This is a genomic window from Pseudoalteromonas phenolica (assembly GCF_005876835.1).
Lineage (GTDB): Bacteria > Pseudomonadota > Gammaproteobacteria > Enterobacterales > Alteromonadaceae > Pseudoalteromonas > Pseudoalteromonas phenolica_B.
The window spans coordinates 115,343-160,724 of the sequence record NZ_PPSW01000005.1 but is presented as its reverse complement, the minus strand read 5'-3'; the positions used below and the strand labels follow the sequence as shown (position 1 = coordinate 160,724).

Genomic DNA, 45,382 nt, shown 5'->3' with positions numbered 1-45,382 from the left:
TAGCTTCGTTAAAAATTTCTTATTTAGAACAACTCAATAGCAAAATTTTTGCCTTGCTAACGAACAGTTTTACTTGCCTCAAAATAGATCGCTTAATTAGGAGGATTGGTATTAGTGATCTTCATTCACAATGTTCAGATTATATTTTGGAATTTCTACAACCAAGTCTTCATCGTTGATGATTGCCTGACAACCTAGACGTGATTCAGGCTCTAAACCCCATGCTTTATCTAGCATATCATCTTCTAGCTCGTCGCTTTCTTCTAACGAGTCAAAACCTTCACGGATCACCACGTGGCAGGTTGTACATGCACATGACTTTTCACAAGCATGAGGAATTGAAATACCATTTTTTAAAGCGACATCCAGTACAGTTTGACCTGTTTTTGCTTCAATTGCCGCGCCTTCTGGGCAAAGCTCTTCATGGGGTAAGAAAATAATCTGTGGCATTACTTATACCTCGTCTACAGACTGCCCAGTAAGGGCTTGTTTAATTGACATATCCATACGGCGCGAAGCAAATTCACTACTTGCCGCATCTACAGCTTCAATGGCCGTTTTAATCTCATCTGGTGAAATCGCAGTTTCACGTAAATCAGCCAGCTTTTGCATTTCACTGCGAAGGGCTGCTAACTCGTCATCACTTAATAGCTGGCTATCAGTTGATAAAGAAGCTTCTAACGCCTCTAATACGCGAAGCGCTTCAACTTGTTGCTCTTTCAACATACGTGCTTGCATATCTTCTTTGGCATTGCTCATTGAATCTTTAAGCATTTGCGCAACTTGATCGTCAGACAAACCAAATGATGGCTTAACTTGGATCTCAGCTTGCACGCCCGTTGATTTCTCCATCGCTGAAACGCTCAACAGACCGTCTGCATCCACTTTAAAGGTGACGCGAATATGCGCTGCACCAGCTGCCATTGCTGGAATACCTTTTAAGCTAAATTTAGCCAGTGAACGACAGTCGTCTACTAGTTCACGTTCGCCTTGCAATACATGTAATGACATGGCCGTTTGACCATCTTTGAACGTGGTAAACTCTTGCGCACGTGCGACAGGAATCGTGGTGTTGCGCGGGATGATTTTCTCAACCAGTCCGCCCATGGTTTCCAGACCTAGAGAGAGTGGCAATACATCTAACAGTAACATGTCTGAATCTGGCTTGTTACCGACTAGAATATCTGCCTGGATCGCAGCACCGATTGCGACCACGCGATCTGGGTCGATAGAAGTCAGTGGCTTTTTATCAAAGAACACTTCAACTTGCTCGCGGATAACTGGCATACGGGTTGAACCACCCACCATAACAACTTGCAAGATTTCTTCATGCGATACATCAGCATCTTTTACTGCACGGCGACAAGCACGTAATGTCTTTTTCACTAACGGCATCACCATTTCGGCAAACTGAGCGCGTGTTACTGTCACTGTGTGAGCTGTATCACGTAGCTCTAAACCAACATTAACGGTTTCGTAGCTCGATAGCGCTTCTTTACAAGCTTTGGCTTTATTAATGAATAAACGCAGCTCAGAATTATTTAAATCATTAATTTGCGTTTGTTCTTTAAAATGTGCGACAAGTGCAGAATCAAAGTCGTCACCACCTAAACTCGAGTCACCGCCCGTTGCTAATACTTCGAATACACCTTGGTTTAAACGTAAGATAGAGATATCAAATGTACCACCACCTAAATCGTAAACGGCGATCACGCCTTCTTGTCCTGAATCTAAGCCATAAGCAACGGCTGCTGCTGTTGGCTCATTCAATAAACGTAAAACATTTAGACCGGCAAGTTCTGCAGCATCTTTGGTGCTTTGACGCTGTGCATCATCAAAGTATGCTGGTACAGTGATCACTGCACCTTTAATGTCTTCACCTGCAAAGCTGGCTGTTGCACGCTCTTTTAACGACTTTAAAATCTCTGCTGATGCCTGTACTGGGTTGATTGCACCCACTAAAGTATTAATGGCTAAGCTGCCATTATTTTCAACGAACTCATAAGGCAGTTGCCCATAACTTTGTTCAATTTCAGCTTGAGACTTGCCTAAGAAGCGCTTTACTGAAATTAACGTATTAGTCGGGTCTTCTGCTGATGCCGCAGCGGCAGCTTGACCCACCGTGATCTTATCAGCTTCGTAGCGAACCACAGATGGCAACATCGCTGAGCCATCAAAATCTGTTAGGGTTTTGGCTTCGCCACTTTGTACCGTCGCAACCAAAGAGTTTGTGGTACCAAGGTCAATGCCAATAGCTAGCTTATGTTCATGAGGTGCCGCGCTCTGCCCCGGCTCAGCAATTTGCAATAATGCCATAATGCTCTACGTTTTTAGGTTCGTTTGTAAACCAATTTGGTTTAGTCGAATAAACTGTCTTCTATGCGCGCTAATTCATCACGCAATTTGTATACAAATTTTAGCTTTCGAATGTTATCAGCTGCAGCGTCTAACTGTGCATCGTCATCACTGCTTAATTGTGATGAGAGTTGTGCTGAATATTGTTTATCAAGTAGCTTAATTTCTTGTTCAAAATCCTCGATAGCTGCTTCAGGATCGTTACTCTGCGGAAGATCTTCTAGCGCTTCTCGCAGTTCCATTTGCTGCATTAAAAACATCGGATCTTGTAAAGTCTGCTGCTCAGCGCGAATGTCTTTGCCTTTTTCGCTCAACATATACTCGGCACGTTTCACTGGGTGTTTTAACACCGCTAATGCATCGTTGATCTCTGCAGCTTTTTGTACAGCCAGCAGTTTTTCGCGTTCACTTTTTCCAGCATATCGGTCTGGGTGAACAACGCGTTGTAATTCTAAATAGCGGGTATTAATGGCATTTAGATCAACATCATATGAAACGGGAATATCAAACAATTCAAAGTAATGCATTAGGTTAACTCATTCAAAAGCGCTAAAATTATTATGCTAAATGATATTATACAACAAAGCCCTACCAAGGCAGGGCTTTGTTAACAACAGCAAGGTCAGTTACACTGTAAAACTTTCGCCGCAGCCACATTCGTCTTTTTGATTCGGGTTGGTAAACTTAAACCCTTCGTTTAGACCTTCTTTCGTGTAATCAAGCTCTGTACCGTCAAGGTAAACCATGCTTTTCGCATCAATGATGACTTTAACACCATTATGCTCATACACTTCATCACCTTCATCTAACTCGTCTACGAACTCTAATACGTAAGCTAAGCCTGAACAGCCAGTCGTTTTAATACCTAAACGAAGACCGATGCCTTTGCCACGATTAGCTAAGAATGTCTGAACGCGATTAGCTGCCGCGTCAGTTAATGTTACTGCCATGCCGCTCTCTCTTATTTAGCTTGTTTGCTTTTGTAATCTGCAATTGCAGCTTGAATCGCATCTTCAGCTAGAATTGAGCAGTGAATTTTTACCGGTGGTAATTCTAGCTCAGCAGAAATATCTGTATTTTTGATTTCAGAAGCCTCATCTAGTGTTTTGCCTTTCACCCACTCTGTTACCAGTGAAGATGAAGCAATCGCACTACCACAACCATAAGTTTTGAACTTAGCATCTTCAATAACGCCTTCACCAGACACCTTGATCTGCAGCTTCATCACATCACCACATGCAGGTGCACCCACCATGCCTGTTGCAACGCTTGGATCGTTTTTATCTAGAGCACCTACGTTTCTTGGGTTCTCTACGTGATCAATTACTTTATCACTGTACGCCATAATTCTTTCCTCGCTACCCGCTATAAACTTGCTACACGTTAAATTAGTGGTGAGTCCACTCAACGCTATCTAAATCAATACCGTCTTGGTGCATCTCCCAAAGTGGAGACATTTCACGAAGACGGCCAATTGAGTTTTTAAGTAACTCAACAGTGTAATCAATCTCTTCTTCAGTCGTGAATCGACCTATGCTGAAACGAATTGAGCTGTGTGCTAGTTCGTCATTACGACCTAGTGCACGTAATACATACGATGGCTCAAGACTTGCTGAAGTACATGCAGAACCAGAAGAAACCGCGATGTCTTTTACAGCCATTAGTAATGACTCACCTTCAACAAAGTTGAAGCTGATGTTTGAAATGCCTGGCACTGATTGATCAATCGCACCGTTGAAATACACTTCATCCATGCTCATCAAGCCATCAATTAAACGCTTACGAAGCGTGCTGATGTGCGCATGGTCTTTTTCGAAATCTTGCTTCGCAACACGGAAAGCGGTACCCATACCAACGATTTGGTGAGTCGCTAACGTACCAGAACGCATACCACGCTCATGGCCACCACCGTGCATTTGTGCTTCTAAGCGAGCACGTGGCTTACGACGAACATAGAGTGCACCAATGCCTTTAGGACCATAGATTTTGTGCGCTGAGAAAGACATGAAATCAACTTTTAGTTCTTGTAAGTCGATTTTTACTTTACCGGCACTTTGCGCTGCATCTACGTGGAACATGATCTTGCGCTCACGACACATCTCACCGATGGTCGTAATATCTTGAATAACACCTAGCTCGTTGTTCACGTGCATTACGCTCACAAGTACTGTGTCATCACGCATTGCTGCTTCTAACTTTTTAAGGTCAAGTAAACCGTTTTCTTCAACTTCTAAGTAAGTTGCTTCAAAACCTTGGCGCTCTAACTCACGGAATGTATCTAAAACGGCTTTATGCTCAGTTTTAACCGTGATGATGTGCTTGCCTTTCTTCTTATTGAAGTTAGCTGCGCCTTTAATTGCTAGGTTATTTGATTCTGTCGCGCCTGAAGTGAAAACAATTTCACGCGGATCTGCATTAATTAAATCAGCGATATCGTTACGCGCTTGGTCCACTAGCTCTTCGGCCTGCCAACCAAAACGGTGTGAACGTGATGCTGGGTTACCAAAATTGCCATCCATAGTCAGACATTGCATCATTTCATCTGCAACGCGCTGATCAACCGGAGTGGTTGCTGCATAATCTAGGTATATCGGTAATTTCATTGGTTTCTCCGCTTGACGCCAACTTAAAGTTGACAGCTCACTTGAATGTTATCTAGTTGCTTTATGGCAGTTTTAACAGCGCTATCTTGACGAGAAGCAACTGACTGCACATCAGATTTGGCGACTAACTCAGCTAGGGAAATATTATTTAAAAACTCAGCAATACGCTCACTTAGATCAGACCATAGTGTGTGAGTTAAACAACGCATGCCGTTCTGACAACCGCCGCCTTCACCGTGACAACGGGTTGCATCAACTGACTCGTCGACTGCATTAATCACATCACCTACAGAGATAGTTTGCGAATCTCGGCCAAGTAAATAGCCGCCGCCCGGTCCACGCACAGAGCTCACTAAGCCATGTTTACGTAAACGAGCAAATAATTGTTCTAGGTAAGATAATGATATTTCTTGTCTTTCAGAAATATCAGCTAAAGGAACTGGGCCAACATCGGCGTGCAAAGCAACATCGAGCATCGCTGTGACTGCGTATCTGCCTTTAGATGTTAGTTTCATTATTGCCCCCTCAGCGTTTTATCAGGTGGTGAATTTTAATTACCTGACTAGGATAGTCAAGTATTACTCACTACACTTACCACTAAAGTAACAAGTGCAATACCTGAGTAATTTACTCAAGTACTGCTCATTGTAATTACCCGACTAAATTAGTCAAGTATTAAACAAAAAATAATCAGGGGTTATTTATTGCCTGTAGACTTGTTAATTGAAGTTAAAATGCCGCGTAAAATATTAAGCTCTTGATCTTCTGGGCGGGCGCGATTAAACAGGCGCTTAAGCTTGGTCATTACCATACCTGGATGCTGCTTGATGATGAAGCCGGTTTCTTTCAATGTGCTTTCTAAGTGCTCGTAGAAAAGCTCCATTTGCTGAGAGCTAGGGTAAACTGCATCGTCTTCTTCTACTGGCTTGTCTTGCTTATCTAAAAACGCCATACGCGTTTCGTAGGTAAGGGTTTGAACGGCCATCGCAAGGTTTAGTGAACTATATTCAGGATTTGCTGGAATACATACGTGGTAGTTACAAAGTTGCAGTTCCTCATTAGTCAAGCCACTGTTTTCACGACCGAAAACCAAAGCTACAGGGCCGCTTTCAGATCCATCAACCAATTTTTGAGCACACTCTCTTGGCTCTACCATCGGCCAAGATAAAGTACGTGAGCGCGCACTTGTACCAATTGTTAGTGAACAGTCAGCAATGGCTTCTTCTAATTTGCTCACAGTCACGCTATTACCTAGTACATCTGTTGCACCAGCTGCGAGGGCACTGGCGTGGCTATCCACCTCACAAGCAGGGTCAACTAGATATAGTTTTGATAACCCCATGGTTTTCATTGCACGTGCAACTGAACCAATATTGCCAGAATGAGAGGTGTTAACTAACACAATACGAATATCTTCTAATGCCATTTCACTAAGCCTTTACGACGAAAATTGATAATTGGCTAAGTTTACCACAGCCTTTTTCTGCCACTCAAAAATCTTCGTTTATATTTTTTAATAGCAATTTCAACACGGTCAAAAAAACAACAATTTTATTTTGTTTTTTGGGTTTACTTTAAGGCAAAAATCGCTAGAATACGCCGTCCTGTGCTTACTGCATTGTCAGTAGGCAACGAATTTATACTGTTCTTTTACAACCCAAAGGTAATGCTATGCATCCAATGTTAAACATTGCGGTACGCGCTGCGCGTAATGCAGCTAAAGTGATCTTACGTGCAAGTGAAGATTTATCTCGTGTTGAAGCCCAACAAAAAGGCAGCAACGATATTGTTACTAACGTAGATAAAGAAGCGGAAGCTATCATCCGCGAAACGATTTTAAAAGCGTATCCAGAGCACTCAATTGTGGGTGAAGAACTAGGTGTTACCGAGGGTAAAGATGCTGACTATCAGTGGATTATCGATCCATTAGATGGCACAACAAACTTCATCAAAGGCATTCCTCATTATGCCATCTCAATCGCACTTAAAGTAAAAGGTCGTTTAGACCAAGCAGTTATCTATGATCCTGTACGTAGTGAGCTATTCACTGCTTCTCGTGGTCAAGGTGCACAGCTAAACAGCACGCGTCTTCGTGTTGCTAAAAACAACGAAATCGCAGGTACTGTGCTAGCAACTGGTTTCCCATTCAAACAAAAGCACCACATCGATGCATACACTGATGCATTTAAAGCGCTATTTGTTCACACAGCTGATATTCGTCGTGCAGGCTCTGCAGCACTAGATATGGCTTATGTTGCAGCTGGTCGTATTGATGGTTTCTTCGAAATCGGTCTTAAGCCTTGGGATACAGCAGCAGGTGAGTTACTTATCAAAGAAGCTGGCGGCATGATCACTGATTTTGCTGGCGGTACTAACTACACGAAGAGCGGTAACATCGTGTGTGGTTCACCTAAGCTTTGCCAACAGATCGTAAAAGAAATTCGCCCGACATTAACTGAGTCATTACTTAAGTAATTACGAGTGTATTGGGTTTAAAAAAGGAGCCACCGGCTCCTTTTTGTTTTGTCGAAAGTAATTTATTCGGCATTAAAATATGGGTTCTTCAACCTAATAGCCTTATCAGGCTGATACATAGATAACCGCGCTAAATCTTTTTCAAAATAACGCGAAAATAACACATCAAATTCACCGCTACTTTTTAACTTATTCAATCCACGCTTTAGATCATCTGCCAATTGTGGCTTTGCTTTATTTACGAAGAAATAAAATGCTGTGGGATATTCCAAATATACATTCGGCAATAACACAAATTTATCCGGGTTTTCTTCAAGCTCAGAGTTCACTTCAATGAAAGAACGAGGAAAGTAGTCCACTCTGCCAGCAGCTAATAATTTAAACATAGCTTGATAATTAGAGAGTGGTTTTATCGGCAGGTTGTGAAAAGCCAATATTTTAGTATCTGGCCAGTCATGCCCCTGTACTGCGGTAAATGCTTTTAATTGTTCAATGCTTTTAAGTTCCGCGAACTGCGCAAGACGTTCTTTTTTCACCATGATCGCCCGCTTACCTATGTACCCTTTAAATAAAGGCACAGGAATGGCTATTGCGATTTGCTCACGATCAGGGCTGGTCATACTCCAATGCAAGTCAACTTTTCCTGACGAGAGTGCCATCAAAGTACGCTGTTGATGAGGGTGAACAGTGACATGCTCGTAGTCGTAAGTGGCGTTTGCAGCTTTTAACGCTTTATCGAGCAACTCATAAAGGTAATGATCTCGCTCATAAAGCTTTCTTGGCTCTTTCGCGACTTTTATCGTCTCAGCTTCCACAGCTTGAAGCTGAAAAGCAGTACAAACACTTATAATAATGAAAAAGTTGATGAGTCTCTGCATATAATGGGCCTCCACTCATTTTATTCTAAGCTACCCAAAATAGAGCCATGACTCAAGTATTTCTCATTAAGAAACAATCGCCACTGTTGGTCGACGCTTATTTGCCACAAATAAATAGCTGTTGCGATAACGTTTGGCTTCCTTCTTGGCATCAGTTGCAAGCGCCGCTACCTGATGACTGTTATGACAGCTATCAACATGCGGTGACACCAGACCAATTGACAGTGTAAGCAAAGGCACAAATTGCTGCTGTCCTTCTCGGTTTGTAGCCCAATAACCCCCAGCTTTGACATGCTCAGCGGTAAAATAGCTTTTAGATTTCAACTCAAACTCATTAATAATGTCTCGGCAAAGTGGTTCAGCATCATCGCCATCAAACACCACCATGAAGTCATCACCACCAATATGCCCCACAAATCCAGAAAAGTCTGCACAACACTCACTTATCACATCAGCTAGGAGCTTTATCACTCCATCACCACTGGCATAACCATACAAGTCATTAAACTGCTTGAAGTGATTTAAATCGATATACGCCAAAGTGAAGTCTTGTTTATTTAACAGTCTCTGCTCTATGGCTTCGTTAATTGCGACATTACCAGGCAACATAGTGAGAGGGTTTGCATGCTGTGCATTACGAATTTTTTCTTCGGTAATGTGTTTTAAAATCGCTCTAAGTGGTACCAAACCTAAATACTTCCCACCTTGCGTTACCACAATGTGGCGACGAATATCAAAGTCTTGCTCCGTAATTAACTGACTCACTTCATCTAGTTGAGTTTGCTCATCAACAATTAAGGGCTGTTTGTCCATGAGAGAAGCCAAAGGCTTTTTAGCATATAAAGCATGACCATAAGGTGCTGCAAAAACTTCTGTTAATTGATCACGGTGAAGCAAGCCCATAGGCATTTGCTGCTCATCAACGACAGCGAGACTCATCAACTGCTTATCTTTTTCAAACACACGATGTACGTCTTGGCACAATACACCATTTAATACCGCTGGGGTGACATGCGTTAATTCGCCAATTGCTTTAACTAAACCTCGATGCATCACATTTCCTTGTGCTTGGCTCGACTCTTTTAGGGTATTTGGATAGGCATTCAATGGAACATGTGCGGGTCGTGCTATTAAAAAACCTTGCGCATTGGTAATTCCCAACTGCGTTATTAAAGCTAATTCTTCAGCGCGTTCAATACCCTCAGCTATGACAGCTGTACGCGTTGCTTTGGCAAGTTCAATAATTGACTTTAAAAACTCACGTTTAACCAAACTTTGATCGCAATGATCAATAAAGTAGCGATCGATCTTTACAAAATCAGGCTGTAACTCTGACCACTGTTTTAACCCTGAATAACCCGCCCCTAAATCATCAATGGCAATATTAAAGCCTAATTTTCGATAATGGCCGATGGTTTTAAGCAACAAAAAGCCGTCATCGACTTTATCTTGCTCAGTCACTTCAATGACAACTTGGTTGGCCTGTAGGCCATATTGCTGAATAAGTTGCAAAGTTTCACCTCTAGGGTGGTTTGGGTCTAGCAAGGTATTCGGACTAACATTTAGAAATAACTTGCCTGATAGGTTCAATTCAGCAAAACGCTCAATCGCTTTTTCACGGCATAACAGTTCTAATTCAGAGAGCTTATTAAAGCGCTGTGCTGCTGCAAATAAGGTATTTGGTGATTCTAACTCAGTACCTTTCGGGCCACGACTCAATGCTTCAAAGCCCAAAATAGTTTGCCGCGCAACATCGCAAATTGGTTGAAATAAGGGCTCAACCAAGCGTTCGTCTAAAATTGTTTGTAAACTCTGCGCGTCAATTTTAAACGCCTCTATGCGACCATTCTCCACTGCAGATCACCAAAACAGAAACAGTATCTGATCAGTTTACAACCACTGTATGACAATTTTATTGCGCTCGAAATCTGTTCTAGCCAATTAAACTTTCAGGGTTTAAAATATGCTTTTAGAAACCAAATCACGTTTCAAGCCACAGATTTAATTATGACATCACAAACTCGCGGTAATTTATTTATTCTTTCAGCGCCTTCTGGTGCTGGCAAATCAAGCCTGATCAAAGCACTGTTAGAAAAACATGCTGATATTAAAGTGTCAGTTTCTCACACTACTCGCGGCCCTCGCCCAGGTGAAAACAATGGTGAACACTACCACTTTGTCAGTGTAGATGAATTCAAAGCCTTGATTGATCAGGGTGACTTTTTTGAATGGGCGCAAGTTTTCGAAAACTACTATGGCACTTCAAAAGCAGCTATAGAGTCTCAACTTGAGCAAGGCATTGATGTGTTTTTAGATATTGATTGGCAAGGTGCGCGTCAAGTTCGTGAATTAATGCCATCAGTAAAAACAGTCTTTATTTTACCGCCGTCGCAAGCCGAGCTTGAAAATCGCTTAAATAACCGAGGACAAGATTCTCAAGAAGTGATTGCAGGGCGCATGGCGGAAGCAAAATCAGAAAGCTCACACTATGATGAGTTCGATTATGTATTAATAAATGATGATTTTGATACAGCTCTAATGCAACTTGAGCATATTGTTATGGCTGCTCGCCTTGAACTGGATGCACAAAAACACCGTCATCAAAATTTAATTGCTGAGTTATTGGCTTAATCTCTCTCATTTAAACAAGATAAATTTTTAACCACCTATTGGAGAATTGGTTTGCATCAAGTAAACTTAACAATTCGACATGAATAACTTTGGAGTGCTTCGATGGCTCGCGTAACTGTAGAAGATGCAGTAGATAAAATTGGTAACCGTTTTGACTTAATCCTAGTAGCGGCGCGTCGCGCTCGTCAGATCTCTGTAGGTGGTAAAGATCCTATGGTTGATGCTGAAAACGATAAGCCAACTGTAGTCGCTCTACGTGAGATCGAACAAGGACTTGTGAACAACTCGTCTCTTGATATGATTGATCGTGAAGAGCAACAAAACCAAGAAGCTGCAGAGCTTGCTGCGGTTGCTGCAATTGTTGGCGGTAACAGCTAAAACCCCCTGCACTTCATATTCAAAGCCAGCTTTAACGCTGGCTTTGTTGTTTTTAAGCCTCAATAACAAAATATTAGCCTGAACTTTGGTTAAGAGATTTACTAGCATATTGATATTGCACTAATAAATATCATTTAATCTGCAGACGGAGACTTTTAAGGGTAACACCGCTCACGCGTCCTGCTATCGCCAAGGTACCTACATCCATGTAGGCAAGGCGAATTTGCGCGTCAATAGCGAGCCTATTGCAAGTGAATTCAACGCTGTTAGCGTTGAAAGTAGCCTCTGGAGATAGATTTATTACCCATAGTTCAGGTTAATTACTCTCCGTAGACATAAAAGTCACAGCTAGCCATTGGTTTCTCTGATAATTCATCGTATATTCATAGCATAATATTACTTCACTGGAACATTGGAGTGTGAATGTATCTTTTTGAAGGCCTGAAGCAAAAGATCTCAGAATACCTTTCCCCCGCTGACGTAGAACTGGTTCAAAAAGCCTACGTGGTGGCGCGTGAAGCCCATGAAGGGCAAACTCGCTCTAGTGGCGAGCCATATATCACTCACCCAGTTGAAGTGACACAAATTCTTGCCAGCATGCGTTTAGACCATGAAACTCTCATGGCGGCACTCATGCATGACGTGATTGAAGACACTGATTTTAGCAAGCAAGATCTTGCCGAGATTTTTGGCAATACTGTCGCGGAGCTTGTCGAGGGTGTAAGTAAGTTAGATAAACTCAGCTTTAAAGATAAAAAAGAATTCCAAGCTGAAAACTATCGTAAAATGATCATGGCGATGACGCAAGATATCCGCGTTATACTGATTAAGCTTGCCGACAGAACCCACAACATGCGTACGCTTGGCGCACTTCGCCCAGACAAACGCCGCCGTATCGCCCGTGAAACATTAGAAATCTTTGCGCCTATTGCTAATCGTCTTGGTATTCATGACATTAAAAATGAATTAGAAGACCTAGGTTTTCAAGCGCTTTACCCGATGCGTCATCGCGCTCTAAAATCAGAAGTCGCAAAAGCTCGTGGTAATCGTAAAGAAGTCATCAGCAATATTCAAAATGAGATCAAATCTCGTCTTGAAGAAGCTGGTATTGAAGCGAATGTCAGCGGCCGTGAAAAGCACCTATACAGCATTTACAAAAAAATGCTCAATAAAGAATTGATGTTCAACGAAGTCATGGACATTTATGCTTTCCGTATAGCTGTTGATAATCTAGATACTTGTTACCGTGTACTGGGTGTAGCACATAACTTATATAAGCCAATCGAAACACGTTTCAAAGATTACATTGCCGTACCAAAAACCAATGGTTACCAGTCACTGCATACATCACTAGTTGGCCCACATGGTATTCCAGTTGAAATCCAAATTCGCACCCACGATATGGATCAAATGGCTGATAAAGGGGTTGCTGCTCACTGGATGTATAAAAAGTCCGGTGACAGTGCGGGTCATACTGCACAGCAACGCGCTCGTCAGTGGATGCAGAGTCTACTTGAATTACAACAAAGTGCTGGTTCATCGTTTGAGTTCGTTGAAAACGTTAAAACTGAACTATTCCCAGAAGAGATTTATGTCTTCACGCCTGATGGCCGTATTGTAGAACTCCCTATGGGTGCCACAGCCGTCGACTTCGCTTATGCGGTGCATACCGATGTGGGTAACACATGTGTAGGCGCGCGTGTAAATCGTAAACCTTATCCGCTCAGTAAAGCACTCGACACCGGTCAAACTGTAGAAGTGATTACCAGCTCTGGTGCTCACCCGAATGCCACTTGGTTAAACTTCATTGTCACAGGTAAAGCGCGCTTAGGAGTTCGTAACTACCTTAAGAGCCAGCGAGAAGAAGAAGCACTTGAATTAGGCCGTCGCTTACTCGATTCTGCTCTTGGGGAGTATCAATTAAGTGATATCTCGCAAGAACAAATTGACCGTGTACTAGCAGAGCACAAGCTTTCAACCATGCTCGAACTACTGGTTGAGATTGGTTGTGGCAATATTATGAGTGTGCTGATTGCTAAGCGCTTATTGCAAAATGATGATCTTGACGAAGATGATGGCAGTATTGAACATTTAGCTAAAAAGGCAAAAGCTGCGATCATTGGTACTGAAGGCATGCTAGTTAACTACATGAAATGCTGCCGCCCAGTACCAGGTGATGCCATCACTGCTTATGTGAGCCAAGGTAAGGGCTTAAACGTTCACCGCCAAGAGTGTAAAAACATTAAAGGTTGGGAAAGCGAGCGTTCGAAATATTTCGTCGTAAAATGGGATGACAACCCAGAAAAAGAATATATTGCAGGTCTTAGAGTTGAAATCATCAACCACCAAGGTACGCTTGCAAAATTAACCAGTGTGGTGGCAAGTACTAACGCTAATATTGTCGAAATTGCCACTGACGAAAAAGAAAGTAACTTATATATCATTGATTTAGGTATCACGGTTAAAGACCGTGTTCACGTCGCGGATGTGATGCGTAAGATCAGGGTGATGCCTGACGTTCAACGTGTATACCGTAAAAAGTAGGATTATTATGAACAAAGCAATTATTTCAACAGACAATGCACCTGCAGCGATCGGCACATACAGCCAAGCGGTTAAAGTAGGTACTGCTGTTTATCTATCAGGCCAGATCCCATTAGTGCCAGAAACGATGGAAGTGATCTCTGAAGACTTTGCAGAGCAAACGCAACAGGTGTTTAAAAACCTAACGGCAGTATGTGAAGCTGCGGGTGGCCGCTTACAAGATATGGTTAAGGTAAATATCTTCCTGACTGATTTAAGCAACTTCGCAACCGTAAATGAGATCATGAGCCAACACTTCTCAACGCCATACCCTGCACGTGCAGCTATCGGTGTAAGAGAATTACCTAAAGGTGTGCAAATCGAAATTGACGGCATCATGGAATTGCCTTCAACAAATTAATCTCACATCAAGCATTTCTTTTATGTGCTTCGTAATACTTACGAAGCACATCTCCTAAACACCAACCTACTCCTCTGTTCAGCATTTCTTTCTTTGACTTTTTGGTATAAAGCCATCAGACTAGCCGTCTAAATAGCTAGGTGCTCAGATCATAGTATCGATTTGAGATAATCGGGAAGTTAGTGACGTACCCTAAAACTTAAAGCAACCCTCATAGTAGGGCCATCTATTTTGAATCTTGTTATTAGGTTAAGTAATCTAACGCTGCCCCCGCAACGGTAATTGCAATCATTGTATAAGCCCGGAGACCGGCCTAACTATCAACCATAAGATTATATTGCGGTGGGCGATATAAGGTATTCGCCAACGTAATTTCGCTTTGGTGACGTATCTTATCGTCCTCATTTTGAGGTGCGTATGCAGTTGCTAATTTCTCGTTTTATTATTATTTGTTGCCTTTTGCCTAGCGCGCAGTTTGCCAATGCACAAAATACGCAAAACGAGATTGAAATCATCGAAATAGAGCAGCAACGCACGACCACAGCAAACTATCAATTAATCCAGCGCAGCGAATTTCTTGCCAGCGCACAAAGCCTATCTGACGTTTTAAGCACTATCAATGGAGTGCAAATTACGCAAATTAGTGGAATTGGTAATCCAGTCAATGTCTCTATTCGAGGCTCAAGCAGTAAACAAGTTCAGCTGTATATCGATGGTCAATTAATAAACGACAATCAATTTGGCGGTTTCGATCTAAATCAGATCCCAGTAGAACAAATTCAAAGTATTGAAGTCAGTAAGAGTCAGGCGATTGGCACGGGAATGACGCCAATTGGTGGTGTGATCAGGGTAAACACGTACAATCCATCAGCTTCACAAACTCGTTTGAGTCTGGCTGCGGGATCATTTGGGTTCAAAGAAGTAAACCTAAATCATAATGTTAAACTAGATAATCACGCTCTTTCACTCGGCGGTCAGTTTTTAAAAGTTAAAAATGACTATGACTACTTGGTACCGCAAACATTCGATAACTCTGCCATCAGTGCTGAGCAACCTTTGCGTAATAACGATTATGATAAAACGGCTTTGTACATAAATGATCAAATCTCATTAGATGCGCATAACATTCGCCTCAATGCACAGTATACAAAACAGAATAAAGCCATCGCTAATTATCAAAATAATTCACCAGAAAACCTTTCAAATCTAGAAACTAAGAACTGGCGGGCTGGGTACATTCATGTGTGGAAAAGTGGCTCAAAGCATTTATCTGAAGTCGAATTTGAAAGCTACATAGATAGCAAAAAAGAGCATTATATTGACGCACAAAGTAGCGTAATAAAACGAGATTATTTTTACGATACTGATAAATATTTTGCCAGCTTAAAGCCGACTTTTGTGTTCGACAATATTACGATACTGCCTTATAGCAACCTTGCAAAACAGCAATTTACTTCAGAACAATTTTTAAATGATCAAATCAATATATGCAATGGTTTCAGTGGCTGTGATGTAGAAGCGCAACAAACAGACTTACACTTCGGAACAAGAGTCGAATGGCAAAGTGAAGATTTACCTTTGCAAAGCTACTTACTTGCTAACAAACAAAAGTCTCGCTCGAGCAATCAAAAACGAAATGTGAGTGCTGAGCAAGTCGATCAACTCAAACAAGATGACAGTTATTCAAGCTATGAACTCGGCACAACCTCCCATTTTAATAACATTGAACTTGAATTTGCCTTTTCTAAGGGTATTCGCACTCCCACGTTGTTTGAGTTATATGGTGATAGAGGCGCGTTTAAAGGCAATGCAAACCTAGTACCTGAGCACTCCAACACCCTTATGTTGGCCTCAAGTTACAATAAAAATGCACTTAATATCACCAGCAGTTTGTATAGAACAAAGCAAGAAAATGCTATTGTTGCGATTTTTAATTCAACGGGTACAGGCAGTTATACCAACGTCAGTGATGCCACTTTAAATGGCCTAGAACTACAAATAGATTACCGTTTTAATTCAGCATTGAGCACACAGCTACAGGCCAACATAATAGATAGCCAAACCCACTCCGAGTTTGTTGCCTTTGACGATAAAAAGCTACCAGGTATTTATCATCAGCAATATAACATCAGTTTGGATTATCAGCTGAACGAAGCTTGGCGGCTATCACTCGATACCCATATCGATAAAGAGTTGTTTTTCAACAGAACAAATCGCTTTACTAATACGCAAGCCAAAGGCAATGGCACACCAAGTGATAGAGAAATCAGCGATTTCAGTGTGACTTGGCAGAACAGCCAACAAACGTTGTCACTTCAAGTGAATAATATTTTCAATAACGACTATCTAGACTTAGCAAACCGCCCCGCTCAAGGACGCAGCTTTCAAGTCAAATACTCAATTAAAGGTCTATAACTATGCAATTTAATAGCTCAAGAGCTCCTTTCTCACTAAGCCTTATTTGTTCGGCGCTACTGTTGTCTGCCTGTGGCAGTTCAGACAATAACAGTGCTCCAACACTAAGTGGTGAATTGAACCCATCTGTACTTGAAAACACCACACTGGTTGCAAACTATACTGCGAATGACCCTGACGGCGACGCTATTACCTTAACAATTAGCGGTGACGACAGTGACTTATTTACTATCACGCAACAGGGCGAACTGAGTTTCAAAAATGCACAAGATTTTGAAACAGCTGGAAAAACCACGTTTTCAGTTACTCTGACAGCGACAGAAAATGAAGCTGACAAACTCAGCACCTCTTTAAACATCACAGTTTCACTGGGCGATGTTAAAGACACCCCGGATTTTGCCGCAGTACAAACAATTGCACCTGATTACACCAGTTCTGAAGTCGTATTTGTTGATGCTCTCAATCAACAAGTAGAAACTGGTTATTATGTCAAAGCCAAGTCAGATTACACGGTTGCCAGCTATAACTCTGATCTTTTCCACATCGGCCGCTTCTTTATCGATACCATTGATAAATACAATGTAGCTGAAAAAGACGCTGCGGTATGGTCTTACTCGACGCAAGATGATCAAGACTCAACCAGTCGTAACCCTTACACTCTAGTTTCATTAAGTGATACAAAAGCGTATTTGATTCGTTATGGTTCAGGCAAAGTATGGATCGTTAACCCGCAAGCAACTCTGCAAGAAGACTTCAAAATTGGTGAATTAGATATTTCTGCTTACAGTAATGACAATAAAAATGGTACACCATCTCCATCAGCTGCGGTTATCTTAGACGACAAACTTTATATCGCTATGCAAAGGCAAAACGATAACTTCTCTGCAGGTACTGCATATGTAGCCGTATTTGATACTGCAACAGATGAAGAAATTGAAACAAATGCAAACAGCGAAGACAGCTTTAAAGGTATTCCTCTTGCTGGTGTAAACCCGCTAGAAAACAGCATCATTGCAGCAAATGACAAGATTTATGTAACAACACGCAGCGGCTACTCTGCGCCAAGCTTAGAGCTTAGCCGTATTGAAGAGATCTCTCCTGCTGATTATTCAGTGAAATCAGTATTAACAGCGAAAGATATTGCAAATAATACTAGCGGTTACATAAGTGGCACAGCCATTGTGTCTGCAGAAAAGGGGTACTTCTATAGCTCAGAAGCCTTCTTCACACCGTCTTACCATGTGAAATCTACCCTGCATGAGTTTAACCCAACTTCAGGTGAAATAATCGCTTCAGGCATTGCTAACACGGGTGAAACCGCCATCAGTAACATCAAGCTAGATTCAGCTAATTTCTTGTGGATGAGCATTGGCGACCCGACAGCACCTGGTGTTGATATTCTAAATACCAACACAAATGAAAAGTATAAAGATAGACTAACAACTGAATTAAACCCAAGCTCTATTGCGTTTCTGGCAGAGCAATAGTCAACTATTTTTTGAGGGGGCCTAAGTCCCCTTAATTCACTTTAAAAAACACATCTCCTTATATAATACCTCCTATTTAAAACAGTAAAAATATTTACTTTCATACCCTTATTATTTCAACATGCAAAAAACTAGCGACGCTAACTGTTGATTATTTAAACTATTTCTGTAATTGTAGTTTGTATCTAAGAAGAGTACAGGGAAAACAATAATTGAAAAAAACAGTCCTCTTAATGACAGCGCTGTCTAGCAGTGTATTTGCCAACCAAACCGAGTATGAGTTAATGCAACAATGGCTAGACTTAGAGAGCCAAAAAGGCAAACTAGAATTGAGCTGGCAAACAAATCAGCAATCATTACAAAATCAAATAAAGTTGCTAAAAGAAGAAAAAGCAGCGTTGCGTGCATTAATCAATAAAGCCAAAGACGCGCGAAGCGAAGTGGACGAAAAGCGATTTGAGCTCACTAAGCAACAGCAACAGCTTGAAGAAAATCAGCGATTGGTTAAAGCCGAGCTAAAAAACCTAATGCAATTTATTAATAGAGTCTCCCCTCTATTACCCCCTCCTATTCAAGCTCAATGGGAAGATGCTTTAACAACCATAAATAGCACACCTTACTCCAACAGCGAACAACTAGAAAAACTGTTAAGTATGTTTAAATCAGCGACTGAGTTTAATCAAAGAATTGCGCTGAATAATACCAATATGACTATTCCTACAGCCGATGGTGAGACACAAATGCTCGTAAGTCAGATCTATTTAGGATTGTCACAGGCTTGGTATGTTAGCCACGATGGTAAACACTTTGGGATAGGACGGGTAGAGCAACATGGTTGGCAGTGGCACCACACGGAGCAAGCTCAGCAGTTATTAGGCCTCTCTTCGCGAGAAGACTTTTTGCAATCTCTTGCACAAATAAAATCTATGCTCAATAAACCTACAACTGCAGCCTTTGTGAATGCTCCTCTTGCAATAGCACCCATTGAAAAGGACTTATTATGATCACTCGGCTCACAATATTACTTCTCTTGCTGCTCACTAGCTTATCTTCTACAGCTGCCCCTAATTCTGTCAGCCAAGAGCTCGTTAACAGGATCACTACATCTCAAAAGTCACTGCAAGCGCTTGAATCTAAGATTAACGAAGAAACCCTGAAATATCAGGCCCAGCTAAATAAAGAACTTGCTGCCGTCAAAGCATTACGAGAACAAGCTACAACTATTCAACGAACTGCTGATGAGCAGTTGATGAGCATTGAGCAGCTCTCAGGCCGGATCAATAAGTGGCGAGAACAAGATAATTACCAAAAGCTGTTATTACAAACTTATTTGGAACAACAAAACATTACTTTTGACCATACTGGAACGAGCGATGTCGCAATCAAGCCTGAGATATTTCAGTATCTGAGAAGCGAATTAATCGACGATCTTGCACCTAGCTGGCAACAAACTGATGTCATCAGCACAAACGGTGAGGTCAAACCTTTTAATGTCCTCAATATTGGGCCCATCAAGCTGGCATATAATTCCCAATTACAATCTGGTGGGTTACTTGAAAATCCGGTTAATCAAACCCTACCCAGCCTTGTTAAAGGGGTAAGCCAAAATGCTCAAGCTGTGCAATTGCAGCAGCTCAATCAAACAGGCATAGGCAGTGTGACTTTTGACCCGACACTTGGTAATGCCACAAAATTACAAAATAACCAACAAGGGATAGTTTCCCACATTAAAAAAGGTGGTGTGTGGGCATTACCTATTTTATTTTTTGGCTTATTAGCACTTATCGCTGCACTACTTAAAAGCATTCAACTCATGCGCTTACCTCGCATTAGTAAGGATTTCATTGAGCAACTCAAGGCCAAAAAAACGTCATTAGAAGTGCAAATTCCATTTGATGGCGCAGAGAAAAAACTAGTTCAAATCGCGCTCGATACACCAGTCTCAGAACAAAGGGACGATCAAATAGTATCTTACTTAATGCAACATCAACATAAGGTTGAAAACTATTTAGGCGTTGTTACTACAACAGCAGCTATTGCCCCGCTTTTAGGTTTACTTGGTACCGTATCTGGCATGATAAATACCTTTATGATGATGAATACCTTTGGAACTGGAGATGCGGCAACCGTCTCGGGAGGAATATCGGAAGCTTTAGTTACAACAGAGCTAGGGCTGATTGTTGCTATTCCCTCACTCATTATAAGTGCACTGTTAAGTCGTAAGGCTAAAAGCTATAACGCAAAGCTTGAAGCCAATGCAATTCAAATTAGTAAATTTGCGATGCACTAACATGACAGATATCAGCATCTTCCTAAAACTACTCAACAACACCATAGTTTGGACATTGATTGGGGTTGCTTTTTTTAGTTACGGTAAGCTTTTGTTGTTACTGGCTTTCACAGCCTGCAATGCACAATGGGCTACACGTTGTAATTACTGGTTAAGCGCTCTAAAAACATTGCTTGCGGCCTTACCTTTACTGGGGCTATTGGGCACAATCAGTGGATTGCTAAGCACCTTTAATTTCATGTCTGTCAACAACGGGCTAGATATGCAAGAGATGATCAGTGGCGGGATTGCGACTGCAATGTTCACAACACAGCTAGGCTTAGTGTTTGTTGTACCAGGCCTTTTGCTCCATACAGCTTTAAGAAGCAAAGTTTCTAACTGGCAGGTAAATACGCCATGCGCTCACTAATCAAACAAAAAATCTCAGAATCTAAAAGCCAAGAGATAGACTTAGCACCGCTACTTGATGTGGTCTTTATACTACTTATCTTCTTTATTGTGACCACTGTATTTGTAAAAGAAACAGGGGTAGAGGTTGATAAACCCAATGCCGTATCCAGTCAGCAACTGCAAAAGTCCGTATTTTTAATTGCGATAACGGATACCGGTCAAGTCATGTATGCAGGCACCAATATTGGCGTTGCCGGTGTAAGGGCAACATTGATGCAAGCTAGCCGAACGCAAACTCGCCCACTGATCATTCAAGCAGACAAAAGCGTCCCTACAGAGTTATTGGTAAAAGTCATTGATCAAGCTAAGCTCGCAGGTTTGAGCAATATTAGCCTAGCAACACAGGCGCAATAATATGGCCACCCTGACTCATAATTCATTGAAGTATGGAACGCTCGCTCTCGTTCCCTGGCTGCTAAGTGCAATGATTGTTGCAGGTCTAGTTTTCAGCTTACATTTACTAAAACAGCAACCTGAGGCTCAGAAAGCGGACCTCATTACCAGAAAAATAGACGTGGCTTTACCAACCCCTCCACCACCGCCACCACCGCCAGTGAAAACTACTTCGAGCAGTAGTGAGCCGTCTCAAACCGCGCTTAACCTAGCCAGCTTAGGTGACGGACCTAGTATTAATTATGCTGATAAACCGACGATGACACTACCAAAAGTCGAGTCGCTTGAGTTACCCAACTTCGCGATTGATGCAAAGATGATTCAAGAGCGATTAGCCCTTGATATGCCTTTACTGGCTGTCGAAAAGCTCGATCGCGTGCCTCAAGTCGTGCGACAAAAATACTTCCCGCCCCCTAAATCTGTTAGACAAAAGGGGGTGAAACGAATAAAGACACAAGTTGAATTGATCATTGATCAATCAGGCAAACCCTATATCAAACGCATTGTTGATCCTGTTTACCCCGAAATGGAAGAAGTGATCCGCGCTTGGGTCAGTCATGCAATCTTTAGTAAGCCAAAGAAAGATGGCAGAGCTGTGCAAGCAATTTACTTCTACTCTATTAACTTCAATTACGGCAGATAATCTATGAAGAATCTAAAACAAATAATTATTGCTGCGCTACTGTCTCAAAGCCTGTGTAGCACTGTCGCATTTGCCAGCTCATCATACTCTCAATTTAAGATAGAGGTTGCGCCTCCAACATTTGTACTGCCTCAGTTTACCGGTCCTTACACTGAAAAAGAGGCAAACATAGCACCTGAAGAGCTTGAGACAGCAGAACACTTAAAGAGCCTGTTAGAGCAGGGGAAAAGAGAGCAAGTTCTTAAAGAACTAGAAGCTTTTTATGAAATAGAGTTAAGCGTTGCCATGATAATGCTAAAAGCACAACTATATTTCGCGTTAGAAGATTATGATAAAGCGGAACAAGCCTACTTATCATCATTGAGCCGAAGCCCACAACTTATTAGGGCGCATAGTGACCTTGGGCAGCTCTACTTACTTAAAGGGAAGTTAGAGAAAGCAAGAGAACATTTTTCTAATGCTATCTCCTATGGCTCTCAAGATGCTCTCATATATGGTCAGTTAGCATATTTAAATTTATCCCTACACGGCCCCTATTCTGCGATTTCAGCGTACCAGCAAGCACTCTCATTAGAGCCAACTCAAGAACAGTGGCAGCAAGGGTTATTTATTGCTTTAACGCAAGCCAAAATGTACCCGGCTGCGCAAGCGCTTCTAAGCGAACTTATTGCCAAGCACCCGAACGATCATAAGTTATGGCTAAATCAAGCAATACTTAAACTTGAACTAGATAATAACGTAGAAGCATTAGCATCTTTAGAAATGGCAATACTGCTCGGTAACGAGCAGCAAAACAATTACAAAATAGCAGCTCAGCTTCACATGCAACTTGATAGCTTTGATAGAGCCGTAGAACTTATTAGCTATCATTTGAATAACTTTGATCTTGAAATGAATAGCCTCAACACCTATTTAACTTGGCTCGGTCAAAGGGGGTTATGGTCTCAAAGCCAAGAAATTCTGGCGTCACTTGAAACTAAAGTACAAACCATGTCGGCACACAAGCAAAGTGTAATCTACTTTCACCATGCCCTGATTGCACAGCAATTAAATAGCACGCCAAAAGCTGTTGAAAATTTCAAGCTATCAATAGAGAAGAACCCTAATAATGGTATGGCATTAATTGAATACGCTAATTATCTAGCATCTAATAAACAATTTACTCAAGCAGAAACCTTACTATTGCGGGCTGAAGCTCTAAATGATTCGAAAAAAGAAGCCCTGCTCGCAAGAGCGCAGCTCTATGTCGATTTACAAAATTACCAAGCCGCACTCAAAACTCTTAAGAATATTGCAAATCAATACAAAGAAACAAAAGGTATATGGCAACAAATAACATTAATAGAAAACATTATTAAAACAAAAGAGCAGCAGAAAACTTAAGGACTACAAAATGAAAAGACTCTTAATTTGCTTACCACTCAGCCTGTTAATTGGCTGCCAGTCGAATACAACCCAAATGGCCTGCAATGCCTCAGAAAGTGAATGGTATGAATTTGGGCAAAACAGTGCTATTACAGGAAAAAGTGTCCGTATTTTTGATGCCTTTAAGCAACAATGTGCAAAACAATTAACTCCAACTGCACAAAAAAGCTATATAGATGGCTTTAGTGATGGATTAATCTCTTACTGTACCTTTGATAATGGATTTAAAAGAGGTCAAGAAGGGTTAGAGTTAAATCAGAGCTGCCCATTAGAAATACGGCAAGAGTTTGAAAAAGGCTATAAAATTGGTAAGAAAACAAGAGATGAAAAGTTAAAACAGGCTGAGTTTGCTCGAAGAGAGCAACTAAGATCTCAGCAAAAAAAGTATGTTGCACCTCAAAAACATTAAAATAACTATAACTGGCTATAAAATATTATTTGTTATAGCCAGTTATAGAAATACCTAGTCGCGGAAGTTTTTAAATTGGAAAGGCTGACCTAGTTCACCAGTACGGATCAATTGCATTACTTCTTGTAAATCGTCGCGTTTTTTACCTGTTACACGAACTTCTTCACCTTGAATAGACGCTTGTACTTTGATTTTTGAGTCTTTGATAAGTTTAACGATTTTCTTCGCCATGTCTTTATCAATACCCTGCTTTAGGGCAACTTTACGTGACACATACTTACCAGAGCGCTCAATATCTTTAAGCTCAAGGCTTGAAACATCTAAGCCACGCTTTGACGCTTTTGCAGCAATGATATCGAATAACTGCATAACTTGCTGATCAGCTTCAGCTTTTAGCGTAATTGTTTCGTTTGCAAGCTCAATTGATGCATCCACACCACGGAAGTCATAGCGTGTTTCAAGTTCACGGTTTGCATTATCTACCGCATTTTTAGCTTCTGTCATTTCAATTTCAGAAACAATGTCAAATGATGGCATTATCTATCTCCTAATCATGTTATGGGCTGATTATAACAAGCAAAAACCGACTCGGTGAATAAATTTATCTCGCCTGATAACATCTATTTACAGAGCACTTTAGTATATTCACCCACCATCCATTTTTCGGTGATATACTGGCTCTACTTTGCCTGCATAGAGATATAGGAAGTTTTGTGACTCGGCGTATTTACCAAGTTTTATTACTACTCACTTTAAGTATTTGTACTGTTTTATTTGCTAAAGAGATCCAGCATTCAGGCATTCGATTTGAGCACGCTGATAAAATCGCACATTTTGGTATTTTCTTCGTGCTTGCCTTTATTATGCATCACGCCATTCGTATTCCAATCTGGCTTCAGCTTTGTTTATTAACCGCTTACGGAATTGGCATTGAATACATGCAAGATACCCTGCCTCATAGGCAAGCTTCTGTTGGTGATTTTGTTGCTGATGTAGCGGGTGCTGCCAGCTACTATTTAAGTTATTTCGCATGGCGAGAGTGGCGAGTTCGTAAGCATGGCTAATATTCATGTTTTAGGTGCTGGTGCTGTTGGTTTAAGCTTTGCATTTCACTTAAGCCAACACCATCAAATCACGCTAGTGACTCGACATAAAAAAAACAACACTTTTTATTATCAAGAAGGCGAAACCGTCACTCCAATCACTGCCAACATAGTTGATATCACAAGTTTAACCTCACAAGATCCCATCTCAATTTGCTTTATCTGTGTCAAAGCTTACCAGCTCATAGATGCGTTCAATGTCATTCAGCCTTTTCTAGCACAAGAAGCCATGGTAATTATCAGTCACAATGGCATTACTGATTTGGCAGAGATCACATCGCAACTCAGCACGACTCAAAGCCTATACTTTATGAGTACATCACGCGGTGCACTTAAAACATCGAGCAACACTGTGGTTCAAACAGGCATTGGTGCAACCTATTTAGGTGCTTGTAATACTGAAGCTGAAAGTAACATTGATACTTTTTATGAAGCGGTATTTGCTGAAAGTATTTCTCACAGCGCCATTCATCACGACATTACATTGCTGCGCTGGCAAAAGCTGATGGTTAATATTGCCATTAATCCACTCACCGCTTTGCATCAAGTTCAAAATGGGCAATTACTAAAACCAAGTTACGCCACACAAGTGATGAACTTATTAAACGAAGCCTGTTTTATTGCCGATAAATTAGGAATTAATATCGCATTAGCAGACGCACTCAACAGTGCGTATACCGTTATGCGACAAACTCGCAGCAATAACTCATCAATGGCACAAGATGTAAAATTAGGGCGTAAAACTGAAATTGAGGCAATCTGTGGCTATATCGTTGGTGAGGCGAAAAAACTCGGGCTGGATGCGCCTTATAACCGAACCATGCTTGAACAAATCAATCGTTTAGAACAAACAAGCTGATAGCAAAAAGCCGAGTTATACTCGGCTTTTCTGACAACTAAAAATACTTGCTATGGACGGTACACTTTTACATTCATGTAGCCGTTTTCATGCAAAATAAGTGCTTGTAGCTGGCTCATTACCCCACGGGCACAATATAAGTAATATTCTTTATCTTGAGGCAGATCACCAAACTTAGTCGCTAATCTAAAGAATGGAATATGCTCTACTTCTACCCCATCAAGCTCAAGTGGATTTGCGTCCTCTTCTTCTGGCGAACGAATATCAAGTACCACTGCATTTTCAGGAAGCTCACTAACAGTTTCAGCCTCTTTAACTTCTTCTTTCGCTTCTTCTTCGATTTCGCGAATGTCTTTTACAGTCGCGTTTTTGATCACAGTATCTAAAACATCAAAGTCGAACTTGGCTTCTTCTTCCAAGATCTTTGACATTTTCGCTTTAACAGTCGGCTTTTGTGAAATAACACCACAGTATTCAGGCATAGATTCTGCCATTTCTACTGTACCAATCTCACGGGCAATCTTAATAATATCTGCTTTATCGTGCTGAATAAGTGGGCGTAAAATCAAGGTTTCAGTCACACGGTCGATCACACTTAAGTTAGCCAGTGTTTGACTTGATACCTGACCCACACTTTCACCTGTGATTAACGCGTGAGCATTTACCTTTTCAGCTACTGCTGCGCCTGCACGCATCATCATACGCTTAAGTACGACACCCATTTGGCCGTTTTCTACATTTTCTAAAATCTCAGCAACCACAGGTTCAAAGTCTACCGTGATGAACTTAACTTTGTGAGTAGAGCTGAATTGCTTCCACAAATAGTGACTTACCTGTTTCACGCCGATTTCGTGAGCAGCACCACCAAGGTTAAAGAATAAGAAGTGAGTACGCGCGCCTTTACGCATCATCTGATATGTCGCGACGCCTGAATCAAAACCACCTGAGATCAGTGATAATACATCTTCTTGCGTCGGCAGAGGGAAACCACCGATACCATAGTGAGTGTGGGTAACAATATAAGCCAGATCTTTTTTGATCTCGATTTTAACCACAACTTCAGGCTTACTTAATTTAACCTTAGCGCCTTCAACATTTTGGTTAAGACCGCCACCAACATAACGTTCTACGTCTGTTGAAGTGAAATCATGATTACCGTTACGCTTTACGCGAACACAGAAAGTTTTCCCTGCAATTGTATGGCTCGCAAGCTCTAAAGTACGCTGATAAATATCATCAATGGTTTCAAAAGGTGTTTCTTGTACTTCAATAAATTGCACAATACCAGGCACGCGTTTGAGGTTATCTATGAACCATTCACGGGTTTGTGCATCGCTGATATCCGTTTCAACTGCAATGTTATCCCAGTTGTTTTTTACGCGAACTTTTTCATCTTTACGAAGTAAGATTAACTTGATGTTTTTCTCAAGTAACTTGGTAAAACGTTTACGAACAGATTTACTCTTGATCGCGATCTCAGGATGCAGTTTTACGATAAATTTAAGCATAGAAACACTCTTTAGGTGGGCGAATGCGCGCCGCGTCAGTCGGGCGCGCGATTATAGCAAATTTCTATGCGATGAGGAAATAAACAATATTGGTTTATTAGGCAATACTCGGCAGTGCCTCGTCAGCCAGTTGCTGATATTGCTTTTGCAGATCGCTGATTTTCTTAAAACTCAAATCTGTACAGTATGGTTTGACTAAAACTAACACTTTGACAATGCCATTATAGATATCTTGTTGTTCTAACACCCCTGTCATACGGCGAGCTTTTACGTAAGGAGTCCAGAAACTCACCGTCATCTTTAACATATGCGCAAATTCAGATGCATCTTCATCTGTGATTTCTATTACGCCAGCACTGCGTAACCCGATCACAACAGAGCGCACTTGATTAAACAAATCGGCTTGAAATTCGATATATTGTTTTTTTAACTCACTGTCTTTCGCAAGAATGTCAGTTAAGTTGTCATAGAAGAAATGATAACGCCACATAAGTTCAAACAATGAATCTAAATATTGTGTTAACTGTTCTAATGGCTCGTGAGATGTGTCGAGTGGTTTAAAGTGCGTACTTAAATGCTCTCGATACAGAGTGAAGATATTACGGATAATGTCTTCTTTATTTTTAAAATGGTAATACAAGTTGCCGGGACTTATACCTAAGTTTGAAGCGATATGATTGGTAGTGATCGCTCGCTCTCCATGTAGGTTAAATAAGGCAATACTGGTACGAATAATTTTTTCCTTGGTATTCATATCCTGCTCTCAGACACGCTAATAATGATGAATATAATAACTAAATTCTGCTTTAATTACTTATTTGATTCTGTCATAAGACATAAATTATGTGACATTACCCAAAAAGAAAACAGTTCCATAAAAATTATATCCATACTGAAAATACCATTAAAACGGCTTAGTTATAAGCAACAAGTTGCTAAGCAGACCAGTGATATTTGCTGCAAAGCTTGATAACATTACAGAAATTTTATTCTGACTAAATTGTTATGAAAGTTACCGCGCTATACCCAGGCACATTTGACCCACTCACCAATGGTCACGCAGATTTAATTAAGCGTGCAGCTAAGATGTTTGATGTCGTACTACTCGCCATTGCCAATAATCCGAGTAAAAAGCCTTGCTTTAACTTAGATGAGCGCGTTGCACTCGCTGAGCAGGTTTTGAGTGAATACAAAAATGTTAAGGTCATCGGTTTTTCTGGACTATTAGTCGATTTAGCTAAACAACAAAATGCCCAAGTATTAATTCGCGGCATTCGCGCAGTCTCAGATTTTGACTATGAGTTCCAGTTAGCAAATATGAACCGCCGACTTAACCCTGATCTTGAAAGCGTATTTTTAACGCCTTCAGAAAGAAACTCATTCATCTCCTCAACACTCGTTAAAGAAGTGGCTTTACATCATGGTGATGTAACTGAGTTTGTCGATCCTATTGTTGCCAAGGCCTTATTGGAAAAATTACACGGATGAAGTTAAAAGTATTAACCCTAGCAGTCGGCCTAAGTAGCTTCTCAGCTATCTCTAGTCCATGGATAGAAGCTGAACAAGCGCAGCTTAAGCACTCTATCGACTTACTTGTCAGTCACAACTTAATTCAACGACCAGTCAATCAATACCCTTTATTATGGCGAGGTATAGTGCAAGACTTGGCTGCTGTTAATATGAATGAAGTACCTGAGTCGGCAAAGTTCGCGATTGCGCATATCAAGCATGCTTTATCTAATGCGAAGCAAAAACGCCGTTCAAGTATTCGCGCTTTCTACAACCAAGACCCAGAATTAAGAGAAGGGTTTGGCGAGCGCAAAGGCGCAAAGTCTGGTGTTCAAACGTTTGGTCAGATAATCAGTGATGACGTTAGCGCCAAAGTACAAGTCAACTATACGGATGATGCCATCGATGGTAAGTACATCAATCATTATGGTAGTCATGTCGCGATATTGCTAGATAACTGGTCAGCTAGTATCGAGCAACTGAACTATTGGTGGGGCCCAGGTAATGAGCAAGCTTTACTGCTTAGCAATAACGCGGCCCCTATGAAGGCGTTTAGACTGAGTAGAGCCAATACCGACTACCAAGGCCCTTCATTTTTATCATTTATCGGTCCTTGGCAAGTCACTGCTATCGCGGCCAAGCAAAAACCAACATTAGCCACAAAGAAAGAAGGTGATTTTTGGGGCGTTCGCTTATCGAGCATGCCAATATCTGGATTAGAGATTGCGTTTAGCTCAACATCAAGTGACTTTATTTTTAAAGAAGATCCACAAAACTCCGAGCTTAGAAGCAAACAACGCCTAACAAGCTTAGATGCGAAATACTCGAACACTTTTCAAGGTTTACCTTTTGCTGTCTATGCTGAAATAGCTGGTGAAAATGACGCTGGGTTATTACCTAGCAATAGCAGCTATACCCTTGGTATTGAGGGTCACCTTGCAGATATAACCTATCGAGCAAAAGGCTTTATTGAATTAAGTGATACAGAACTGAATTGCCAAGCAGAGCAAGCCAGTTTCCAATGTAACTTTGCCACATCAAATAAAGGAGCTGACTACATGCAACGCGAGCAATGGCTGGGGGCAGCTATGGGGCCGCAAGCTAAAAGCGTCACTCTAGGTATTGATTATTACCGCCTAGCTGGTTTCGGCGGATATGCTAAATTAAAGCAGCTAAATTTTGACTCTTTAGATTTAGATAGAAGCTTACTCGAAGTAGGCTATCAGCAAGGCGTATTAAAAGGCTTAGGAAAACTGGGCTTGAGTGTTTGGAAAGATAAACTACCCAAAGACTCTGAGACTCACACAGCAGTCTCAGCAAGCTGGGAACTTCAATTTTAATTAAGGGCGCGAATAAGCGCCCTTAATTTTTTTGCTCAGTTTATACCAACCTAAAAAATCTTTTTGTACAACTAAAACTAAGACCATGATGAGGTCAGAACCATTTATTCCATAGCTAAATACAGTCCAAAACCACCAATACCCTTCTTCTTTGAGTCTATGATAAGTAAGTAAAAAATCCATTTGCAACAGTAAAAAAAGCAATGAGTTTACACTTAAAGCTACAAGTAAATACAAACAACAAAGCTTGCCGGTTTCACTCTTTAGTTTGAAAAAGCGGTGAATAAATACAATCGTCAGCAAATCTAAAGCAAAATAAAGCGAATTAGGCAAATAAACTGACCTAAGCTCAGAAAACCAGTAGGAGTACTCTATAGGTAGCAATATAGAGTAGGAGATAAACATAACAAGAGAGAGTGTTAGAGGCTCATAAGTTTGCTCTTTGTTTAGACGGTTGATGTTATTAACCGATGTTCGTCCAAAGTTTATCAAGAGTACCATAAAGAAAAGAAACGTTGCTATATGCCCAAATAAGAATCGAGCGATAGGATTTAGATGTAAAAGCTCACCAAATATATATTGAATATCAATCACGTAGAGCACCTAATTTCATAACACAGCCTTACTTTTCTTTCGGTGCAAAAGAAGCCTATTTACCATCAATAGATCTTTATGGATTAGCAGAACTAAAATCATCACTGCATCAAAAAAGTTTATCCCTATCGTAAATACATCCCAAAACCACCAAGCTTTGAAAGGTTTAAAATTGTTATACATCAACAATAAATCTATTTGTAATGAAAGAAATAAAATAGAGTTACACGATAAACAAAAGACAATATAGCGTTTGCATAGTAATGCTTTGTTACTTTGCAACTTAATCAAAAAACATATCAACAGAATGGTTAAAATATCTAAAAAAAGAAAAAACGTATATGGGAAATAGCGTGAAGAGATTTCAAACAAGCCAACTAACAACTCGATCGGTATCATCAAAGCATAAGAGAAACACATAACAATAGATAGGCTAAGCACTTCTTTGCGTTCAGCTCTGACACTGAAGCTTGCATGTATATTAGATGTTCTAACATAATTGGCCAGCATGACTAAAAATAGTAACCAGCTTACCAAGTGCATACTTAAGAAGTTAGTAATTAAATCCCAGTTCATCAATGAGCCAAAATACATAGTACTGTAGTTATTCATAACAAACCGTTACTCTTAGCGTATTAGAATTTTATTGGTTAAATAATAAAGTTTAAGAAAATCTTTATGCAATATAAGGACTAAAACCATCATGGCATCAAATGCATTAACCCCTACCGCAAAAACATACCAAAACCACCATGGCTGGTAAGATTTTAAACCTTCAAAGACCAAAAAAACTTCTATTTGAATAGCTAGAAAAAGTAGCGAATTACACAACAAGCCTACAAGCAAATAAGTTTTGCATATCTTACCTTGCTCAGAACGCGTATTCACACAGTTATAAATAAATAATACAGTTAAAAGATCAAGTAAAAGGAAGTAGGTATTAGGGTAAAGATAAGAGATTAGTTCTTTCAAATTTACGAAGTAATCAATCACACTACCAATAAAATAAGATAAGAACATGATAGCTGATAACTGAAATGGCTCTTTTAATTTTGCCTTATCAATATGTTGAAACTGCCAGCCTGACCTTCTCACAAAATTTAATAAGGTCGCCATTAAGAAGCACCAAATTATAAAATTGGCTAGAAAGCTGGAAAAGGTAGCAGAGGAAAAAAGGGTAACCACAGTAATACATAACCTGAAGTAATTAAGCGGTATAATAAAGTCTTAAAGAAATACTTAGTTCATCTAAACAGAGTGACAAAGTAAATGGTATTACTCTAAGACACAAGTCTTACAACACAATGAGCGTATTTATTGTGGGCAACATCAATATAAGAGCTTAAGGAAAAAAGAAAATCACTTACTGTATTTTCACGATAAAAACTAAGCCGAAATCGTTTTTTGTCGTTTTGAGAGATGCTTCTTAACTCTGTTTTTGAAAAACTTTACACACAAGAAATCTCGGTCAAGTATCAAAGATGCAACCATAATCACATCTATTATGTTAATCGCTAACGTATAAAAATACCAAAACCACCAAGGTTCTCTATTGTCTAATACCCTTAAATCTATATGAATTAACAAGCAGAGGATAGCATTAAGTGTTAAGCCAACAATTGTATACTTAGCTGCAACACAGAGCTTTTGTTTAACAAGAAAACTTAATAGGGAGATCAATGCAATTGTAACAACATCATATGCAATCCAAGAAAGGTACATATAATAAGTTGAAGATAAGTCAATGTAGTGATTGCTGGTAAAATATGATGCAGCCATCACAAAAGAAGTTAATAAAAGGGATATATTCTTACTTATATTTGATAAATAAAAAAAAGCATTAAGCAAAAAAGCTAAAACCATGCCTAAAACAATTATTGTATCAAAATGCAGCCCTAAGCTTTGTAAACTAAAAATATATCCACCAAAAGAGATTACGGTTCTTTTTTCTCGCCTGTATTTGGGTTCACAGAACCACCACCGCGAGCGCCAGTAATTTGCTCTAAAAACTTTTCAGATTTAATTACCTTACCAGAAAGAGAATTGATTTGGCTAGTGCTTTGAGCCGAACGTTGTTTTGATACTAAAGTTTTAATTACCTTTAACATAATGTTTCCTTATTTACGCTGTGAAACAGAGAGTCACAAAAGTGACGTTTATTTATTGTTAAAAGTTATTTAGCAATGATCGATCCAATATTACACCACATTACACTTAACTTGCTTAAATGCTGATTTTATGTTCACAAGCAACAAAAAAGCACCAGTTTGATATAAAAATGGTGCTTAATTAATAATTTAAAGCTTTACTCAAATAAACGAGTAGTGGCTTGATTCAAAAAGTATTGGCTTAACATGCCAAGAAATAAACTCCACAAGCCACTTAATCTTTATTACTACTTAGATTTTGCCTGCTGTTTAGCATATTTAATTGCTTGTTCCACTTGTGGCAACGATGTGCCACCAAGCGCTTGCCGTGCGGCAATACAAGCATCTATCTCTAATACAGGATAAACATCTTCTGCAATTACATGACAAACTGTCTGAAATTCATCAAGCGATAAATCTTCTAGATTCTGACCTTTACCAATTGCATGCTGAACAAGCTGCCCAACGATATGATGGCCTTCTCTAAATGGAATGCCTTTAGCAACTAGGTAGTCAGCAAGCTCTGTAGCATTAGCATGGCCGCCTTTCGCTGCCTGTAACGTTGCTTCACCATTTACCTTGATACCCTTAATGCAGGCTTGTGCCATATGAATACAGGCAAGCCAGGTCGGCATAGCATCAAACAAACCTTCTTTGTCTTCTTGCATATCTTTATTGTACGCAAGCGGTAATGCTTTTAGTGTCATCATCATGGCGCTAAAAGCACCAAAGACACGACCCGTTTTGCCACGAATTAACTCCAGCGCATCTGGGTTTTTCTTTTGCGGCATTAATGACGAACCTGAAGTCACGTTATCAGCCAATTCAATAAACCCAGCCTCGCCAGAATTATAAAAAATCAGATCTTCTGCGAAACGAGATAAATGCATCATTGAAATGCTGGCACAACTTAAAAGCTCAACCACAAAATCTCTATCTGACACTGCATCTAAGCTGTTGCGGCTGGCATGTCTAAAGCCAAGATTGTGAGCCAAAGCTTCTCTATCAATCGGGTAAGCTGTACCTGCTAACGCACCACTGCCCAGTGGGCTGACATTTAGTCTATTAATGGCATCGTTTAAACGAGACTCATCACGCTCAAGCATTTCAACGTAAGCCATACACCAATGGCTAAATAATACCGGCTGCGCTCGCTGCAAATGCGTATAACCAGGTAAAATCGTGCCTAGTTCACGTTCAGCAAGGGCGACGAATTCAGCTTTTAAAGCTTGAATGGCTTCAACAATTTGTTCGGCTGTACTTCGACTCCAAAGACGAAAGTCAGTCGCAACCTGATCGTTGCGACTGCGGCCCGTGTGTAGTTTTTTCGCCAAATCGCCTACTTTGTCTATCAGCTTAGCTTCAACATACGAATGGATGTCCTCATACCCAGCGCTCGCCACTGCTGATAGATCTTGTTGTACTTCGTTTAATAGCTCATTCAAAGCTGCAACCAGCTCGGTATGCTCTTGTGCACTTAACACATTAACTTGCTGTAGTGCACCGGCCCAAGCGATCGAGCCGATAATGTCTTGCTCTGCCATTTGGTAATCAAACGGTAAAGAATCATTAAATTGTTTAAAAGCCTCATCAGGTCCTGATGAAAAACGGCCGCCCCATAGTGCCATGCTGAAATCTCCGAACTTAACTCTTACTTAACCTTAGCGTTTAATGCAGCAATTCTGCTCGACAATGAGAACAGGCGAATAAACCCTTCAGCATGCGACTGGTCATACACATCATCTTCACCAAATGTGGCAAAATCTTCACTGTATAAGCTATTTACCGATTGCTTTTGTACGGCAGCCACTTGGCCTTTATACATTTTTAAGATCACTTCACCTGTTGCAACTTCACTTAACGCTTCAGCTCCAGCTAGCACTGAGTCTTTTAACGGCGTGAACCAACGACCGTCATACACTAAATGTGCAAACTCAGAAGAGAGTGCCTCTTTCCATTTGCGACTTGCTTTATCTAGCACTAACTCATCGATTGCTTGCAGTGCAGCCATCATGACTGTGCCACCTGGCGTTTCATAACAACCACGAGACTTCATGCCCACCAAACGGTTTTCAAGAATATCAACTCGACCTACACCATGTGGCGCTGCGAGTTTATTTAACTCCATTAAACATTTATATGGGCTATAACGCTCACCGTTAACCGCAACGATTTGACCCTTTTCTACTGATACAGCAACAAACTCAGGTTTATCTGGCGCTTGCTCTGGCGCTGTTGTCCAAGTCCAAACTTGATCGCTTGGCTGGTTCCAAGGATCTTCTAATTCTCCACCTTCGTGCGAAATATGCCAAGCATTGGCATCGCGGCTGTAAATTTTTGTCGCAGAAGCAGCACATGGGATATTACGCTCTGCAAGGTATTCAAGTAATGACTCACGGCTTGATAGATCCCACTCACGCCAAGGCGCGATCACTTTAAGATCTGGCGCCAATGCCGAGAAACAAGATTCAAAACGCACTTGGTCGTTACCTTTACCCGTGCACCCGTGAGCTAACGCATCAGCACCTACTTTGCGAGCCACTTCAACCTGTGCTTTAGCAATGATAGGACGTGCCATAGACGTGCCTAGTAAGTAAGTGCCTTCGTAGATTGCGCCTGTTTTCAGTGTTGGGTAAATATAGTCACTCACCATTTCTTCTTTTAGGTCGACGATGTGACACTCTGATGCACCCGATGCTAAAGCTTTCTCCTCAACACCGACTAGCTCTTCATCGCCCTGACCTACATCGGCAACAAAGGCGACAACTTCACAGTCATAGTTTTCTTTTAGCCAAGGAACAATTGCTGACGTATCGAGGCCACCAGAATATGCCAATACAACCTTTTTGATTTCGCTCATTACTTTACCCTTACACATAATTTGGATTTAACAGTGATACCAGCAGTGCATTTTGAGCATGCATGCGGTTTTCAGCTTGTTGAATAATTTTTGAATTTGCACCGTCCATCACCTCTGAGGTGATCTCGTACTCACGGTGCGCAGGTTGGCAATGTAGAATCGTGCTTGCGCCTGATTGTTCTACCAACTGCTGATTAATTTGATACGGCATATATTTAGCTTTAACTTGCTCAAGTGGTGTCGTGTCACCCATTGACACCCAGGTATCTGCATACAAGGCATCAGCACCTGTTGCTGCTTCTATGTCATCGCTTACAGTGATTGACGCACCTGACTCTAATGCCAGTTGTTCTGCTTGCTTTAAAATCTGTGCATCTGGTGACGCGCCTTTTGGACTAATCGCCACAAAGTCAGTACCCAATGTTGCAGCTAATAACATAAGAGAATGAGTGACGTTATTACCTTCACCTAAATACGCCAGTTTGATTTTGCTGACATCGCCATAAACTTCTTGCAACGTTAAAAAGTCAGCTAATGCCTGACATGGGTGGTACAAGTCACATAAGCTGTTCACCACAGGGACACTCGAAAACTCAGCCAATGTTTGCAATGAACTATGTGCATTAACACGTGCCACGATGCCATCAGCCCAGGTAGCAATATTGAGGGCAAAATCTTTCACCGACTCACGACCGCCCATCGCACCGTTTTGTTGATCAAGATAAACCGCGTGACCGCCTAAACGATTAATACCAATGTCGAAAGACACACGTGTACGTAGACTCGGCTTTTCAAACAAAGTAACGATAGATTGACCTGCAAGCGCTTGATTAAACTCTTTTGGCTGCTGCTTGATGGTTTGTGCAAGCGATAATAGTTTTAGCGCTTGAGCTTTATTTAGTTCTAATCCTGTTAAAAAATGAGATGTCATTGCTATTTCCTAAGGTGTAATTTTTGTACCGACATGGATGCCTTGAACTAAGGCAATAAGATTTTCTGGCTTCTGCCAGCTCGATATATACACCCCGCGTCGTAAGTGTTGTGCAGCGTGCAGGCTGGTCTTCACTTTGACCTCCATACCGCCAACAATGACTCCTTCTTCGATAAGAGTAGCAATGTGTTGTTCAGATAATTGATGTAAAGGCTGCTTATTCGCATCAAGCACCGCCTCTACATCTGTCATATAAATAAGCTCAGCATCTAGTTGCTCGGCAATCGCCGCCGCCGCTTCATCTGCATTAACGTTATAAAGTTGACCATCAACTCCGATACCTATTGAGCTCACCATAGGTGTTCTGCCCAGCTCTAACAGAGTAGGTAGAATACTTGCTTCACCCTGTTGGCACTCGCCCACTTGACCTAATGCTTTGAGTTTTTGCGAAGCAATTAAACCCGCTTCATATAAACAAGTACCCACAGGTTTTAAACCGGCTTTAATGGCTTGACCACTCAGTTGTTTGTTCGCAGTACCAGCCAATGCACCAACTATATAAGGCATTTGTTCTTTTGGACTGATACGAAGACCTTGGTGCTTAGCCGTTGCAAAGCCCGCCTCTGACAACCACTTATCAACTAGCGCGCCACCGCCATGTACCACAACAAACTGCTTGTCGATTTGTACTTTTGTCAGCTCAGCAATTGCAGAAAATAGTCCCATCGCTGCATCTTCCGTGTTTAACACCGCTCCACCGACTTTAATGACCCATGTTTGCATCTTCATGACACTCCTTTTAAGCCAAGTTCAGCAGGTAGTAATGCTGCAATATTCATACACTGTAGCGCTTGGCCAGCAGCCCCTTTTAACAGGTTATCGATGGCAACCACCACAATCAGTTGCTCACCTTGTACTTGCCAACCAATATCAACATACGGCTGTTTAGCCACACCTTTAATTGAAGGCATTTGCTTATTGCCTTTTAAACGAATTAACGGCTCGTCGGCCAATACCTGAAATGCTTCATTAACCTGGTGCTCACTTACACCCGGCTTCAGCTTCACATAAATGGTTTCAAGAATACCGCGAGCAAAATTACCTAAGTGTGGGGTGAATAACACTGAATGACCCAGATACTGTGAAATTTCTGGCGTATGCCTGTGATTGAATAAACCATAAGGTGCGAGAGACACTTCGCAAAACTGGGTGCCTATATTGGCTTTACGACCCGCACCCGTGACACCTGATACCGCGTTTACAATAATGGTATCGTCCGCAAGTAAATCGGCTTGTTTAAGTGGTTTTAAACCATTTAACGCAGCCGTTGGATAACAGCCTGCAACAGCAACCAGTTGTGCCTGTGAAATACCCTTTGCATTCCACTCTGCTAAACCATATTCAGCTTGTGCAAGCCAGGTTAGTGATTGGTGCGTGAAGCCATAAAAGCTGTCGTAATCTTGGGGGTTTTTAAGTCTAAAGCCGCCTGATAAATCAAATACTTTTTTGCCCATAGCTAAAAACTTAGGCGCGAGCTCTACACTGACTTTGTGATCTGTACACAGGCAAACGAAGTCAGTATTTGCTTCGATATCAATAAAGGCTTGTTCATTAAGAGGTAAAAGAAGCGTGTCGAGCAAAGAGGCATGTTCTGGATACAAGTCACTCAGGAGCTTTCCTTTGTCTAAACTTTGCTCTGACACAAAACATCCAGCAAGGGAGAAGTTGGGATGTTTGGCAATTAAACTGGCTAATTCGGCGCCGCTATAGCCGCTAGCGCCAATAATGGTTACATTCAACATAGTAAAAAAATCTCTAAAAATTTGGTTCCGTTTCGGGCCTCATGGGCATTATTTAAAAAGTGTTGAATGTATGTCGTCGCATCTTAGCCTCAATTTATATTTATGCTTAAAAAGTGAATTGATATTCATACTAAACACATATAAATTATTATGCAAACATTTTGAATAAATATTTTGGACTAATATGACCACTCCCGCTTTTATTAATATGTACCAGCAGCTTATCGCCGAGCCTTCTATTAGTGCACTCGATCCACAGCTCAATATGAGCAATTACTCCACCATAGAATTATTAGCAGCTTGGTGTGAAAATTCAGGCTTTCAGGTTGAGATTACAGAACTTGAAAGCGCGCCGGGTAAATTCAACTTACTGGCCAAACGTGGCGAAGGTGAAGGCGGTTTGATGTTAGCTGGGCATACAGACACAGTGCCTTTTGATGACAGCCGCTGGAGTTATGATCCATTTATACTTAGTGAAGTCGACAACAAACTATTTGGTCTAGGTTCAATTGATATGAAAGGCTTTTTTGCATTTGTGATTGAAGCCATTAAGCAACTTGACGCACAAGATGCGAAACAAGCTAAACCCATTATGATCCTCGCCACCGCAGATGAAGAAACCACAATGGCAGGCGCACAAGAAGTGGCGAAACATCAAAGCTTAAAACCTGAATTTTGTGTCATCGGTGAACCGACTGATATGGTGCCTGTATTCACCCATAAAGGGCACATGAGTACCGCCATTCGTGTGACGGGTAAGTCGGGTCATAGTTCTGATCCTGCACGCGGTTTAAATGCCATTGAGGTGATGCATAAGATTATTGCAAAGCTGTTGCAACTAAAAGATACTTTAAAGAATAAATATTCAATTGAGCATTTTGCAATACCCTACCCCACTCTAAATCTGGGGCATATTCATGGAGGAGATAATGCTAATCGTATCTGTGGTTGCTGTGAATTGCACTTAGACATTCGTCCATTACCCGGGCTGAGTATTCAAGAGCTGCAATTATTATTGCTAGAAGCGGTTAAACCCATTAATGATGAATACCCAAATAGTGTCGCGGTTATCGACTTGCATGATCCTATTCCGGCCTTTACTGGCACAACCGACAGTGCATTAGTAAAACTAGCTGAAGCAGTTTCAGGAGAACAAGCAATCGCGGTGAACTACTGCACTGAAGCACCATTTTTGCAGCAGCTTGGCTGTGAAACGATTGTCATGGGTCCAGGCTCTATCGAGCAAGCCCACCAGCCTGACGAGTTTTTAGCAATGGAGAAAATCAAACCTTCTCAAGAGAAGATCACAAAGCTAATTAATGAATTATGTTTTTAAAACTAAAAAGCCACCGAAGGTGGCTTTGCTCAATCTGATTATCTGTCTGCTATTGTAATTGTTTCGCAGATTTCGATACTCATTGTATAAGTTGTAGGTCTGTCACACGCGATTGAGCCTGTGTCAGGGATGCAGCGTAATGTATTAACACCACCCGCTACCGCTGGAGTTGCATTTACTGGTAGTGCTTTGTTGTCTTTTGAAAGGTTTTTTACGCTTTTTTTGTTTAGTTTAAGTTTCATTTTATTTTCCTTAAATGAATGAGATTGGTGTCTGTAGATGATTTACTTTCGGTCCATCAGAACCAATTGATTAATATAGTATTGTTATTTGACTTATTAAGATAAACAGTCGTTTCTGTAGCTTGGTGGCAAAGTAGTAATTGTGATGCAAGGATTTGTATGGCAAACCTCAGTTTTTGCAAACACAGGCACACCACCTGCGATTTGTGGCGTTGCTTCTAAAGCAACTTGAGCGTTATCTAAACTTAAGTTTTTTACTTTCTTTTTGTTTAACTTCAATTTCATAGTGACTTTCCTTATTGAGTGTGACCTAAAGGTCAAAAAAGAAACTACCAAAAAGGGGACAAGCTAGCAAGAATTTAATTGAATATTTCTCAAGTAAGCAAAATGATAATTAAACATAAAAAAAGAGCGCTTATTTGCGCTCTTTAAATTAAAAATTAAATAGGTGAACCAGGCGGCATTTTTAATGCTGTAAAGCCTTCTGGCCACTTTCCTGATTCTAAAAACGCTTTCACTTGACGTGCAAGATCATGCCTGAATGCGGTGTCTTCACTGACATTGCTAAATAGCGACCTTTGATCAAACTGTTTTGCTACTCGCATCAATTGAAAGCGTAACTGCGCTTGTACTTCTGGCTCAACTTGATTTGAACTGGCTAACTGAGCTAATCGTGCAGCAGTTAAAAATTGCACGCGTTGAGTTAGTTTTTGTGTCATACCTACTGTGCTATCGGCTTCAAATACCTTGCTGTATAGCGTATTCATTAGGTCACTCAAGCCAAAGTTTTTATTGTCTCTGGCAGCATGCTGCGATAAACGATTTAAGCGCTCAGCATTTAATAGCAGTTTTAAGCTATGGTTTGCTGCCACTTCCGGTAGCGCCATGGCATCAAGGGCCAAGCCAGTTCGACCATAAACACTTTCACGGGTTTTACGCTCACCATATGCTTTAGGTGGGATCAACGCTAAGATGCTCTCAGGTATCATCAACTGCTCTGCCTCAAGGGTTTTCAGCATCGCCGATAGTGCTTGTTGCTGCGTCGCTTTATCTACAATTTGCGCACCTTTAACAGCACGATCGCTGCGTACTTCATAATCGTAATCAATACCCGCGATAAGCTTCACAGCCGACTCAACCTGGTAGCGATGGAATAAAAACAGGGGTACTAATTTCTCTTCTAATTGAGACAGTGCAACACCAGTTTTAATGTTATTAATACCGAATGTGTTTAACGCTTGCTGACGAATATCGAGTACTCGCAGTAATTCTGCTGCAGGGTTTTCACCGTTATCCCATAAATGTGCGGTCGGGTGACCACCGCCTTGCGGGCGCGCATCAGGGTCAGAAATAAACTCAAACCCTTTCTTGTGGTTTTCTGTGATGATATTAGCAAGCTCAGTCGCTTCGTCTTTACCGCTGAAATCACTGTAACCATATTTTACCGCTTGAATGTCCCAATCGCCCATACCCTTGGCATAGCCTTTAGAAATATCTAGCTGACCTTGTGCATCAAAACCAACCAACGGGTGCGGATAATCCATCACTGATGCTCTGTTTTTAATCGATGCCGAGAAGTTATGCGCAATACCCAAAGTATGACCAATCTCATGAGCGCTCAACTGACGAATGCGATCAAGGGCCATATTCTGTAAATGTGCGTTTACTTCATCACCTTTCACAAAAGGCGCTGCCAGCGCTTCTGCAATTAAGATATCTTGGCGCACACGTAATGAGCCTAATGTGACATGACCTTTGATGATCTCACCCGTGCGCGGGTCAATAATTGACGAGCCATACGACCAACCGCGTGTTGCTCTGTGCACCCATTGGATCACGTTGTAGCGCACATCCATAGGATCGGCATGTTCTGGTAAAATTTTCACTTGGAAACCATTGCTATAGCCTGCTGCTTCAAATGCTTGCTCCCACCAGCGTGCGCCATCTAGTAAAGCAGTTCTTACTGGCTCTGGTACACCAGGGTCAAGGTAATACACAATCGGCTCAACCGCTTCGCTTTGCGCTGCCGTTGGATCTTTTTTCGCTAAACGGTGACGAGGAATATAACGCACCAGCATAGACTCGCTCAGCGGTGCCGAGTAGTCCTTATGTTCAATACTCCAATACCCAGATTGCGCATGGAATTGGCGAGGTTGATACTCGTCATCAGGTAATTTAATTAAAGAATGATGTTGGTGAACTGTCACTGCATATGGGTCTGCACTGACTTGACGAACATACTTCCCCGGCTTGCTGCCTTTAAACGTTAAGACCGCTTCAAGTTCTGTGTTATCTACGAATGCTTTTGAGCGTGGCATAAATACCGCACTGCGCGAAGCATCTAAACTAAAGTTACCTTGGTTACGGTTTGCCAGTGTACGGGTTACACCATGGACGTCTGATAACAAATAAGGCGTGTAATCAATCAAGACACTGTCGTTATCTTGAGCAACAACTTTAAAGCCTTGCAAAATACTTGAAGCAAACGCCTCATTGATACTTTGCTTTTCAGCAGCGTTGCTTGAGCTCGCACGATAATAAGTGTTTAAGGCACGAAGCATGATTTTGTCGCCAAAGCGCTCGAATTGCGCGATATGGGTACCGCCTAGTTGACCTCTATCTAGGCCGATATCATTCGAACCTACCCCGTACGGCAAGCTAAATTGTAGTAAAAATGGCTGCTTGAACTTATCAACATCAAGGTAAATTTTGCCGCTTTGCGTGTCGGCATAGAAGGAGTAATGACCCGGAAAATGATTAAACTTTTCAGTAAACTCATCAATAGACTTAATTGCGGCGTGCGCTTGGGTTATCATAGTGCCCAGCAAAGCTGAGAATATGACAGGTAAAAATCCAATTTTTCGCATAATCTTATCTTTGTTATTAGAGGTTTTAAGTGGTTGTCATTAAGGCAGTATAAATTATCCAATCTGTTTTGCAGCTATTTAAAACAAAATTCAGCGCGGCACACAGCCTTCTCTCACACTATACTTGGCTGTGACCATAACGTTATCAGGACTATTTACTATGCGTAGACTTCCTCCGGTGTTAATTGAAGACGGTTGTTCTAGAGAGTTAGTTTCATTGATCCGCACTATCCTTGCGGCTTGTAAAGAAATTTCATTCCGTGTTGGCCAAGGCGCACTTTCCGGTGTTTTAGGTTCAACATTAGACGAAAACATTCAAGGTGAAACACAAAAGAAACTGGATGTACTGTCTAATCAGCTTTTAAAAGACATCTTATTAGAGTCTGGCTATGTAAAAGCGATTGCATCTGAAGAAGAAGACTACACGGTGGCGGGCAACCCTGACGCTGATTTTATCGTCGCGTTTGACCCACTTGATGGTTCTTCAAATACCGACATTAACTCACTGGTTGGGACGATTTTCTCAATCATGGAAGCGCCAAAAGACGCAGATCCAGCTGATCCTGCTATTTTCATGCAGCCGGGTCATCAGCAAGTAGCTGCTGGTTATGTGCTATACGGCCCATGTACGACGCTCGCACTTACAACGGGTAAAGGCACACGCATCTTCACCCTTGATAAAACCCACGGCAGCTTTTTATTAACTGAAGAGTTTGCGAAAATTCCTGAAGACACCAAAGAATTCGCAATTAACGCGTCTAACCAGCGTCATTGGCAGCCTGCTATGCAAAGCTACATTCAAGATTTGCTAGCTGGTGATACAGGCCCTCGTGGTAAAAACTTTAACATGCGCTGGATTGCAGCCATGGTCGGTGATGTTCACCGTGTGCTATGTCGTGGTGGTTTATTCACTTACCCTGCTGACACTAAAAACCCTGAAAAGCCATACAAGTTGCGTTTAATGTACGAAGCAAACCCAATGGCGATGCTAGTAGAGCAAGCGGGCGGTTTAGCGCACACTGGTGAAGCGCGCATTATGGATATTCAACCAAATGACATCCACCAGCGCGTTGCGGTAATTCTTGGTTCAAAGAACGAAGTTGAAGCGTGTTTGGCTTATCACAAATAAGCTGGCTTCAAGTTTAACGTATTAAAAAAAGCAGCTTAGGCTGCTTTTTACTTTTTAAGTCGCTTTTAGCTTTTAGCTTTTAGCTTCCAATAATTTGCTTAATTGCTGAATCTTTTCCATTGTAATCTCTCCCATCTGCTCAGGGTTACTTAAAGCATACAACACGCCTTCCACTTGTTGTGTATCGATGTCTTCTCGCATATCGAGTAACTGTGCCCACATTTCTAATTCATCCATGTCTAATTGCTTACCAAGCACTTTATCTAATACAGTGAGCACATCTTGATTGCTGACACAATAAACCACCTCTGATTGCGAGGCAGAGAGTAAGACTGAAAAGGCATCTGAACGCTTTTCACAAAAGTGAACGATGGCTTTAACCGCCTCTAGGTGAGTCATGTTATTATTCACGTAAATTTCTCTTATTCGAACGTCTTCATGAACTGCTCGCAATGCCAGCAAAGTCTAAAATGTAGTGCCGATACTGATTGCTGGTGTATGACACTGCCAAATATTCTACCTATTTCTGAGTCACCTGGCTGCGTGTGTCGCGCTTGTTTAATAAAAAATATCAGAGCTTACATCGAAGATATAAAAAACAAGCCTATAAAGGATCAGCTTGCGCTCGCTCGACCTTATCAGAACGACACTCAGTTTATTGAAGGCATTGATTACGATATGGAAAATGGCTTACTCGTGATGAGTCGTTGGGCACATCTAAAGCGAGGTAAGTGCTGTGGCAACGGCTGCCGCCACTGCCCTTATAAGTAACCTGAGCTCTCGTTAAGTAGTAACTTATACCTCGCCTGTCTCAATGGGTAGGTTATTTTCGGCATTGCCCCACTCTGACCATGAGCCGTCGTAAACAGCTAAATCTTGATAGCCACATTCATCTGCTATCATGGCCAAAATACAGGCTGTTATTCCCGAGCCGCAGCTAAATTGAAGTGACTTGCCTTCAACGCCCAATGCTTTCAATCTTTCATGTAATTCAGAAATCGCTTTTAAGCATTTGTTGCCATCGAGCACACTCGCATAGTGCATACTCTTACTGTTTGGAATATGCCCCGAAATCATTCCGGCTCTTGGCTCAGGCTCCTCGCCTGTAAAACGTTTATAGCTGCGCGCATCAAACAATAAGGTGTTAGGATCGTCTATGGCATTGAGAACCGCTTGCTTATCGATAAAACAACCCGCTTTTGGGTGAGCCACAAAATCACCGATGGTTCTAGCTTGGCTGTACTCAACCTGAGTAGGTAAACCCAATTCAAGCCATCGTACTAAGCCGCCATCAAGCACATACACTTCATCAAAGCCCATGCTTTTCAACATCCACCAAGCGCGTGCGGCACTGAATAAACCTTTATCATCATAAACAA

At 41.3% G+C, this 45,382-nt stretch carries 48 protein-coding genes, 1 pseudogene and 1 riboswitch (1 of these 50 only partly in view); of the genes and pseudogenes, 21 read left to right on the top strand and 28 right to left on the bottom strand.

Translation table 11 applies throughout. The annotated features are described in order from the left end of the window. Positions 1 to 111: 111 nt before the first annotated feature. The 8 genes from fdx to trmJ all read right to left on the bottom strand — a co-directional run bounded on the left by fdx (position 112) and on the right by trmJ (position 6,384). Complete coding sequence (gene fdx / locus C1E24_RS02530) at positions 112 to 450, bottom strand: ISC system 2Fe-2S type ferredoxin (protein ID WP_058031045.1); 339 nt, start codon at positions 448 to 450, stop codon at positions 112 to 114. 3 nt (positions 451 to 453) lie between these two features. After that, positions 454 to 2,316 (bottom strand): Fe-S protein assembly chaperone HscA, encoded by a 1,863-nt coding sequence (gene hscA, locus C1E24_RS02525; RefSeq protein WP_138478454.1) that lies wholly within the window; start codon positions 2,314 to 2,316, stop codon positions 454 to 456. A 41-nt stretch (positions 2,317 to 2,357) separates the two neighbouring features. Beyond that, entirely contained in the window at positions 2,358 to 2,882 is a 525-nt protein-coding gene (gene hscB, locus C1E24_RS02520) for a co-chaperone HscB (protein WP_138478452.1), read from the bottom strand. A gap of 99 nt (positions 2,883 to 2,981) precedes the next feature. Next, positions 2,982 to 3,305 carry an iron-sulfur cluster assembly protein IscA gene (iscA, locus tag C1E24_RS02515; protein WP_058031048.1) on the bottom strand — a complete coding sequence of 108 codons (324 nt, stop codon included), beginning with the start codon at positions 3,303 to 3,305 and terminating at the stop codon, positions 2,982 to 2,984. Positions 3,306 to 3,316: 11 nt separating this feature from the next. Further along, entirely contained in the window at positions 3,317 to 3,700 is a 384-nt protein-coding gene (iscU, locus tag C1E24_RS02510; protein ID WP_138478450.1) for a Fe-S cluster assembly scaffold IscU, read from the bottom strand. Positions 3,701 to 3,743: 43 nt separating this feature from the next. Then, positions 3,744 to 4,958 (bottom strand): IscS subfamily cysteine desulfurase, encoded by a 1,215-nt coding sequence (locus C1E24_RS02505; protein WP_138478448.1) that lies wholly within the window; start codon positions 4,956 to 4,958, stop codon positions 3,744 to 3,746. 23 nt (positions 4,959 to 4,981) lie between these two features. Beyond that, positions 4,982 to 5,473, bottom strand: a complete 492-nt coding sequence (gene iscR / locus C1E24_RS02500; protein WP_058031051.1) for a Fe-S cluster assembly transcriptional regulator IscR — start codon at positions 5,471 to 5,473, stop codon at positions 4,982 to 4,984. A 182-nt stretch (positions 5,474 to 5,655) separates the two neighbouring features. After that, positions 5,656 to 6,384 (bottom strand): tRNA (cytosine(32)/uridine(32)-2'-O)-methyltransferase TrmJ, encoded by a 729-nt coding sequence (gene trmJ / locus C1E24_RS02495; RefSeq protein ID WP_130254076.1) that lies wholly within the window; start codon positions 6,382 to 6,384, stop codon positions 5,656 to 5,658. Between the two features lie 245 nt (positions 6,385 to 6,629). Between trmJ and suhB the strand changes: the two genes are divergently transcribed. After that, entirely contained in the window at positions 6,630 to 7,433 is an 804-nt protein-coding gene (gene suhB, locus C1E24_RS02490) for an inositol-1-monophosphatase (protein WP_138478446.1), read from the top strand. Between the two features lie 62 nt (positions 7,434 to 7,495). On the opposite strand, the gene C1E24_RS02485 is transcribed toward suhB, so the two are convergent. Together C1E24_RS02485 and C1E24_RS02480 are read right to left on the bottom strand one after the other, a co-directional pair. Next, positions 7,496 to 8,311, bottom strand: coding sequence for a substrate-binding periplasmic protein (locus C1E24_RS02485; protein ID WP_138478444.1), 816 nt, complete (start codon positions 8,309 to 8,311; stop codon positions 7,496 to 7,498). A gap of 66 nt (positions 8,312 to 8,377) precedes the next feature. Further along, positions 8,378 to 10,165, bottom strand: coding sequence for a GGDEF domain-containing protein (locus C1E24_RS02480; protein ID WP_138478442.1), 1,788 nt, complete (start codon positions 10,163 to 10,165; stop codon positions 8,378 to 8,380). Between the two features lie 153 nt (positions 10,166 to 10,318). Here C1E24_RS02480 and gmk point away from each other — a divergent pair, with 153 nt between their 5' ends. The 13 genes from gmk to C1E24_RS02415 all read left to right on the top strand — a co-directional run bounded on the left by gmk (position 10,319) and on the right by C1E24_RS02415 (position 23,776). Beyond that, entirely contained in the window at positions 10,319 to 10,942 is a 624-nt protein-coding gene (gmk, locus tag C1E24_RS02475; RefSeq protein ID WP_138478440.1) for a guanylate kinase, read from the top strand. Positions 10,943 to 11,044: 102 nt separating this feature from the next. After that, entirely contained in the window at positions 11,045 to 11,320 is a 276-nt protein-coding gene (gene rpoZ, locus C1E24_RS02470) for a DNA-directed RNA polymerase subunit omega (protein ID WP_138478438.1), read from the top strand. Between the two features lie 423 nt (positions 11,321 to 11,743). Then, on the top strand, positions 11,744 to 13,864 hold the full coding sequence (gene spoT / locus C1E24_RS02465; protein WP_138478436.1) for a bifunctional GTP diphosphokinase/guanosine-3',5'-bis pyrophosphate 3'-pyrophosphohydrolase: 2,121 nt from the start codon (positions 11,744 to 11,746) through the stop codon (positions 13,862 to 13,864). 7 nt (positions 13,865 to 13,871) lie between these two features. Continuing rightward, positions 13,872 to 14,264: a RidA family protein gene (locus C1E24_RS02460; protein ID WP_138478434.1), complete on the top strand. Its 393-nt coding sequence runs from the start codon at positions 13,872 to 13,874 to the stop codon at positions 14,262 to 14,264. A 121-nt stretch (positions 14,265 to 14,385) separates the two neighbouring features. Further along, positions 14,386 to 14,595: riboswitch (cobalamin riboswitch) on the top strand. 86 nt (positions 14,596 to 14,681) lie between these two features. After that, entirely contained in the window at positions 14,682 to 16,679 is a 1,998-nt protein-coding gene (locus tag C1E24_RS02455) for a TonB-dependent receptor plug domain-containing protein (RefSeq protein WP_138478432.1), read from the top strand. Between the two features lie 2 nt (positions 16,680 to 16,681). Continuing rightward, a complete protein-coding gene (locus C1E24_RS02450) occupies positions 16,682 to 18,166 on the top strand; it encodes an Ig-like domain-containing protein (protein ID WP_138478430.1) in 1,485 nt (494 codons plus the stop codon). Positions 18,167 to 18,378: 212 nt separating this feature from the next. Further along, entirely contained in the window at positions 18,379 to 19,170 is a 792-nt protein-coding gene (locus tag C1E24_RS02445) for a DUF3450 family protein (RefSeq protein ID WP_138478428.1), read from the top strand. Continuing rightward, entirely contained in the window at positions 19,167 to 20,456 is a 1,290-nt protein-coding gene (locus C1E24_RS02440; RefSeq protein WP_138478426.1) for a MotA/TolQ/ExbB proton channel family protein, read from the top strand. The genes C1E24_RS02445 and C1E24_RS02440 overlap by 4 nt, the downstream gene beginning before the upstream one ends. A 1-nt stretch (position 20,457) precedes the next feature. Further along, positions 20,458 to 20,865 carry a MotA/TolQ/ExbB proton channel family protein gene (locus C1E24_RS02435; protein ID WP_138478424.1) on the top strand — a complete coding sequence of 136 codons (408 nt, stop codon included), beginning with the start codon at positions 20,458 to 20,460 and terminating at the stop codon, positions 20,863 to 20,865. After that, complete coding sequence (locus tag C1E24_RS02430) at positions 20,853 to 21,260, top strand: ExbD/TolR family protein (protein WP_138478422.1); 408 nt, start codon at positions 20,853 to 20,855, stop codon at positions 21,258 to 21,260. The genes C1E24_RS02435 and C1E24_RS02430 overlap by 13 nt, the downstream gene beginning before the upstream one ends. 1 nt (position 21,261) lies before the next feature. After that, positions 21,262 to 21,942, top strand: a complete 681-nt coding sequence (locus C1E24_RS02425) for a hypothetical protein (RefSeq protein WP_138478420.1) — start codon at positions 21,262 to 21,264, stop codon at positions 21,940 to 21,942. A 3-nt stretch (positions 21,943 to 21,945) separates the two neighbouring features. After that, the gene (locus C1E24_RS02420; protein WP_138478418.1) at positions 21,946 to 23,325 is read left to right on the top strand and encodes a tetratricopeptide repeat protein; all 1,380 of its coding nucleotides are present in this window, start codon (positions 21,946 to 21,948) and stop codon (positions 23,323 to 23,325) included. Between the two features lie 10 nt (positions 23,326 to 23,335). After that, positions 23,336 to 23,776 (top strand): DUF2799 domain-containing protein, encoded by a 441-nt coding sequence (locus tag C1E24_RS02415; RefSeq protein WP_138478416.1) that lies wholly within the window; start codon positions 23,336 to 23,338, stop codon positions 23,774 to 23,776. 54 nt (positions 23,777 to 23,830) lie between these two features. On the opposite strand, the gene C1E24_RS02410 is transcribed toward C1E24_RS02415, so the two are convergent. After that, entirely contained in the window at positions 23,831 to 24,313 is a 483-nt protein-coding gene (locus C1E24_RS02410) for a YajQ family cyclic di-GMP-binding protein (RefSeq protein WP_138478415.1), read from the bottom strand. A gap of 176 nt (positions 24,314 to 24,489) precedes the next feature. Here C1E24_RS02410 and C1E24_RS02405 point away from each other — a divergent pair, with 176 nt between their 5' ends. Further along, positions 24,490 to 24,840 carry a VanZ family protein gene (locus C1E24_RS02405; protein ID WP_138478413.1) on the top strand — a complete coding sequence of 117 codons (351 nt, stop codon included), beginning with the start codon at positions 24,490 to 24,492 and terminating at the stop codon, positions 24,838 to 24,840. Continuing rightward, positions 24,833 to 25,738: a ketopantoate reductase family protein gene (locus C1E24_RS02400; RefSeq protein WP_138478411.1), complete on the top strand. Its 906-nt coding sequence runs from the start codon at positions 24,833 to 24,835 to the stop codon at positions 25,736 to 25,738. The genes C1E24_RS02405 and C1E24_RS02400 overlap by 8 nt, the downstream gene beginning before the upstream one ends. Positions 25,739 to 25,788: 50 nt before the next feature. Here the strand turns inward: C1E24_RS02400 and thiI are convergent, their stop codons facing one another. Further along, on the bottom strand, positions 25,789 to 27,246 hold the full coding sequence (thiI, locus tag C1E24_RS02395) for a tRNA uracil 4-sulfurtransferase ThiI (RefSeq protein ID WP_138478409.1): 1,458 nt from the start codon (positions 27,244 to 27,246) through the stop codon (positions 25,789 to 25,791). Between the two features lie 97 nt (positions 27,247 to 27,343). Further along, positions 27,344 to 28,000, bottom strand: coding sequence for a TetR/AcrR family transcriptional regulator (locus tag C1E24_RS02390; protein WP_138478407.1), 657 nt, complete (start codon positions 27,998 to 28,000; stop codon positions 27,344 to 27,346). A gap of 251 nt (positions 28,001 to 28,251) precedes the next feature. Here C1E24_RS02390 and coaD point away from each other — a divergent pair, with 251 nt between their 5' ends. Next, entirely contained in the window at positions 28,252 to 28,734 is a 483-nt protein-coding gene (coaD, locus tag C1E24_RS02385; RefSeq protein ID WP_138478405.1) for a pantetheine-phosphate adenylyltransferase, read from the top strand. Further along, positions 28,731 to 30,095 (top strand): capsule assembly Wzi family protein, encoded by a 1,365-nt coding sequence (locus C1E24_RS02380; RefSeq protein ID WP_138478404.1) that lies wholly within the window; start codon positions 28,731 to 28,733, stop codon positions 30,093 to 30,095. The genes coaD and C1E24_RS02380 overlap by 4 nt, the downstream gene beginning before the upstream one ends. Here C1E24_RS02380 and C1E24_RS02375 read toward each other — a convergent pair whose 3' ends face one another. The 10 genes and pseudogenes from C1E24_RS02375 to argC all read right to left on the bottom strand — a co-directional run bounded on the left by C1E24_RS02375 (position 30,096) and on the right by argC (position 38,426). Next, on the bottom strand, positions 30,096 to 30,689 hold the full coding sequence (locus C1E24_RS02375) for a hypothetical protein (RefSeq protein WP_138478402.1): 594 nt from the start codon (positions 30,687 to 30,689) through the stop codon (positions 30,096 to 30,098). It abuts the gene before it with no gap. 15 nt (positions 30,690 to 30,704) lie between these two features. Then, positions 30,705 to 31,301, bottom strand: a complete 597-nt coding sequence (locus tag C1E24_RS02370; RefSeq protein ID WP_138478400.1) for a hypothetical protein — start codon at positions 31,299 to 31,301, stop codon at positions 30,705 to 30,707. 15 nt (positions 31,302 to 31,316) lie between these two features. Further along, positions 31,317 to 31,805 (bottom strand): hypothetical protein, encoded by a 489-nt coding sequence (locus C1E24_RS02365; protein ID WP_138478398.1) that lies wholly within the window; start codon positions 31,803 to 31,805, stop codon positions 31,317 to 31,319. A 270-nt stretch (positions 31,806 to 32,075) separates the two neighbouring features. Further along, positions 32,076 to 32,552 (bottom strand): hypothetical protein, encoded by a 477-nt coding sequence (locus C1E24_RS02360; RefSeq protein ID WP_138478396.1) that lies wholly within the window; start codon positions 32,550 to 32,552, stop codon positions 32,076 to 32,078. A gap of 71 nt (positions 32,553 to 32,623) precedes the next feature. After that, the gene (locus tag C1E24_RS20880) at positions 32,624 to 32,797 is read right to left on the bottom strand and encodes a hypothetical protein (RefSeq protein ID WP_171040729.1); all 174 of its coding nucleotides are present in this window, start codon (positions 32,795 to 32,797) and stop codon (positions 32,624 to 32,626) included. Positions 32,798 to 33,099: 302 nt separating this feature from the next. Beyond that, a pseudogene (gene argH, locus C1E24_RS02355) lies at positions 33,100 to 34,464 on the bottom strand (argininosuccinate lyase); the annotation flags it as partial. A 23-nt stretch (positions 34,465 to 34,487) separates the two neighbouring features. Then, the gene (locus C1E24_RS02350) at positions 34,488 to 35,696 is read right to left on the bottom strand and encodes an argininosuccinate synthase (protein WP_138478392.1); all 1,209 of its coding nucleotides are present in this window, start codon (positions 35,694 to 35,696) and stop codon (positions 34,488 to 34,490) included. A 10-nt stretch (positions 35,697 to 35,706) separates the two neighbouring features. Further along, positions 35,707 to 36,627 carry an ornithine carbamoyltransferase gene (locus C1E24_RS02345; protein ID WP_138478390.1) on the bottom strand — a complete coding sequence of 307 codons (921 nt, stop codon included), beginning with the start codon at positions 36,625 to 36,627 and terminating at the stop codon, positions 35,707 to 35,709. Positions 36,628 to 36,636: 9 nt separating this feature from the next. Further along, positions 36,637 to 37,416, bottom strand: a complete 780-nt coding sequence (gene argB / locus C1E24_RS02340; RefSeq protein ID WP_138478388.1) for an acetylglutamate kinase — start codon at positions 37,414 to 37,416, stop codon at positions 36,637 to 36,639. Next, a complete protein-coding gene (argC, locus tag C1E24_RS02335) occupies positions 37,413 to 38,426 on the bottom strand; it encodes an N-acetyl-gamma-glutamyl-phosphate reductase (protein WP_171040733.1) in 1,014 nt (337 codons plus the stop codon). Before argC ends, argB begins: the two co-directional genes overlap by 4 nt. Positions 38,427 to 38,613: 187 nt before the next feature. On the opposite strand from argC, the gene argE reads away from it, so the two are divergent. Next, positions 38,614 to 39,765 (top strand): acetylornithine deacetylase, encoded by a 1,152-nt coding sequence (gene argE / locus C1E24_RS02330; protein WP_138478384.1) that lies wholly within the window; start codon positions 38,614 to 38,616, stop codon positions 39,763 to 39,765. A 38-nt stretch (positions 39,766 to 39,803) separates the two neighbouring features. On the opposite strand, the gene C1E24_RS02325 is transcribed toward argE, so the two are convergent. From C1E24_RS02325 to C1E24_RS02315, 3 genes are all read right to left on the bottom strand, one after another. Beyond that, complete coding sequence (locus C1E24_RS02325) at positions 39,804 to 40,007, bottom strand: hypothetical protein (RefSeq protein WP_138478383.1); 204 nt, start codon at positions 40,005 to 40,007, stop codon at positions 39,804 to 39,806. 96 nt (positions 40,008 to 40,103) lie between these two features. Then, entirely contained in the window at positions 40,104 to 40,292 is a 189-nt protein-coding gene (locus C1E24_RS02320) for a hypothetical protein (protein ID WP_138478381.1), read from the bottom strand. 155 nt (positions 40,293 to 40,447) lie between these two features. Beyond that, positions 40,448 to 42,874: a zinc-dependent metalloprotease gene (locus C1E24_RS02315; RefSeq protein WP_138478379.1), complete on the bottom strand. Its 2,427-nt coding sequence runs from the start codon at positions 42,872 to 42,874 to the stop codon at positions 40,448 to 40,450. 160 nt (positions 42,875 to 43,034) lie between these two features. On the opposite strand from C1E24_RS02315, the gene C1E24_RS02310 reads away from it, so the two are divergent. Further along, positions 43,035 to 44,003 carry a class 1 fructose-bisphosphatase gene (locus C1E24_RS02310; protein WP_138478377.1) on the top strand — a complete coding sequence of 323 codons (969 nt, stop codon included), beginning with the start codon at positions 43,035 to 43,037 and terminating at the stop codon, positions 44,001 to 44,003. A 72-nt stretch (positions 44,004 to 44,075) separates the two neighbouring features. On the opposite strand, the gene C1E24_RS02305 is transcribed toward C1E24_RS02310, so the two are convergent. Beyond that, positions 44,076 to 44,414: a hypothetical protein gene (locus tag C1E24_RS02305; protein WP_138478375.1), complete on the bottom strand. Its 339-nt coding sequence runs from the start codon at positions 44,412 to 44,414 to the stop codon at positions 44,076 to 44,078. A gap of 27 nt (positions 44,415 to 44,441) precedes the next feature. Here C1E24_RS02305 and C1E24_RS02300 point away from each other — a divergent pair, with 27 nt between their 5' ends. After that, positions 44,442 to 44,774: a DUF5522 domain-containing protein gene (locus C1E24_RS02300; protein ID WP_138478373.1), complete on the top strand. Its 333-nt coding sequence runs from the start codon at positions 44,442 to 44,444 to the stop codon at positions 44,772 to 44,774. Between the two features lie 24 nt (positions 44,775 to 44,798). Here C1E24_RS02300 and C1E24_RS02295 read toward each other — a convergent pair whose 3' ends face one another. After that, positions 44,799 to 45,382: the 3' portion of a sulfurtransferase gene (locus C1E24_RS02295; RefSeq protein ID WP_138478371.1), read on the bottom strand. The gene runs 250 nt beyond the window's last position; the window shows 584 of its 834 coding nt (coding positions 251-834); its start codon lies off the right edge, out of view — the gene reads right to left on this strand; it ends in the stop codon at positions 44,799 to 44,801.

Coding starts and splice junctions, on each gene's coding strand:
- fdx (WP_058031045.1), bottom strand. CDS start 450: ATGCCACAGATTATTTTCTTACCCCATGAAGAGCTTTGCCCAGAAGGC.
- hscA (WP_138478454.1), bottom strand. CDS start 2,316: ATGGCATTATTGCAAATTGCTGAGCCGGGGCAGAGCGCGGCACCTCAT.
- hscB (WP_138478452.1), bottom strand. CDS start 2,882: ATGCATTACTTTGAATTGTTTGATATTCCCGTTTCATATGATGTTGAT.
- iscA (WP_058031048.1), bottom strand. CDS start 3,305: ATGGCAGTAACATTAACTGACGCGGCAGCTAATCGCGTTCAGACATTC.
- iscU (WP_138478450.1), bottom strand. CDS start 3,700: ATGGCGTACAGTGATAAAGTAATTGATCACGTAGAGAACCCAAGAAAC.
- C1E24_RS02505 (WP_138478448.1), bottom strand. CDS start 4,958: ATGAAATTACCGATATACCTAGATTATGCAGCAACCACTCCGGTTGAT.
- iscR (WP_058031051.1), bottom strand. CDS start 5,473: ATGAAACTAACATCTAAAGGCAGATACGCAGTCACAGCGATGCTCGAT.
- trmJ (WP_130254076.1), bottom strand. CDS start 6,384: ATGGCATTAGAAGATATTCGTATTGTGTTAGTTAACACCTCTCATTCT.
- suhB (WP_138478446.1), top strand. CDS start 6,630: ATGCATCCAATGTTAAACATTGCGGTACGCGCTGCGCGTAATGCAGCT.
- C1E24_RS02485 (WP_138478444.1), bottom strand. CDS start 8,311: ATGCAGAGACTCATCAACTTTTTCATTATTATAAGTGTTTGTACTGCT.
- gmk (WP_138478440.1), top strand. CDS start 10,319: ATGACATCACAAACTCGCGGTAATTTATTTATTCTTTCAGCGCCTTCT.
- rpoZ (WP_138478438.1), top strand. CDS start 11,045: ATGGCTCGCGTAACTGTAGAAGATGCAGTAGATAAAATTGGTAACCGT.
- spoT (WP_138478436.1), top strand. CDS start 11,744: ATGTATCTTTTTGAAGGCCTGAAGCAAAAGATCTCAGAATACCTTTCC.
- C1E24_RS02460 (WP_138478434.1), top strand. CDS start 13,872: ATGAACAAAGCAATTATTTCAACAGACAATGCACCTGCAGCGATCGGC.
- C1E24_RS02455 (WP_138478432.1), top strand. CDS start 14,682: ATGCAGTTGCTAATTTCTCGTTTTATTATTATTTGTTGCCTTTTGCCT.
- C1E24_RS02450 (WP_138478430.1), top strand. CDS start 16,682: ATGCAATTTAATAGCTCAAGAGCTCCTTTCTCACTAAGCCTTATTTGT.
- C1E24_RS02440 (WP_138478426.1), top strand. CDS start 19,167: ATGATCACTCGGCTCACAATATTACTTCTCTTGCTGCTCACTAGCTTA.
- C1E24_RS02435 (WP_138478424.1), top strand. CDS start 20,458: ATGACAGATATCAGCATCTTCCTAAAACTACTCAACAACACCATAGTT.
- C1E24_RS02430 (WP_138478422.1), top strand. CDS start 20,853: ATGCGCTCACTAATCAAACAAAAAATCTCAGAATCTAAAAGCCAAGAG.
- C1E24_RS02425 (WP_138478420.1), top strand. CDS start 21,262: ATGGCCACCCTGACTCATAATTCATTGAAGTATGGAACGCTCGCTCTC.
- C1E24_RS02420 (WP_138478418.1), top strand. CDS start 21,946: ATGAAGAATCTAAAACAAATAATTATTGCTGCGCTACTGTCTCAAAGC.
- C1E24_RS02415 (WP_138478416.1), top strand. CDS start 23,336: ATGAAAAGACTCTTAATTTGCTTACCACTCAGCCTGTTAATTGGCTGC.
- C1E24_RS02410 (WP_138478415.1), bottom strand. CDS start 24,313: ATGCCATCATTTGACATTGTTTCTGAAATTGAAATGACAGAAGCTAAA.
- C1E24_RS02400 (WP_138478411.1), top strand. CDS start 24,833: ATGGCTAATATTCATGTTTTAGGTGCTGGTGCTGTTGGTTTAAGCTTT.
- thiI (WP_138478409.1), bottom strand. CDS start 27,246: ATGCTTAAATTTATCGTAAAACTGCATCCTGAGATCGCGATCAAGAGT.
- C1E24_RS02390 (WP_138478407.1), bottom strand. CDS start 28,000: ATGAATACCAAGGAAAAAATTATTCGTACCAGTATTGCCTTATTTAAC.
- coaD (WP_138478405.1), top strand. CDS start 28,252: ATGAAAGTTACCGCGCTATACCCAGGCACATTTGACCCACTCACCAAT.
- C1E24_RS02380 (WP_138478404.1), top strand. CDS start 28,731: ATGAAGTTAAAAGTATTAACCCTAGCAGTCGGCCTAAGTAGCTTCTCA.
- C1E24_RS02370 (WP_138478400.1), bottom strand. CDS start 31,301: ATGAATAACTACAGTACTATGTATTTTGGCTCATTGATGAACTGGGAT.
- C1E24_RS02365 (WP_138478398.1), bottom strand. CDS start 31,805: ATGGCGACCTTATTAAATTTTGTGAGAAGGTCAGGCTGGCAGTTTCAA.
- C1E24_RS02360 (WP_138478396.1), bottom strand. CDS start 32,552: ATGGTTTTAGCTTTTTTGCTTAATGCTTTTTTTTATTTATCAAATATA.
- C1E24_RS20880 (WP_171040729.1), bottom strand. CDS start 32,797: ATGTTAAAGGTAATTAAAACTTTAGTATCAAAACAACGTTCGGCTCAA.
- C1E24_RS02350 (WP_138478392.1), bottom strand. CDS start 35,696: ATGAGCGAAATCAAAAAGGTTGTATTGGCATATTCTGGTGGCCTCGAT.
- C1E24_RS02345 (WP_138478390.1), bottom strand. CDS start 36,627: ATGACATCTCATTTTTTAACAGGATTAGAACTAAATAAAGCTCAAGCG.
- argB (WP_138478388.1), bottom strand. CDS start 37,416: ATGAAGATGCAAACATGGGTCATTAAAGTCGGTGGAGCGGTGTTAAAC.
- argE (WP_138478384.1), top strand. CDS start 38,614: ATGACCACTCCCGCTTTTATTAATATGTACCAGCAGCTTATCGCCGAG.
- C1E24_RS02325 (WP_138478383.1), bottom strand. CDS start 40,007: ATGAAACTTAAACTAAACAAAAAAAGCGTAAAAAACCTTTCAAAAGAC.
- C1E24_RS02320 (WP_138478381.1), bottom strand. CDS start 40,292: ATGAAATTGAAGTTAAACAAAAAGAAAGTAAAAAACTTAAGTTTAGAT.
- C1E24_RS02315 (WP_138478379.1), bottom strand. CDS start 42,874: ATGCGAAAAATTGGATTTTTACCTGTCATATTCTCAGCTTTGCTGGGC.
- C1E24_RS02310 (WP_138478377.1), top strand. CDS start 43,035: ATGCGTAGACTTCCTCCGGTGTTAATTGAAGACGGTTGTTCTAGAGAG.
- C1E24_RS02300 (WP_138478373.1), top strand. CDS start 44,442: ATGAACTGCTCGCAATGCCAGCAAAGTCTAAAATGTAGTGCCGATACT.